At 55.3% G+C, this 57,671-nt stretch carries 46 protein-coding genes, 5 tRNA genes, 3 rRNA genes and 1 riboswitch (2 of these 55 cut by a window edge); of the genes, 35 read left to right on the top strand and 19 right to left on the bottom strand.

Annotated elements, in window-relative coordinates; translation table 11 throughout:
• The 5 genes from GNG26_RS00815 to GNG26_RS00835 all read right to left on the bottom strand — a co-directional run.
• Positions 1-1,100 carry the 5' portion of an MFS transporter gene (locus GNG26_RS00815; RefSeq protein ID WP_103824359.1) on the bottom strand. It extends 181 nt beyond the left edge of the window, so 1,100 of the gene's 1,281 nt are visible here — the first part of the coding sequence; the start codon lies at positions 1,098-1,100; its stop codon lies beyond the left edge, outside the window.
• A gap of 96 nt (positions 1,101-1,196) precedes the next feature.
• Positions 1,197-2,135, bottom strand: a complete 939-nt coding sequence (locus tag GNG26_RS00820) for a sugar kinase (protein ID WP_103824360.1) — start codon at positions 2,133-2,135, stop codon at positions 1,197-1,199.
• Between the two features lie 3 nt (positions 2,136-2,138).
• Positions 2,139-2,888, bottom strand: a complete 750-nt coding sequence (locus GNG26_RS00825; RefSeq protein ID WP_156237487.1) for a sugar phosphate isomerase/epimerase — start codon at positions 2,886-2,888, stop codon at positions 2,139-2,141.
• Between the two features lie 102 nt (positions 2,889-2,990).
• A complete protein-coding gene (locus GNG26_RS00830; protein WP_103824362.1) occupies positions 2,991-4,007 on the bottom strand; it encodes a LacI family DNA-binding transcriptional regulator in 1,017 nt (338 codons plus the stop codon).
• Between the two features lie 111 nt (positions 4,008-4,118).
• A complete protein-coding gene (locus GNG26_RS00835; protein WP_103824363.1) occupies positions 4,119-4,781 on the bottom strand; it encodes an OmpA family lipoprotein in 663 nt (220 codons plus the stop codon).
• Between the two features lie 168 nt (positions 4,782-4,949).
• Here GNG26_RS00835 and GNG26_RS00840 point away from each other — a divergent pair, with 168 nt between their 5' ends.
• Complete coding sequence (locus GNG26_RS00840) at positions 4,950-7,277, top strand: molybdopterin guanine dinucleotide-containing S/N-oxide reductase (protein ID WP_156237488.1); 2,328 nt, start codon at positions 4,950-4,952, stop codon at positions 7,275-7,277.
• On the opposite strand, the gene GNG26_RS00845 is transcribed toward GNG26_RS00840, so the two are convergent.
• Both GNG26_RS00845 and tag read right to left on the bottom strand, forming a co-directional pair.
• Positions 7,240-7,686 (bottom strand): N-acetyltransferase, encoded by a 447-nt coding sequence (locus GNG26_RS00845; RefSeq protein ID WP_156237489.1) that lies wholly within the window; start codon positions 7,684-7,686, stop codon positions 7,240-7,242. The genes GNG26_RS00840 and GNG26_RS00845 overlap by 38 nt on opposite strands.
• Entirely contained in the window at positions 7,664-8,245 is a 582-nt protein-coding gene (gene tag, locus GNG26_RS00850) for a DNA-3-methyladenine glycosylase I (protein WP_114385546.1), read from the bottom strand. The genes GNG26_RS00845 and tag overlap by 23 nt, the downstream gene beginning before the upstream one ends.
• Positions 8,246-8,424: 179 nt before the next feature.
• Between tag and GNG26_RS00855 the strand changes: the two genes are divergently transcribed.
• The 9 genes from GNG26_RS00855 to dppF all read left to right on the top strand — a co-directional run bounded on the left by GNG26_RS00855 (position 8,425) and on the right by dppF (position 19,020).
• On the top strand, positions 8,425-9,129 hold the full coding sequence (locus GNG26_RS00855) for an autotransporter domain-containing protein (RefSeq protein WP_103824367.1): 705 nt from the start codon (positions 8,425-8,427) through the stop codon (positions 9,127-9,129).
• A gap of 205 nt (positions 9,130-9,334) precedes the next feature.
• Entirely contained in the window at positions 9,335-10,537 is a 1,203-nt protein-coding gene (locus tag GNG26_RS00860) for an MFS transporter (RefSeq protein WP_156237490.1), read from the top strand.
• A 266-nt stretch (positions 10,538-10,803) separates the two neighbouring features.
• Positions 10,804-12,495 (top strand): kdo(2)-lipid A phosphoethanolamine 7''-transferase, encoded by a 1,692-nt coding sequence (gene eptB / locus GNG26_RS00865; protein ID WP_103824369.1) that lies wholly within the window; start codon positions 10,804-10,806, stop codon positions 12,493-12,495.
• Positions 12,496-12,586: 91 nt separating this feature from the next.
• Positions 12,587-12,663: transfer RNA gene (locus GNG26_RS00870), tRNA-Pro, on the top strand.
• A 643-nt stretch (positions 12,664-13,306) separates the two neighbouring features.
• Positions 13,307-14,914, top strand: a complete 1,608-nt coding sequence (dppA, locus tag GNG26_RS00875; RefSeq protein WP_103177792.1) for a dipeptide ABC transporter periplasmic-binding protein DppA — start codon at positions 13,307-13,309, stop codon at positions 14,912-14,914.
• Positions 14,915-15,091: 177 nt separating this feature from the next.
• A complete protein-coding gene (dppB, locus tag GNG26_RS00880) occupies positions 15,092-16,111 on the top strand; it encodes a dipeptide ABC transporter permease DppB (protein ID WP_103177793.1) in 1,020 nt (339 codons plus the stop codon).
• 9 nt (positions 16,112-16,120) lie between these two features.
• A complete protein-coding gene (gene dppC / locus GNG26_RS00885; RefSeq protein ID WP_103177794.1) occupies positions 16,121-17,017 on the top strand; it encodes a dipeptide ABC transporter permease DppC in 897 nt (298 codons plus the stop codon).
• A gap of 10 nt (positions 17,018-17,027) precedes the next feature.
• Positions 17,028-18,020: a dipeptide ABC transporter ATP-binding protein gene (gene dppD, locus GNG26_RS00890; protein WP_156237491.1), complete on the top strand. Its 993-nt coding sequence runs from the start codon at positions 17,028-17,030 to the stop codon at positions 18,018-18,020.
• Positions 18,007-19,020 (top strand): dipeptide ABC transporter ATP-binding subunit DppF, encoded by a 1,014-nt coding sequence (gene dppF / locus GNG26_RS00895; RefSeq protein ID WP_103824373.1) that lies wholly within the window; start codon positions 18,007-18,009, stop codon positions 19,018-19,020. The genes dppD and dppF overlap by 14 nt, the downstream gene beginning before the upstream one ends.
• Before the next feature lie 49 nt (positions 19,021-19,069).
• Here the strand turns inward: dppF and coaA are convergent, their stop codons facing one another.
• On the bottom strand, positions 19,070-20,020 hold the full coding sequence (gene coaA, locus GNG26_RS00900) for a type I pantothenate kinase (RefSeq protein WP_103177797.1): 951 nt from the start codon (positions 20,018-20,020) through the stop codon (positions 19,070-19,072).
• A gap of 336 nt (positions 20,021-20,356) precedes the next feature.
• Here coaA and GNG26_RS00905 point away from each other — a divergent pair.
• The 13 genes from GNG26_RS00905 (at position 20,357) to rpoC (ending at position 34,419) form a co-directional block, all read left to right on the top strand.
• Positions 20,357-20,432 (top strand) — tRNA-Thr (locus GNG26_RS00905).
• An 8-nt stretch (positions 20,433-20,440) separates the two neighbouring features.
• A tRNA-Tyr gene (locus GNG26_RS00910) sits at positions 20,441-20,525 on the top strand.
• Positions 20,526-20,642: 117 nt separating this feature from the next.
• Positions 20,643-20,717, top strand: a tRNA-Gly gene (locus tag GNG26_RS00915).
• Between the two features lie 6 nt (positions 20,718-20,723).
• Positions 20,724-20,799, top strand: a tRNA-Thr gene (locus tag GNG26_RS00920).
• Positions 20,800-20,917: 118 nt separating this feature from the next.
• Entirely contained in the window at positions 20,918-22,102 is a 1,185-nt protein-coding gene (gene tuf / locus GNG26_RS00925) for an elongation factor Tu (RefSeq protein ID WP_059307073.1), read from the top strand.
• A gap of 229 nt (positions 22,103-22,331) precedes the next feature.
• Complete coding sequence (gene secE / locus GNG26_RS00930) at positions 22,332-22,715, top strand: preprotein translocase subunit SecE (RefSeq protein ID WP_003862342.1); 384 nt, start codon at positions 22,332-22,334, stop codon at positions 22,713-22,715.
• A gap of 1 nt (position 22,716) precedes the next feature.
• Positions 22,717-23,262, top strand: coding sequence for a transcription termination/antitermination protein NusG (gene nusG, locus GNG26_RS00935; RefSeq protein WP_003862341.1), 546 nt, complete (start codon positions 22,717-22,719; stop codon positions 23,260-23,262).
• 154 nt (positions 23,263-23,416) lie between these two features.
• Entirely contained in the window at positions 23,417-23,845 is a 429-nt protein-coding gene (rplK, locus tag GNG26_RS00940) for a 50S ribosomal protein L11 (RefSeq protein ID WP_004097640.1), read from the top strand.
• A 3-nt stretch (positions 23,846-23,848) separates the two neighbouring features.
• Positions 23,849-24,553, top strand: coding sequence for a 50S ribosomal protein L1 (gene rplA, locus GNG26_RS00945; RefSeq protein ID WP_103177798.1), 705 nt, complete (start codon positions 23,849-23,851; stop codon positions 24,551-24,553).
• A 289-nt stretch (positions 24,554-24,842) separates the two neighbouring features.
• Entirely contained in the window at positions 24,843-25,340 is a 498-nt protein-coding gene (gene rplJ / locus GNG26_RS00950) for a 50S ribosomal protein L10 (RefSeq protein WP_004097644.1), read from the top strand.
• 66 nt (positions 25,341-25,406) lie between these two features.
• Positions 25,407-25,772 carry a 50S ribosomal protein L7/L12 gene (gene rplL, locus GNG26_RS00955; protein ID WP_103177800.1) on the top strand — a complete coding sequence of 122 codons (366 nt, stop codon included), beginning with the start codon at positions 25,407-25,409 and terminating at the stop codon, positions 25,770-25,772.
• 318 nt (positions 25,773-26,090) lie between these two features.
• A complete protein-coding gene (gene rpoB, locus GNG26_RS00960; RefSeq protein ID WP_103177801.1) occupies positions 26,091-30,119 on the top strand; it encodes a DNA-directed RNA polymerase subunit beta in 4,029 nt (1,342 codons plus the stop codon).
• 76 nt (positions 30,120-30,195) lie between these two features.
• Complete coding sequence (gene rpoC / locus GNG26_RS00965) at positions 30,196-34,419, top strand: DNA-directed RNA polymerase subunit beta' (protein WP_103825466.1); 4,224 nt, start codon at positions 30,196-30,198, stop codon at positions 34,417-34,419.
• A 118-nt stretch (positions 34,420-34,537) separates the two neighbouring features.
• On the opposite strand, the gene GNG26_RS00970 is transcribed toward rpoC, so the two are convergent.
• The 9 genes from GNG26_RS00970 to rsd form a co-directional block, all read right to left on the bottom strand.
• Positions 34,538-34,855 carry a PTS lactose/cellobiose transporter subunit IIA gene (locus GNG26_RS00970; protein WP_039028884.1) on the bottom strand — a complete coding sequence of 106 codons (318 nt, stop codon included), beginning with the start codon at positions 34,853-34,855 and terminating at the stop codon, positions 34,538-34,540.
• A gap of 3 nt (positions 34,856-34,858) precedes the next feature.
• A complete protein-coding gene (locus tag GNG26_RS00975) occupies positions 34,859-35,164 on the bottom strand; it encodes a PTS sugar transporter subunit IIB (protein WP_103825467.1) in 306 nt (101 codons plus the stop codon).
• A 290-nt stretch (positions 35,165-35,454) separates the two neighbouring features.
• Complete coding sequence (thiH, locus tag GNG26_RS00980; RefSeq protein WP_156237492.1) at positions 35,455-36,588, bottom strand: 2-iminoacetate synthase ThiH; 1,134 nt, start codon at positions 36,586-36,588, stop codon at positions 35,455-35,457.
• Complete coding sequence (gene thiG / locus GNG26_RS00985; protein ID WP_156237493.1) at positions 36,585-37,355, bottom strand: thiazole synthase; 771 nt, start codon at positions 37,353-37,355, stop codon at positions 36,585-36,587. Before thiG ends, thiH begins: the two co-directional genes overlap by 4 nt.
• Position 37,356: 1 nt before the next feature.
• A complete protein-coding gene (thiS, locus tag GNG26_RS00990; RefSeq protein WP_103177806.1) occupies positions 37,357-37,557 on the bottom strand; it encodes a sulfur carrier protein ThiS in 201 nt (66 codons plus the stop codon).
• A complete protein-coding gene (locus GNG26_RS00995; protein WP_156237494.1) occupies positions 37,541-38,296 on the bottom strand; it encodes a HesA/MoeB/ThiF family protein in 756 nt (251 codons plus the stop codon). Before GNG26_RS00995 ends, thiS begins: the two co-directional genes overlap by 17 nt.
• Positions 38,289-38,924, bottom strand: coding sequence for a thiamine phosphate synthase (thiE, locus tag GNG26_RS01000; RefSeq protein WP_156237495.1), 636 nt, complete (start codon positions 38,922-38,924; stop codon positions 38,289-38,291). Before thiE ends, GNG26_RS00995 begins: the two co-directional genes overlap by 8 nt.
• Positions 38,924-40,819 carry a phosphomethylpyrimidine synthase ThiC gene (thiC, locus tag GNG26_RS01005; RefSeq protein ID WP_156237496.1) on the bottom strand — a complete coding sequence of 632 codons (1,896 nt, stop codon included), beginning with the start codon at positions 40,817-40,819 and terminating at the stop codon, positions 38,924-38,926. The genes thiE and thiC overlap by 1 nt, the downstream gene beginning before the upstream one ends.
• Positions 40,820-40,896: 77 nt before the next feature.
• Positions 40,897-41,005, bottom strand: a riboswitch (TPP riboswitch).
• Positions 41,006-41,058: 53 nt separating this feature from the next.
• Positions 41,059-41,556: a sigma D regulator gene (rsd, locus tag GNG26_RS01010; protein WP_103825473.1), complete on the bottom strand. Its 498-nt coding sequence runs from the start codon at positions 41,554-41,556 to the stop codon at positions 41,059-41,061.
• 95 nt (positions 41,557-41,651) lie between these two features.
• On the opposite strand from rsd, the gene nudC reads away from it, so the two are divergent.
• The 6 genes from nudC to GNG26_RS01040 all read left to right on the top strand — a co-directional run bounded on the left by nudC (position 41,652) and on the right by GNG26_RS01040 (position 46,006).
• Positions 41,652-42,425, top strand: coding sequence for an NAD(+) diphosphatase (nudC, locus tag GNG26_RS01015; protein WP_156237497.1), 774 nt, complete (start codon positions 41,652-41,654; stop codon positions 42,423-42,425).
• A 40-nt stretch (positions 42,426-42,465) separates the two neighbouring features.
• The gene (hemE, locus tag GNG26_RS01020) at positions 42,466-43,530 is read left to right on the top strand and encodes a uroporphyrinogen decarboxylase (RefSeq protein WP_103825475.1); all 1,065 of its coding nucleotides are present in this window, start codon (positions 42,466-42,468) and stop codon (positions 43,528-43,530) included.
• A 9-nt stretch (positions 43,531-43,539) separates the two neighbouring features.
• Positions 43,540-44,211: a deoxyribonuclease V gene (nfi, locus tag GNG26_RS01025; RefSeq protein WP_103825476.1), complete on the top strand. Its 672-nt coding sequence runs from the start codon at positions 43,540-43,542 to the stop codon at positions 44,209-44,211.
• Positions 44,212-44,252: 41 nt separating this feature from the next.
• Positions 44,253-44,843 carry a YjaG family protein gene (locus GNG26_RS01030; protein WP_156237498.1) on the top strand — a complete coding sequence of 197 codons (591 nt, stop codon included), beginning with the start codon at positions 44,253-44,255 and terminating at the stop codon, positions 44,841-44,843.
• A 186-nt stretch (positions 44,844-45,029) separates the two neighbouring features.
• Positions 45,030-45,302: a nucleoid-associated protein HU-alpha gene (gene hupA, locus GNG26_RS01035; RefSeq protein ID WP_032615913.1), complete on the top strand. Its 273-nt coding sequence runs from the start codon at positions 45,030-45,032 to the stop codon at positions 45,300-45,302.
• Between the two features lie 11 nt (positions 45,303-45,313).
• A complete protein-coding gene (locus tag GNG26_RS01040; protein ID WP_156237499.1) occupies positions 45,314-46,006 on the top strand; it encodes a DUF1481 domain-containing protein in 693 nt (230 codons plus the stop codon).
• 43 nt (positions 46,007-46,049) lie between these two features.
• On the opposite strand, the gene purD is transcribed toward GNG26_RS01040, so the two are convergent.
• Together purD and purH are read right to left on the bottom strand one after the other, a co-directional pair.
• A complete protein-coding gene (purD, locus tag GNG26_RS01045; protein WP_114316172.1) occupies positions 46,050-47,342 on the bottom strand; it encodes a phosphoribosylamine--glycine ligase in 1,293 nt (430 codons plus the stop codon).
• Between the two features lie 15 nt (positions 47,343-47,357).
• The gene (gene purH, locus GNG26_RS01050) at positions 47,358-48,947 is read right to left on the bottom strand and encodes a bifunctional phosphoribosylaminoimidazolecarboxamide formyltransferase/IMP cyclohydrolase (protein ID WP_103825480.1); all 1,590 of its coding nucleotides are present in this window, start codon (positions 48,945-48,947) and stop codon (positions 47,358-47,360) included.
• Positions 48,948-49,503: 556 nt separating this feature from the next.
• Between purH and GNG26_RS01055 the strand changes: the two genes are divergently transcribed.
• The 6 genes from GNG26_RS01055 to aceA all read left to right on the top strand — a co-directional run.
• Positions 49,504-51,043, top strand: a 16S ribosomal RNA gene (locus GNG26_RS01055).
• Positions 51,044-51,267: 224 nt separating this feature from the next.
• A 23S ribosomal RNA gene (locus GNG26_RS01060) occupies positions 51,268-54,172 on the top strand.
• A gap of 64 nt (positions 54,173-54,236) precedes the next feature.
• A 5S ribosomal RNA gene (gene rrf / locus GNG26_RS01065) occupies positions 54,237-54,352 on the top strand.
• Together the 16S, 23S and 5S rRNA genes form the textbook arrangement of a ribosomal RNA operon.
• A 215-nt stretch (positions 54,353-54,567) precedes the next feature.
• Positions 54,568-55,497 (top strand): homoserine O-succinyltransferase, encoded by a 930-nt coding sequence (gene metA, locus GNG26_RS01070; protein ID WP_103177818.1) that lies wholly within the window; start codon positions 54,568-54,570, stop codon positions 55,495-55,497.
• A 270-nt stretch (positions 55,498-55,767) separates the two neighbouring features.
• Positions 55,768-57,369, top strand: coding sequence for a malate synthase A (aceB, locus tag GNG26_RS01075; protein ID WP_156237500.1), 1,602 nt, complete (start codon positions 55,768-55,770; stop codon positions 57,367-57,369).
• A 32-nt stretch (positions 57,370-57,401) separates the two neighbouring features.
• A protein-coding gene (aceA, locus tag GNG26_RS01080; RefSeq protein ID WP_156237501.1) for an isocitrate lyase crosses the window boundary here: on the top strand, positions 57,402-57,671 show its beginning. It continues 1,035 nt past the right edge of the window; only the first 270 of its 1,305 coding nucleotides appear in the window; its start codon is at positions 57,402-57,404; its stop codon lies off the right edge, out of view.

The raw sequence follows: 57,671 nt of genomic DNA on the forward strand, positions 1-57,671 counted from the left end.
CTGTTGATCAGCGCCATCGCGCCGCCCGCCACGTTACGCGGCAGCATTTCCGGGATAATGGCAAAGAACGGACCATACGGGGCATACATCGCCGCACCGGCAATCACCAGCAGCGTATAGGAAACCCAGAAGTGGTTCGCGCCCACTGCCCACGAGCCGATAAAGGCGCATGCAGCAATCAACAGCAGCGGCCAGACGAACAGCTTACGGTTTTGCAGTTTGTCCGACGCCCAGGAGACCACAATCATGGCGATGGTTGCTGCCAGATAAGGCACGGAGGAGAGCCAGCCCACTTCAACCATGCCGAGGTTATCGCCCGCGCTGCGGATGATAGACGGCAGCCACAGAACAAAACCGTAAACGCCGATACTCCAGGTGAAATATTGCATGCACAGCAGTACCACGTTGCGGGAGCGGAAGGCTTCGCCGTAGTTACGCACCGCTTTCAGTCCCTGCTGCTCTTTATCCAGCTGCGCCTGCAGGGCCGCTTTTTCATCTTCAGAGAGCCATTTGGCCTGGGCCGGTTTGTCTTTCACCAGCACCCACCAGCAGAAGGCCCAGATAATGGCCGGCACACCTTCAATAATGAACATCTCACGCCAGCCGAAGGACTGGATCAGATATCCGGAGACCACCGACATCCACAGTACCGTGACCGGGTTGCCGAGAATAAGGAAGGTATTGGCGCGCGAGCGTTCGGATTTGGTAAACCAGTTGCTGATGTAGATCAGCATCGCGGGCATGACCGCCGCTTCCACTACGCCGAGAATAAAACGAATGGCCGCCAGCGCCGGGATGTTATTCACCACCCCAGTGAGGGAGGCGCAGGCACCCCAGAGGATCAGGCAGATGAAGATCAGTTTGCGGACGCTGCGGCGTTCGGCATAGATGGCGCCAGGGATCTGGAAAAAGAAGTAACCGAGGAAGAAGAGGGCGCCCAGCAGCGAGGAGACGCCTTTGGTGATCCCCAGGTCTTCCGTAATGCCTGCGGCAGACGCGAAGCTAAAGTTCGCACGATCAAGGTACGCCAGGCTGTACGTGATAAACACGACAGGCATGATGTACCACCAGCGTTTTACTGCGTTTGTTGCATTGTTCATAGGCTTGCCTCTGTCGTTGAGGGGGTTACCGCCGTTGTCTGTAGGGTACACGGTGGTTTAATCGTTAGCCCACTCTCCCCTGTAGGGAGAGGGAATTTATGCGTCCAGTTGCGCCCGGGTGGGTAATCCTTCGCTGTCGCCCTGAACCTGGATCGCCAGCGAGCCGATAACATTGCCGCGCGTGACGGCCTGATGCAGCGTTTTGCCTTCCAGCAGGGCGCTGACCACGCCCACGGCAAAGCCGTCTCCCGCGCCGACGGTATCGACGACGTTCTCGACCTTCACTGCCGCCACGGCACCTTGCTCGCCATCGGCGGTTTTATACCAGGCGCCGTCGGCACCGGTTTTCAGGATCACGGCCTTCACGCCCCGGTTCAGGTAAAAATCGGCGATCCCTTCCGGGGTGTTTTCCCCGGTCAGGATGAGGCCCTCTTTCAGGCCGGGTAATACCCAGTCGGCCTGGAAGGCGAGGTGGTTCAGCTTCTCCACCATCTCCGCTTCGCTTTTCCACAGCACCGGGCGCAGATTGGGATCGAACGAAATGGTTTTCCCCGCGGCTTTCATGGCACCCGCCGCGTGATCGAGCAGGGCGTAAGAGCTGGCGGACAGCGCTGCTGCCACGCCGCTCAGGTGCAGATGCCTTGCTGCGGTAAACCCGATCGGATTGAAATCTTCAACGGAGAGGTGGCTGGCCGCCGAGCCTTTGCGGAAATACTCCACAATGGGATCGGTTCCATCAGTGACTTTTGATTTAAGCTGGAAGCCCGTCGGATAACGGTCGTCTATGGTCACGCCTGCGGTCTCGATCCCCTCTTTTTTCAGGGTGTCGAGTACAAACTGGCCGAAGCTGTCATTGCCGACGCGGCTCACCCAGCCCACCTTCAGGCCAAGGCGTGCCAGCCCGGTGGCGACGTTCAGCTCGGCACCCGCGACGCGCTTCATAAAGTGATCGACTTCGCTTAAGTCACCGGTGTGGGTAGCCACAAACATAGCCATCGCTTCACCAATGGTGATGACATCCAGAGTATTCGGCATCGCTTACGCCTCCCGCAGTAAATTGACGTAATGACGGGTGACCGCCGTCAGATCGGGCCCTTCAAGCGGAAACTCGATCCCGCGTGGGACATCGCCGGGCAGTTGCTCCAGCAGGGCCTGCCAGCGGGTACTGTCCTGGTCCGGCGGCACGGCGCGATACTGCTGCTGATGAGGAACGGCGGCCTTAACGTGGATATAGCTCACCGCGGGCGCCAGATGCTTCGCGGCTTCTTCCGGTGATTCACCCACCCACAGCCAGTTGCCCATATCGAATGTCAGCGTGACCGGCAGGCTCATTACCCGGCAGGCCGCCTTGAAACGCTGCATCGGCGCCAGCTGGCCGCAACGCGTCTGGTCGTTTTCCACCACCAGCGTCATGCCGGTTTCATCGAGCAGGGCGCGCAGCGCATCGAGCTGCTGCTTATCGCTGAAGTTGCCGAGGGAGACCTTCAGCCACAGGGCGTTGAGCGTCGCGGCCTCGGCAAGGTAGCGGGGCAGCAGTGGGTTGAGGGTGCCATCCGCGCTAAACAGCGCATCGGGAGCGGAGTAGCAGGCCAGCAGGCCGAGCAGTTCAATGGACTCGGCAAGGGTGGGTAAGGTTGCCAGTTCGGCATCGCTGAATAACTCCCGGCGGATCTCGACGCCATCCGCGCCTGCCCCGGCGATAACCGGCAGCATGGCACGCTGCCCACCCGCTTGCCGTACCTGGTCAGCGCCATACGCGGCGGTGACAACAATAATTTTTCTGCCCATCGGCGGACTCCATCACGTAGCTGATACTCTTTACGCTAGATGGAACCGGTTCCAAAGAAAAGTTCAGGATGCCGGATTTATGATCGCCATCACGAAGGGGGCTTAACGCGCCGTGGAACCGCGCACGATCAGCTCGCCGGAGAAGACCTGCTCCCGGACCGCTTCATCGGCGCCGTTGATTCGGCGAACCACCTGCTCGACGGCGGCGAAGCCAATCTGCCAGGTGGGCTGTTTGAGGGTGGTGATACCGACGCCGGCCAGCTCGGCCCACTCCAGCTCGTCAAAGCCCAGCAGACCGATATCGCTGCCCCAGTGCAGGCCGATGCGCTTAAGCGATCGGGCGACCTGTAGCGTTAAGGCGCCGTTAGCGGAGATGACCGCCTTGCGCATGCCGCGATGACGGGTATGGAACTGGCGCAGGGCATTATCCATCTGCCCGGCTTCATGAAGGGGGATTTCGACGTTCTCGGCGATCACGCCAGTATAACGGGCGAGGGTCGCGCGAAACGCGCTGAGGCGCTCGCGACGGGTGTTGACCATCCCCAGCGGTTCGCTCAGGAACAGAATCGCTTCAAAGCCTTGTTCTATCAGATGTTCCGTGGCGGTGGTGGCGGCCTGGGTGTTGTCCAGCCCTACCACATCACAGGCGAAATCCGGGATTTTGCGGTCAATCAGCACCATCGGCAGGGCGGACTGTTGCAGGCGGTTCAGCCCCTCTTCACGCATTCCCACGGCGTTAACCACAATGCCCTCTACCTGATAGCTGCGCAGCAGATCGAGGTAATGCAGCTCCTGGTCAAGTTCATTGTTGGTGTTACACACCAGCGGGGTGAAGCCTTTTTCCCGGCAGGCGGCTTCGATGCCGCTGAGGACGTTAACGGAGTAGGGGTTGGTGATATCGGCGAGGATAAGCCCGATCAGGCGGGTTCGCCCGCGCTTCAGTCCCCGGGCCATCAGGCTGGGGCGATAGTCGAGTTCGGCGATGGCCTGTTCAATGCGGGCTAACAGCGCGTCGGACAGCAGGTGTTTTTCGCCGTTGAGGTAACGGGAGATGCTGGTCTTACCGGTTTTTGCGGCTTTCGCCACATCGCTGATGGTGGGCCGTGTTGATTTGCTCATCGCTGGTTTCCTTGCCTTGGGTGAGCATACCTTAGCGCGAAAATGCCCGGTGGCGCTACGCTTACCGGGACGACTGGCCGGGCAGGGCGATGCCGCCACCCGGCACACCCCTTACTGAATCGGGCTTAAGGTGATCTCAACGCGACGGTTCTGGGCTTTGCCTTCCGCCGTGCTGTTGCTGGCGATCGGATTCGCCGGGCCCATACCGCTGGTGCGAATACGGGTCGCCGCTACGCCCTGGGTGATCAGCGAGCTGGCCACCGCGTCAGCACGTTGCTGGGAGAGACGCATGTTCAGATCCTGGCTGCCGGTGCTGTCGGTATAGCCCAGCACGTTCACCGCGGTTTTTTCGTACTCCTTGAGCACCATCGCCACGCCGGTCAGGGTATTAGCCCCCGCCGGTTTCAGCGTTGCGCTGTTACTGTCGAAGGTGACGTTGTTTGGCATGTTCAGAATGATGTTATCGCCGCTGCGGGTTACGCTCACGCCGGTGCCCTGCATTTTGTCGCGCAGCTTCGCTTCCTGCACGTCCATGTAATAACCGACACCGCCGCCCAGGGCTGCGCCTGCTGCGGCGCCAATCAGCGCGCCTTTGCCGCGATCTTTTTTCGAGGAGGAGAGTGCGCCAACACCTGCGCCTACCAGGGAGCCGAGGCCTGCGCCAATGCCTGATTTACCCGCTTCGCGTTCGCCGGTGTAAGGGTTGGTGGTGCAGCCTGAAACAACCAGTGCGCCGCTCACCACGGCGGCAATCATAAGTGCGCTTTTTTTCATCTTCTTTCCTTAAGCTTTTTTATTCTTTGCCACGACGGGCGTGGCGGTTGATTATGACGTGCAGTTACGGAGAAAATTCCGGGGATAACTCTTAAATTTGTGTCTAATCATAAACAGCCTCAATGAAGGCTGAGAAAACCTGCAACAGGCAATCCAGGAGCACACGCTGTGACCACTTCAACGAAAACCATTCTGACTGCAGCCCACTGGGGGCCGATGCTGGTCGAGACCGACGGCGAGACGGTGCTGTCATCCCGCGGCGCGTTGCCGACAACGTATCCCAACTCCTTGCAGACCGCGGTGCGCGACCAGGTGCACAGCAAAACGCGTGTGCGCTGGCCGATGGTGCGTAAGGGGTTTCTCGCCTCGCCGGATAATCCGCAGGGGGTGCGCGGGCAGGATGAGTTTGTGCGCGTAAGCTGGGATGAGGCGCTGACGCTTATCGATGCGCAGCATAAACGTATTCGCCAGAGCTATGGCCCATCGTCCATTTTCGCCGGTTCGTACGGCTGGCGTTCCAATGGCGTGCTGCACAAAGCCGCAACCCTGCTTCAGCGCTATATGAGCCTGGCGGGCGGCTATACCGGCCATCTGGGGGACTACTCCACCGGTGCGGCGCAGGCCATCATGCCGTATGTGGTGGGCGGCAACGAAGTGTATCAGCAGCAGACCAGCTGGCCGCTGGTGCTGGAGCACAGCGAGGTGGTGGTGCTCTGGAGCGCCAACCCGCTCAACACCCTTAAGATCGCCTGGAACGCCAGCGACGAGCAGGGCATCCCCTATTTCGACGCGCTGCGTAAAAGCGGCAAGCGCCTGATCTGCATCGATCCGATGCGCTCCGAAACCATGGATTTCTTTGGCGAGCGCGCCGAGTGGATCGCCCCGCATATGGGCACCGATGTGGCGATGATGCTCGGCATCGCCCATACGCTGGTTGAGAACGGCTGGCAGGATGAAGCGTTTCTTGCCCGCTGTACCTCCGGGTATGAAAAGTTTGCCGACTACCTGCTCGGAACGACGGACGGTATCGCCAAAACCGCCGAGTGGGCCGCCGACATTTGTGGCGTTCCGGCAGATAAAATTCGTGAGCTGGCGGCGTTGTTCCACAATAACACCACCATGCTGATGGCGGGGTGGGGGATGCAGCGCCAGCAGTTTGGTGAGCAAAAACACTGGATGCTGGTCACCCTCGCGGCGATGCTCGGCCAGATTGGTACGCCGGGTGGCGGCTTTGGCCTGTCGTATCACTTTGCCAATGGCGGTAACCCGACCCGTCGTGCGGCGGTGCTGGCCTCAATGCAGGGCTCGGTCAAGGGCGGTACCGACGCGGTGGATAAGATCCCGGTCGCCCGCATTGTGGAAGCCCTGGAAAACCCCGGCGGTTTTTATCAGCACAACGGCCTGGATCGCCATTTCCCGGATATTCGCTTTGTCTGGTGGGCAGGCGGGGCCAACTTTACCCATCATCAGGACACCAACCGCCTGATCCGCGCCTGGCAAAAACCGGAGCTGGTGGTGATCTCCGAGTGCTTCTGGACCGCGGCGGCGAAGCATGCCGATATCGTGCTGCCGGCGACCACCTCGTTTGAACGTAACGACATGACCATGACCGGCGACTACAGCAACCAGCATATGGTGCCGATGAAGCGGGTCGTACCGCCGCGCGATGAAGCGCGTGACGATCTTGATGTGTTTGCCGAGCTGAGCGAGCGCTGGGAGCAGGGCGGCGGCGAGCGTTTCACCGAAGGTAAAACCGATCTGGAATGGCTGGAGACGTTTTATGAGATTGCCGGGCAGCGTGGCGCGGCACAGGGAGTGACCCTGGCACCCTTTGCCGAGTTCTGGGAAGCCAATGCTATCGTTGAAATGCCGGAATCTGAGGAGAACGCCAGGTTCGTGCGCTTTGCGGATTTCCGTCGCGATCCCGAGGGCCATCCGCTTATAACCGAAAGCGGTAAAATTGTGATTTACTCAGAGCGCATCGCCAGCTTTGGCTATGCCGACTGTCCACCTCACCCGATGTGGCTGGCGCCGGACGAGTGGCATGGCAATGCTGAGCCGGGGCAGTTACAAATTCTCTCTGCCCATCCGGCGCATCGTCTGCACAGCCAGTTGAACTACTCTGCCCTGCGCGAGCAGTATGCGGTGGCCGGACGCGAGCCGGTGACGCTGCATCCGGATGATGCGAAAGCGCGCGGCATTGCCGATGGCGACGTGGTCCGCGTCTGGAACCATCGCGGTCAGGTGCTGGCAGGCGCCGTGGTCAGCGAGGGCATTAAGCCGGGGGTGATCTGCATTCATCAGGGGGCATGGCCGGATCTGGATCCTGATAACGACGGGATTTGTAAGAACGGGGCGGTCAACGTGCTGACCAAAGATCTCCCCAGCTCGAAGCTGGGGAATGGCTGCGCGGGAAATACCGCGCTGGCGTGGCTGGAAAAATATCAGGGGCCAGCGCTTACGCTGACGGCGTTTGATCCGCCTGCCAGCTCATAAGCCAGGTCGGGTGTTGAGTATCTTCCTGCCAGGCGCTGTCTTCAATGCGAAAGCCCTGAGCGTGGTAGAAATTCACCGCCCGATTGTTCTTCTGGTAGACCTCGAGACTTAAAGAGGGGTAGCGCTGCTGAACATGTTTTATCAGCGCATGCCCGATCCCTTTGCCCGCAAAGGCCGGAGCGACAAACAGCGCGCCGATAAACCGGGATTCCATCACGCTGATAAACCCGCGAAGCTGGCCTTTCTCTTCCCATACCCATGTCTCGGCCGACGGCAGGTAAACCTCTCGCACCACCGCTTTGCTCTCCAGCCAGTATTGCGCATCGATAAACGGATGGGCGACGGTGGTGCTCTCCAGCCAGAGTGCCAGCAGGGGCTCGACATCGTCATTGAGCCATTTGCGGATCATGTTGACCTCCGGGGTGACAGTGGCAGGCGGTGACGTGATCGTTGACCAGTCCGCAGGCCTGCATAAAGGAGTAACAGATGGTGGTGCCCACGAATTTAAAGCCGCGTTTTTTCAGCGCCTTCGACAGGGCATCTGAGGCTGGCGTAGAGGTGGGGATCTCTGCAAGCGTCGCCGCCTGGGTCACCTGCGGGGTGTTATCGACAAAAGACCAGACGAAATCGGAAAAGCGCTCGCCGTTCTCTTCCATCGCCAGATAGGCCCGGGCGTTACCGATAATGGCTTCGATTTTGCCGCGATGGCGGATAATCCCCGCGTCCAGTACTAACCTGTCGACATCGGCGGAAGTCATCCCGGCGACAAGGACCGGATCAAACTGGTGAAAGGCCTGACGATAGTTTTCCCGTTTTTTAAGCACGGTGATCCAGGATAAACCGGCCTGCTGACCTTCGAGACAGATCATCTCGAATAAATGCTTCCCGTCAGTTTCCGGTACACCCCACTCTTGATCGTGATACGCGATATAAAGCGGATCCTGGCTAACCCAGCCACAACGTTGCATCGTTTCTCTCCCTATTTGCTCCTGAAATTACAAAAATTTCAATCGACCCGGCTTGACGTGTCACCTAAAGAGACAATAGTTAATACAGGTTGATACGCAACATCCCTCATGTTGCAACCTGGCCTCAATTAAACAAACACAAATGTCGCCGAACTCGGCTCTTCTCTGGAGTCGCTTTGATGATGATAAAAAATATCAGTGGCCGCCATGCCGTGACAGGTATGGCGAGCTTGTTGGCCTGTCTGATTTCAGGCAACACAGCAAACGCCTGGCAACAGGAATATATCGTTTCGGATACAAAAAGTAATACCACCGAGCGTTATACATGGGACGACGATCACCAACCGCGTTATGAGGACATTCTCAAAGAGCGGATCCTCTCCTCGCAGAATACGCCCGGTTTAGCGCTGAATTTACCTGATTCCTCTCCTGTGGAGGCGACCAGCTCAATGAGTGTGGGCTGGAGTATTCCCGTGGCCCGCCGTTTCACGACCGGACCGGTTGCCGCCTGGCACTATGACGGCTCCACGCCCAATATGTACAACGAGTTTGGCGATAGCGTGAACACGCAGTCATTGATCGACCCGCTGTGGCACGCCAGCGTAAGTACGCTCGGCTGGCGCGTGGACACGCGCGTCGGCGATGTGCGACCGTGGGCGCAAATCAGCTATAACCAGCAGTTCGGTGATAACCAGTGGAAAATGCAGTCCGGCCTGGGACGCCTGATGCCGTCCACCCAATACGGTAACTGGATGGATGTCACCGTCGGGGCCGATATGCTGATCAATCCTTATATGGCGGCCTATGCCTCGATGTCGCAGGCTGAAAATATGACCGCCGGCGAGGATTATCTTTATACCCTCGGCGTCAGCGCCAGATTCTGAATTAGGCACGTAAATCGCCTGTGCAGCACCGGAAGTGAGCCTTCTCCGGTGCGGTTCAGACGGTTGTCCAGGCCATTCATTCCTGATTTTCGGCATTTCATTCCGCGCTCTCTGCATTTCATGCCGTTTTACCCCTGGTAAGGTAAGGTTTTGGATATCGTTGTCAGCAGTGAATTTCCCTTTTTTCTGCTGCAGGACAACTGCCATGAACACTTCAACTTACAACCGCACCCGCTGGCTGACCCTCTTCGGTACTATCGTGACCCAGTTCGCTCTGGGGTCGGTCTATACCTGGAGCCTGTTTAACAGCGCCCTTTCCGACAAACTCAATGCCCCGATAAGCCAGGTGGCTTTCTCCTTTGGTTTGCTGAGCCTGGGCCTGGCGCTCTCTTCATCCGTCGCCGGTAAATTGCAGGAACGCTTCGGCGTGAAGCGCGTCACGATGGCTTCCGGTGTGTTGCTGGGGCTGGGCTTCTTCCTGACTGCATATTCCAACAATCTGATGATGCTGTGGCTGAGCGCCGGGGTGCTGGTCGGGTTGGCAGATGGCGCAGGTTATCTCTTAACCCTGTCGAACTGTGTGAAATGGTTCCCGGAGCGTAAAGGGCTGATCTCCGCCTTTGCCATCGGTTCTTATGGCCTTGGCAGCCTGGGCTTCAAATTTATCGACAGCCAGTTACTCGCCACCGTCGGCCTTGAAAAGACCTTTATGATCTGGGGCGCAATCGTGCTGGTGATGATCCTGTTTGGCGCTACCCTGATGAAAGATGCGCCGCAGCAGGAGGTGCAGATGGTCAATGGCGTAGTCGAGAATGACTTTACGCTGGCTCAGTCGATGCGTAAGCCGCAGTACTGGATGCTGGCTGTGATGTTCCTGACGGCCTGCATGAGCGGTCTGTATGTGATTGGCGTGGCGAAAGATATCGCCCAAGGGATGGTGAAACTGGATGCGGCAACAGCGGCCAACGCGGTAACCATTATCTCTATTGCCAACCTTTCTGGTCGCCTGGTACTGGGGATCCTCTCCGATAAAATTGCCCGTATCCGTGTCATTACCCTCGGCCAGGTGGTTTCACTGGTGGGAATGGCGGCTCTGCTTTTCGCCCCGCTCAACGAAGTGACCTTCTTTGCGGCTATCGCCTGCGTCGCGTTTAACTTCGGCGGCACCATCACCGTCTTCCCGTCGCTGGTCAGTGAGTTCTTCGGCCTGAATAACCTGGCGAAAAACTACGGCGTTATTTATTTAGGTTTTGGTATCGGCAGTATTTGCGGTTCGCTTATTGCTTCGCTGTTCGGCGGTTTTTATGTGACTTTCTGCGTAATATTCGCCTTACTTATCATTTCGCTGGCCCTGTCCACCACTATTCGTCAGCCGCAGCGTGAAGCATTGCAACAAGCGCATGCTTGATTGAAACTCCCTCTAAGGGCCGGATATTCCGGCCTTTTTTGTTTTTGTAGAGTGTAAAGAACAGGCCGTTGGTATGCCATCGGACTTGTTTTTTTGTAAATATTTGCAGGGATCACATTCTCTGCTGCCACTTTTTCTTTTCCCTGTGGTCTACTTACCGCGCTTAAAGACGTTTCTGACAACGTACTCCCAGGCAATGAAATAACCTGTTCACTTTTTGACCAAGAGTGAAGCGGCTCTACTTTACCTTTTTCCAGGTTGCATTAATGAAATATATCAAAGCGATGACGCAACAAAAGCTCAGCTTTTTACTTGCGTTGTACATCGGCCTGTTTATGAATGGCGCAGTTTTTTTCCGTCGGTTTGATGGTTATGCGCAAGACTTTACCGCCTGGAAAGGAATCGCTGCGGTCGTTGAACTGGTTGCCACGGTACTGGTTACCTTCTTTTTACTGCGTTTGCTGTCGCTGTTTGGCCGCCGTGTCTGGCGGGTACTCGCCACGCTGGTGGTGCTGTGCTCGGCGGGTGCCAGCTATTACATGACCTTTATGAACGTGGTGATCGGCTACGGCATTATTGCCTCGGTGATGACCACAGATATCGACCTCTCGAAAGAGGTGGTCGGCTTACACTTTATTCTCTGGCTGGTTTGCGTGAGCATCCTGCCGCTGTTGCTTATCTGGAACAACCGCTGCCGCTATACGTTGTTGCGCCAGCTGCGTACTCCCGGACAGCGCACCAGAAGCGCCGCGGTGGTGGTGCTGGCAGGCTTAATGGTCTGGGGACCTATCCGCCTGCTGGATTTACAGCAGAAGAATGTTGAGCGTACCTCCGGCGTGGATATGCCGAGCTATGGCGGCGTGGTGGCGAACTCCTATCTGCCTTCCAACTGGATCTCCGCGCTGGGGTTATACGCCTGGGCGCAGGTGGATGAGTCTTCCGACAATAAATCGCTGATGAATCCGGCGAAGAAATTCACCTATCAGGCGCCTGCAGATCTTGATGACACCTACGTTGTCTTCATTATCGGTGAAACCACGCGCTGGGATCACATGGGCCTTCTGGGCTATGAGCGGGATACCACGCCGAAGCTGGCGCAGGAGAAAAACCTTGTCGCCTTCCGCGGTTACTCATGCGATACCGCGACCAAACTCTCGTTGCGCTGCATGTTTGTGCGTGAGGGCGGGGCGAGCGATAACCCACAGCGGACGCTGAAAGAGCAGAACGTCTTCTCAGTGCTGCGTCAGCTGGGCTTTACCTCCGATCTCTATGCGATGCAGAGCGAGATGTGGTTCTACAGCAACACCATGGCCAATAACATCGCCTACCGTGAGCAGATCGGCGCTGAGCCGCGTAACCGCGGTAAGAGCGTGGACGACATGCTGCTGATCGACGAGATGCAACGCTCGCTGGAGGGCAACCAGGACGGTAAGCATATGATCATCCTGCATACCAAAGGGTCGCACTTTAACTATACCCAGCGTTATCCACGCAGCTTTGCGAAATGGACGCCGGAGTGTAAAGGCGTGGATAAAGACTGCAGTAAACAGCAGTTGATCAACTCCTACGACAACTCGGTGACCTATGTGGATCACTTTATCGACAGCGTGATTGACCAGGTGCGCGATAAGAAAGCCATTGTTTTCTATGCCGCCGACCACGGTGAGTCGATTAACGAGAAAGAGCACCTGCACGGTACGCCGCGCAAGATGGCCCCGCCGGAGCAGTTCCGCGTACCGATGATGGTATGGATGTCTGATAAGTATCTGGAGAACCCGGAGAAAGCCAAAATGTTTGCGCATCTTAAAGCGCAGGCGGATATGAAAGTGGCGCGTCGTCATGTGGAGCTGTACGACACCATTCTGGGTTGCCTCGGTTATACCTCGCCGGACGGTGGAATTAACGAGAATAACAACTGGTGTAAAGTGCCGGACAGCACGGCGAAAGCCGCAAAGTAACAGGTCTGGCGACTTTATAGCCGATCGAAAGGCTTTTGCAAAATAAGGGATTGACGGAGGCAGAGCGTAGCAGTAAGATGCGCTCCGCATTCGGCGAGTAGCGCAGCTTGGTAGCGCAACTGGTTTGGGACCAGTGGGTCGGAGGTTCGAATCCTCTCTCGCCGACCACATTCGAAAACCCCGCTCTTTGAGCGGGGTTTTTTGCTTTTACGGGTTACAGTAACACGCCCCATCAGAACGTTATTATTCAAAAGTAATTAAAATAGCGGTTACCGCGCTTTCCCCCTGCCTGTTAACGATTATGTGACATATTCCATTGTATTTTTTTATATATGGAATGATCTTTTTTCGCGTTGCTTATACATAACCTCAGCATTTTCCCCTGTGCGTTTTAACGTTCACGGCATTTAGTGCGCAGATAATCGCCATTCCGTAAGAAAATTTACCCCGGTTGAATAAATGTTAATCACTGGTTGTAGCAGAATGCATAGAGAGTTGTGCTGCATCATGGCGGGTAGCATAAATTTCCCTGCTGAAAATAGGCCCCGGTGCTTTTTTTAATCTTTGTTTGCCAATTCTCACACTTAGCGTAAATCCCCGTCACCTGTATTGACGTTTTCACATTCTGTTGACAGATTGTAGGGCACGAGGGGCATTTCAGGGAGGATCTGCGCTGCAACTCAGTCGCTCTTCTGAAAGGAATCTCCATCCCTTATCACGCCTTAGGGCAACACCGACCAGACCGGGTAAAAAAAAATTAAAGGTCAGGCGGAGTAACACAACAAAAACATCACATTGGAGCAGAATAACAATGAGTATTTCCTTGAAGAAGTCAGGGATGCTGAAGCTTGGTCTGAGCCTGGTAGCCATGACTGTCGCAGCAAGCGTACAGGCAAAAACCCTGGTCTACTGTTCTGAAGGCTCGCCGGAAGGCTTTAACCCACAGCTCTTTACCTCTGGTACAACGTACGACGCAAGCTCTGTACCTATCTATAACCGTCTGGTTGAATTCAAAACCGGTACTACGGAAGTTATTCCGGGTCTGGCAGAGAAGTGGGACATCAGCGAAGACGGCAAGACCTACACCTTCCACCTGCGCCCGGGCGTGAAGTGGCAGGACAGCAAAGAATTTAAACCTACGCGCGACTTTAACGCCGACGACGTGGTGTTCTCCTTTGACCGTCAGAAAAATGCCCAGAACCCGTACCACAAAGTATCCGGCGGCAGCTATGAATACTTTGAAGGGATGGGTCTGCCGGATCTGATCAGCGAAATCAAAAAAGTGGACGACAACACCGTTCAGTTCGTGCTGACCCGTCCGGAAGCGCCATTCCTGGCTGACCTGGCTATGGACTTCGCCTCTATTCTCTCTAAAGAGTATGCGGACAACATGCTGAAAGCTGGCACCCCGGAGAAAGTTGACCTGAACCCAATCGGTACCGGTCCGTTCCAGCTGCTGCAGTATCAGAAAGACTCCCGCATCCTGTACAAAGCGTTTGAAGGTTACTGGGGCACCAAGCCGCAGATCGACCGTCTGGTCTTCTCCATCACGCCTGACGCCTCCGTGCGTTACGCCAAGCTGCAGAAGAACGAGTGCCAGGTTATGCCGTACCCGAACCCGGCTGACATCGCGCGCATGAAGCAGGATAAAAACATCAACCTGATGGAGCAGGCGGGTCTGAACGTCGGCTATCTCTCCTTCAACACCGAGAAGAAACCGTTTGATGACGTGAAAGTACGTCAGGCGCTGACCTACGCGGTGAACAAAGAAGCGATCATCAAGGCCGTTTATCAGGGCGCTGGCGTTGCTGCCAAGAACCTGATCCCACCAACCATGTGGGGCTACAACGACGACGTTAAGGATTACACCTATGACGTTGAGAAAGCGAAAGCACTGCTGAAAGAAGCGGGCCAGGATAAAGGCTTTACCGTTGAGCTGTGGGCGATGCCAGTACAGCGTCCTTACAACCCGAACGCGCGCCGTATGGCCGAAATGGTTCAGGCTGACTGGGCTAAGATTGGCGTTCAGGCCAAGATCGTGACCTACGAGTGGGGCGAGTACCTGAAGCGTGCTAAAGCGGGTGAGCACCAGGCTGTGATGATGGGCTGGACCGGCGACAACGGGGATCCAGATAACTTCTTCGCGACCCTGTTCAGCTGCGCCGCGGCGAAAGATGGTTCTAACTACTCTCGCTGGTGCTACAAGCCGTTTGAAGATCTGATCCAGCCGGCGCGTGCTGCAGAAGATCACAACAAGCGTATCGAACTGTACAAACAGGCTCAGGTTGTCATGCATGAGCAGGCGCCAGCGCTGATCGTGGCTCACTCAACCGTGTACGAACCAGTGCGTAAAGAAGTTAAAGGCTATGTGGTTGATCCACTGGGCAAACACCACTTCGAAAACGTCTCTGTTGAATAATTAAAAGCAACGCCAGGCGGCGCTGCGCTTGCACTGGCCTACGGTATGTAGGCCGGGTAAGCGTAGCGCCACCCGGCAGCAGTGCTTTATTCCCTCTCTGAAAGGGGAGGGAATAAGATTTGTGAGCAATACAGACGTCGCGCCTCCAGGCGTACGTCATTAGAGAGAATCCGGGTTATGTTGCAGTTCATCCTCCGACGTCTGGGACTTGTTATCCCCACGTTTATCGGTATCACCCTTCTCACCTTCGCTTTTGTCCATATGATCCCCGGTGACCCGGTAATGATTATGGCGGGCGAGCGTGGCATTTCTCCTGAACGTCATGCACAGCTGTTGGCCGAACTGGGGCTGGATAAGCCGATGTGGCAGCAGTATCTCCACTATATCTGGGGTGTGATGCATGGTGATTTGGGCATTTCGCTGAAAAGCCGTCTTCCGGTGTGGGAAGAGTTCGTACCACGTTTTAAAGCGACGCTGGAGCTCGGTGTCTGCGCCATGATTTTTGCCGTCGCCGTTGGTATTCCGGTGGGCGTGCTGGCTGCGGTGAAACGTGGCTCCATCTTTGATCATACTGCCGTTGGCCTGGCGCTGACCGGCTACTCCATGCCTATCTTCTGGTGGGGCATGATGCTGATTATGCTGGTTTCGGTGCAGCTGAACCTGACGCCTGTCTCAGGGCGCGTCAGCGATATGGTCTTCCTCGATGACACCAATCCGCTGACCGGCTTTATGCTGATCGACACGGCTATCTGGGGTGAAGAAGGCAACTTTATTGATGCGCTGGCGCACATGATCCTGCCTGCGATGGTGCTCGGGACAATCCCGCTGGCGGTCATCGTGCGTATGACCCGTTCGTCGATGCTGGAAGTGCTGGGCGAGGACTACATCCGTACTGCCCGCGCCAAAGGGCTGACCCGTATGCGGGTGATCATCATTCATGCCCTGCGCAACGCCATGCTGCCGGTGGTCACGGTTATCGGCCTGCAGGTGGGAACGCTGCTGGCAGGGGCGATTCTGACCGAAACCATCTTCTCCTGGCCGGGCCTGGGCCGCTGGTTGATTGACGCGCTGCAGCGCCGTGACTATCCGGTGGTGCAGGGCGGTGTGTTGCTGGTGGCGACGATGATTATCCTCGTCAACCTGCTGGTCGATTTGCTGTACGGCGTGGTGAACCCGCGTATTCGTCATAAGAAGTAAGGGGCCATCATGTCACAAGTTACTGTAAATAAAGCTGCACCGGTGCCAATGACGCCGATGCAGGAGTTCTGGCACTACTTCAAACGCAACAAAGGTGCGGTGGTAGGGCTGGTATACGTTTCCATCATGATCCTGATTGCCGTGTTTGCGAACGTGCTCGCGCCGCATAACCCGGCGGAGCAGTTCCGTGATGCGCTGCTTGCACCCCCGGTATGGCAGGACGGCGGTACCCTGACGCATCTGCTGGGTACCGATGACGTGGGCCGTGATGTGCTTTCCCGTCTGATGTACGGCGCACGTCTGTCGCTGCTGGTTGGCTGTCTGGTGGTGGTGCTGTCGCTGATCCTCGGCGTGGTGCTGGGCCTGATCGCCGGTTACTTTGGCGGCCTGATTGATAACACCATCATGCGTATCGTCGACATCATGCTGGCTCTGCCAAGCCTGCTGCTGGCGCTGGTGCTGGTGGCGATCTTCGGCCCGTCAATCGGCAACGCCGCGCTGGCCCTGACCTTTGTTGCCCTTCCTCACTACGTGCGATTAACCCGCGCGGCGGTGCTGGTGGAAGTGAACCGTGACTACGTTACCGCCTCTCGCGTGGCGGGCGCTGGCGCGATGCGTCAGATGTTCATCAACATTCTTCCAAACTGCCTTGCGCCGCTGATTGTTCAGGCGTCGCTCGGTTTCTCTAACGCCATTCTCGATATGGCCGCTCTTGGCTTCCTTGGCATGGGTGCGCAGCCGCCAACACCGGAGTGGGGCACCATGCTCTCCGACGTGTTGCAGTTCGCGCAAAGCGCCTGGTGGGTCGTGACCTTCCCGGGTCTGGCGATCCTGCTGACGGTGCTGGCATTTAACCTGATGGGTGATGGTCTGCGTGATGCACTTGATCCCAAACTGAAGCAGTAAGAGGCACGAGATGGCGTTATTAAATGTAGATAAATTATCGGTGCACTTCGGTGACGTAGGCTCCGAGTTTCGCGCCGTAGATCGGGTCAGCTACAGCGTAAATCAGGGTGAAGTGGTCGGCATCGTGGGCGAGTCCGGTTCCGGTAAATCGGTAAGCTCCCTGGCAATCATGGGACTGATTGATTTCCCTGGCCGCGTGATGGCGGAAAACCTGGAATTTAACGGACAGGATCTGAAGCGCATTTCCGAAAAAGAGCGCCGCAACCTGGTCGGTGCCGAAGTGGCGATGATCTTCCAGGATCCGATGACCAGCCTTAACCCGTGTTACACCGTGGGCTTCCAGATTATGGAAGCCATTAAGGTGCACCAGGGCGGGAACAAGAAAACCCGTCGTCAGCGGGCAATCGACCTGCTGACCCAAGTGGGTATTCCTGATCCGGCCTCGCGTCTGGATGTCTATCCGCACCAGCTCTCCGGTGGGATGAGCCAGCGCGTGATGATCGCCATGGCGATTGCCTGTCGGCCAAAACTGCTGATTGCCGATGAACCGACAACCGCGCTGGACGTGACCATTCAGGCACAGATCATCGAGCTGCTGCTGGAGTTACAGCAGAAAGAGAACATGGCGCTGATCCTGATCACCCATGACCTGGCGTTAGTGGCCGAAGCCGCGCATAAAATCATCGTGATGTACGCCGGGCAGGTGGTTGAAACCGGCAATTCGCACGATATCTTCCGTGCACCCCGTCACCCCTATACTCAGGCCCTGCTCCGCGCACTGCCGGAGTTTGCCCAGGACAAGGCGCGTCTGGCGTCATTGCCGGGCGTGGTACCGGGTAAATATGACCGCCCGACCGGCTGTCTGCTGAACCCGCGCTGCCCGTATGCCACGGACAAATGTCGCGTTGATGAGCCGGCGCTGAACACCGTGGACGGCGGCCGCCAGTCTAAATGTCACTACCCACTTGATGACGCCGGGAGGCCGAACTATGAGTACGCATGAGGCCACCATGCAACAGCCGCTGCTGCATGCTATCGATCTGAAAAAACACTACCCGGTGAAGAAGGGGCTGTTCGCCCCGGAACGTCTGGTTAAAGCACTGGATGGCGTCTCCTTTACCCTCGAGCGCGGTAAGACATTAGCGGTGGTGGGGGAGTCCGGCTGTGGGAAATCCACGCTGGGTCGCCTGCTGACGATGATTGAAACCCCGACCGGGGGCGAGCTGTATTATCAGGGTCAGGATCTGCTGAAGCACGATCCCGACGCGCAGAAACTGCGTCGCCAGAAAATCCAGATTGTCTTCCAGAACCCTTATGGTTCGTTGAACCCGCGTAAAAAAGTGGGGCAGATTCTGGAGGAGCCATTGCAGATCAACTCCACGCTGAGTAAAGAGCAGCGTCGCGAGAAGGCGCTGGCGATGATGGCGAAAGTGGGGCTCAAGACCGAGCACTACGATCGCTATCCGCATATGTTCTCCGGTGGTCAGCGTCAGCGTATCGCTATCGCCCGTGGTCTGATGCTCGACCCGGATGTGGTGATCGCCGATGAACCGGTCTCCGCGCTGGACGTTTCCGTCCGTGCGCAGGTGCTGAACCTGATGATGGATCTGCAGCAGGATTTAGGTCTGTCGTATGTCTTCATCTCGCACGATCTGTCGGTGGTAGAGCATATCGCGGATGAAGTGATGGTGATGTATCTGGGCCGTTGCGTCGAGAAGGGCACCAAGGATCAAATCTTTAATAACCCGCGCCATCCGTATACCCAGGCGTTGCTCTCTGCGACCCCGCGTCTGAACCCGGATGACCGCCGGGAGCGTATTAAGCTGACCGGTGAGCTGCCAAGCCCACTCAATCCGCCGCCGGGGTGTGCATTCAACGCCCGCTGCCGCCGTCGTTTTGGGCCGTGCACCCAGCTGCAACCGCAGTTAAAAGACTACGGCGGACAACTGGTGGCCTGCTTTGCGGTGGACCAGGACGAAAATGGTGAGAAGCCCCACGCATAAGTGAAAAAAAACCGGCGAATTCGCCGGTTTTTTATTGGTTTGCGCGACGCTATTTCCGTAAACGGATTTGATCGACAGCGTGCTTTTCGCTCTTGGTGAGGATCAGGCTGGCCCGCTCGCGCGTTGGCAGAATGTTCTCTTTTAGGTTCACATAGTTGATCTCATTCCACAGTGCGGTGGCCACGTTGACCGCCTCCTCTTTCGAGAGCTGGGCGTAGTTGTGGAAGTAGGAGTCAGGATCGGTAAACGCCCCTTCGCGGAACTTCAGGAAGCGGTTGATGTACCAGCTTTGCAGTAAATCTTCCGGGGCATCGACATAAATAGAGAAGTCGACAAAGTCGGAGACAAAGACATGATGCGGGTCATGAGGATAGTCCATCCCGCTTTGCAGAACGTTTAACCCTTCCAGAATCAGAATGTCCGGCTGAACCACGGTTTTGTCCCCGTCAGGGATACGGTCATAAATCAGGTGCGAATAGACCGGGGCCGTGACGTTCGGCACGCCGGATTTCAGATCCGACACGAATTTCACCAGACGGTGCATATCATAAGAGAGCGGGAAGCCTTTCTTCTTCATCAGACCGCGCTCCTTTAACACCTCGTTAGGGTGCAGGAAGCCGTCGGTGGTGATCAGCTCAACGCTACGATGCTCTGGCCAGCGGCTCAGCAGCGCCTGCAGTACGCGCGCGGTGGTGCTTTTACCCACGGCCACGCTGCCGGCAATACTGATGATATAAGGAATGCGCTGCCCGTTAGTCCCGAGGAACTGTTCCAGCACGGCCTGTCGACGAAGGTTGGAACTGATATAGAAATTCAGCAAACGTGACAGAGGCAAATAAATTTCAGCCACTTCTTCAAGCGACAGGTCTTCGTTTATCCCTTTTAACCGTGCGATTTCGCCTTCCGTTAAGGTCATCGGAACGGAGTCACGCAGAGCAGCCCACTGGCTGCGGCTAAACTGGAGATAAGGCGTCATTAACGTTTGCTCTTTTTTGCTCATAAGCATGCTTGAGTGAGCCATCGCATCCCACAACAGAGGCTGGGTAGGGGGGAGTGGCACATCATTGATTAGTTAATTTTGGACAATGGGCAGGAGGTTAACACCAGATGAGCCGAATAATAAGAAAAAAAGTGGCCCCGTGTTGCGTTAAGCGGGAATCGTCACAGACCGGGTTTGAGCTCATTATGGGACAGCATGTGGTGAATATTTGCGCGCGTCTGCCTGAAAATACAGCGTTATTCACTCTTCTAGCACAAAATGTGAGCGAAAGAACAATTTATGCAAATTTTTAGTTGCATGACCGCCCATGTCTCCATAGAATGCGCGCTACTTGATGCCGACTTAGCTCAGTAGGTAGAGCAACTGACTTGTAATCAGTAGGTCACCAGTTCGATTCCGGTAGTCGGCACCATCAAGTCCGGTGGGGTTCCCGAGCGGCCAAAGGGAGCAGACTGTAAATCTGCCGTCACAGACTTCGAAGGTTCGAATCCTTCCCCCACCACCACTTTCTGGCAGCGTTAACGCCGCCGGAGTTGGTTGAAAAAATTAACCAGCTCGAACTTAAAAAGAGAGAAATCTCTTTTTTTGTTACAGAAAGAACTGGGTAGCCGAGTTTCAGGATGCGGGCATCGTATAATGGCTATTACCTCAGCCTTCCAAGCTGATGATGCGGGTTCGATTCCCGCTGCCCGCTCCAATACGTGCTGATATGGCTCAGTTGGTAGAGCGCACCCTTGGTAAGGGTGAGGTCCCCAGTTCGACTCTGGGTATCAGCACCACTTCACTTCTCCCTCCCATTTCTCTCTGTTTCAATTTAAATGTATTCAACAGTTCAGGCATTTCGCCTGGTTGATGTGGTGATATCACCGATTTATCCGTGTCTTAGAGGGACAATCGATGTCTAAAGAAAAGTTTGAACGTACAAAACCGCACGTTAACGTCGGTACTATCGGCCACGTTGACCATGGTAAAACAACGCTGACCGCTGCAATCACTACCGTTCTGGCAAAAACCTACGGTGGTTCTGCTCGCGCATTCGACCAGATCGATAACGCACCAGAAGAAAAAGCTCGTGGTATCACCATCAACACTTCTCACGTTGAATACGACACCCCGACTCGCCACTACGCACACGTAGACTGCCCAGGCCACGCCGACTATGTTAAAAACATGATCACCGGTGCTGCGCAGATGGACGGCGCGATCCTGGTTGTTGCTGCGACTGACGGCCCAATGCCTCAGACCCGTGAGCACATCCTGCTGGGTCGTCAGGTAGGCGTTCCTTTCATCATCGTGTTCCTGAACAAATGCGACATGGTTGATGACGAAGAGCTGCTGGAACTGGTAGAGATGGAAGTTCGTGAACTGCTGTCTCAGTACGACTTCCCAGGCGACGATACCCCAATCGTTCGTGGTTCTGCTCTGAAAGCGCTGGAAGGCGAAGCTGAGTGGGAAGAGAAAATCATCGAACTGGCTGGCTACCTGGATTCTTACATCCCAGAACCAGAGCGTGCTATCGACAAGCCGTTCCTGCTGCCAATCGAAGACGTATTCTCCATCTCCGGTCGTGGTACCGTTGTTACCGGTCGTGTAGAGCGCGGTATCATCAAAGTTGGTGAAGAAGTTGAAATCGTTGGTATCAAAGATACTGCGAAATCTACCTGTACTGGCGTTGAAATGTTCCGCAAACTGCTGGACGAAGGCCGTGCTGGTGAGAACGTTGGTGTTCTGCTGCGTGGTATCAAGCGTGAAGAAATCGAACGTGGTCAGGTTCTGGCGAAGCCAGGCTCAATCAAGCCACACACCAAGTTCGAATCTGAAGTGTACATCCTGTCCAAAGACGAAGGCGGCCGTCATACTCCGTTCTTCAAAGGCTACCGTCCACAGTTCTACTTCCGTACTACTGACGTGACCGGTACCATCGAACTGCCAGAAGGCGTTGAGATGGTAATGCCAGGCGACAACATCAAAATGGTTGTTACCCTGATCCACCCAATCGCAATGGACGATGGTCTGCGTTTCGCAATCCGCGAAGGCGGCCGTACCGTTGGCGCGGGCGTGGTTGCTAAAGTTCTCGGCTAATTGCTGATAACATTTGACGCAATGCGCATGAAAAGGGCATCATTTGATGCCCTTTTTGCACGCTTTCACATCAGAACCTGGCTCATCAGTGATTATTTTTGTCATAATCATTGCTGAGACAGGCTCTGCAGAGAGCGTATAATCCGAAAAGCGAATTAGCATTTCGATTTGGTTTGCCTCGCGCTCGCGGGGTGAAAATGTTTGTAGAATACTTCTGACAGGTTGGTTTATGAGTGCGAATACCGAAGCTCAAGGGAGCGGGCGCGGCCTGGAAGCGATGAAATGGGTAGTAGTAGCCGTATTGTTGATCGTAGCAATCGTGGGCAACTACCTTTATCGTGACATGATGCTGCCGCTACGCGCGCTGGCAGTGGTAATTCTGATTGCTGCAGCGGGTGGTGTCGCGCTGTTGACGACCAAAGGTAAAGCGACCGTCGCTTTTGCCCGCGAAGCGAGAACGGAAGTCCGTAAGGTCATTTGGCCGACTCGCCAGGAAACATTGCACACCACGCTGATTGTAGCTGCGGTTACCGCTGTAATGTCACTGATCCTGTGGGGACTGGATGGTATTCTGGTTCGCCTGGTATCCTTTATCACTGGCCTGAGGTTCTGAGATGTCTGAAGCCCCTAAAAAGCGCTGGTACGTCGTTCAGGCGTTTTCCGGTTTTGAAGGCCGCGTAGCAACGTCGCTGCGTGAGCATATCAAATTACACAACATGGAAGAGTTGTTTGGTGAAGTTATGGTTCCGACCGAAGAAGTGGTCGAGATCCGTGGCGGCCAGCGTCGCAAAAGCGAGCGCAAATTCTTCCCGGGTTACGTGCTTGTTCAGATGGTGATGAACGACGCAAGCTGGCACTTAGTGCGCAGCGTACCGCGCGTAATGGGCTTTATCGGCGGCACGTCTGACCGTCCGGCGCCAATCAGCGATAAAGAAGTTGATGCGATTATGAACCGCCTGCAGCAGGTTGGTGATAAGCCGCGTCCGAAAACGCTGTTTGAACCGGGTGAAATGGTACGTGTTAATGACGGTCCGTTTGCTGACTTTAACGGTGTGGTTGAAGAAGTGGACTACGAGAAGTCCCGCCTGAAAGTTTCTGTTTCTATCTTCGGTCGTGCGACCCCGGTAGAGCTGGACTTCGCTCAGGTAGAAAAAGCCTAAGCAGCGATCAAAAAAGCGACGATTTAAACGTTGCACAGGGCGCGAGATTGGAATACAATTTCGCGCCTTTTGTTTTTATGGATGCAATCCGTAAAACGAATTTTATCACGGGGAGCCTCCTTGAGGCGCTATAACCCAATCAGAGGATTTTAGAATGGCTAAGAAAGTACAAGCCTACGTCAAGCTGCAGGTTGCAGCTGGTATGGCGAACCCAAGTCCACCAGTTGGTCCAGCTCTGGGTCAGCAGGGTGTGAACATCATGGAATTCTGTAAAGCGTTCAACGCAAAAACCGAATCCCTGGAAAAAGGTCTGCCAATCCCAGTCGTAATCACTGTTTACGCTGACCGTTCTTTCACTTTCGTTACCAAGACCCCGCCGGCAGCAGTTCTGCTGAAAAAAGCGGCTGGTATCAAGTCTGGTTCCGGCAAGCCGAACAAAGACAAAGTAGGTAAAATTTCCCGCGCTCAGCTGCAGGAAATCGCGCAGACCAAAGCTGCCGACATGACTGGTTCCGACATTGAAGCGATGACTCGCTCCATCGAAGGTACTGCACGTTCCATGGGCCTGGTAGTGGAGGACTAAGAAATGGCTAAACTGACCAAGCGCATGTCCGTGATCCGTGACAAAGTTGATGCGACCAAACAGTACGAAATCAACGAAGCTATCGCTCTGCTGAAAGAACTGGCTACCGCTAAGTTCGTTGAAAGCGTTGACGTTGCTGTAAACCTCGGTATCGACGCTCGTAAATCTGATCAGAACGTACGTGGTGCAACTGTACTGCCACACGGTACTGGCCGTTCCGTTCGCGTAGCCGTATTTGCCCAGGGCGCAAACGCTGAAGCTGCTAAAGCTGCAGGCGCTGAGCTGGTAGGTATGGAAGATCTGGCTGACCAGATCAAGAAAGGCGAAATGAACTTTGACGTTGTTATCGCATCTCCAGATGCAATGCGCGTTGTTGGCCAGCTGGGCCAGGTTCTGGGTCCACGTGGCCTGATGCCAAACCCGAAAGTGGGTACTGTAACCCCTAACGTTGCTGAAGCGGTTAAGAACGCTAAAGCAGGTCAGGTTCGTTATCGTAACGACAAAAACGGCATCATCCACACCACCATCGGTAAAGTGGACTTTGACGCTGACAAACTGAAAGAAAACCTGGAAGCTCTGCTGGTTGCGCTGAAAAAAGCAAAACCAACTCAGGCGAAAGGCGTATACATCAAGAAAGTTAGCATCTCCACCACCATGGGTGCAGGTGTTGCAGTTGACCAGGCTGGCCTGAGCGCTGCTGCAAACTAATACCTTTACGTGGGCGGCGAATTTGTCTACAATCTTCGCCCACGTTTGCTAACTCAGGTTAGCGGGTAACCGAATTGTTCGTTGGAGCCTGGCCTATCCAGGCCTCCGTCGAAGACCGCAGGTGTTTCGTAAGAGACTTAATCCCCTGCGTAGACGGTGACAGAACGCTAAGATTATTTTTTGATACTCTGGCTTGTTTCTGCTCACCGTATTTAGACGCTCTTCCCGTTGGGAAGAGTGAAGTGAGTTCCAGGGCATGAGCCCTGGCAAACATCCAGGAGCAAAGCTAATGGCTTTAAATCTTCAAGACAAACAAGCGATTGTTGCTGAAGTCAGCGAAGTAGCCAAAGGCGCGCTGTCTGCAGTAGTTGCGGATTCCCGTGGCGTTACTGTAGATAAAATGACTGAACTGCGTAAAGCAGGTCGTGAAGCTGGCGTTTACATGCGTGTTGTTCGTAACACCCTGCTGCGCCGCGTAGTTGAAGGTACTCCTTTCGAGTGCCTGAAAGACACGTTTGTTGGTCCAACCTTGATTGCATACTCTATGGAGCACCCGGGCGCTGCTGCTCGTCTGTTCAAAGAGTTCGCGAAAGCGAATGCAAAATTCGAGGTTAAAGCTGCAGCCTTTGAAGGTGAGTTGATCCCGGCATCGCAAATCGATCGCCTGGCAACCCTGCCGACCTACGAAGAAGCAATTGCACGCCTGATGGCAACCATGAAAGAAGCTTCGGCTGGCAAACTGGTTCGCACTCTGGCTGCTGTTCGCGATGCGAAAGAAGCTGCTTAATAGCAGTCCTCTTTATCAAGTATTCGCTTACGTATAAACTTATTCTGATTTTCAGGAACAATTTAAATGTCTATCACTAAAGATCAAATCATTGAAGCAGTATCCGCTATGTCCGTAATGGACGTTGTAGAACTGATCTCTGCAATGGAAGAAAAATTCGGTGTTTCCGCTGCTGCTGCTGTAGCTGTAGCTGCTGGCCCGGTTGAAGCTGCTGAAGAAAAAACTGAATTCGACGTAGTTCTGAAAGCTGCTGGCGCGAACAAAGTTGCTGTAATCAAAGCAGTACGTGCTGCAACTGGCCTGGGTCTGAAAGAAGCTAAAGACCTGGTAGAATCTGCTCCAGCTGCGCTGAAAGAAGGCGTGAGCAAAGACGACGCAGAAGCACTGAAAAAATCTCTGGAAGAAGCTGGCGCTGAAGTTGAAGTTAAATAAGCCAACCCTTCCGGTTGCAGCCTGAGAAATTAGGCTGATGGCTGGTGACTTTTTGGTCACCAGCCTTTTTGCGCTGTAAGGCGCCAGTAGCGTTTCACACTGTTTGACTGCTGGTTGTCCTGACAATGCTTGTTTCTATCGACGACTTAATATACTGCGACAGGGTGCTCGCTCTGGGTAAATCGCAATGAAATGGTTTAAGCGTGATAGCAACAGGCATTGCGGAAAGTGTTCGATTTTCCGATCAACAAAATGGTGTTGCACAAACTGTCCGCCAATGGACAGATGGGTCGACTTGTCAGCGAGCTGAGGAACCCTATGGTTTACTCCTATACCGAGAAAAAACGTATTCGTAAGGATTTTGGTAAACGTCCACAAGTTCTGGACATTCCATATCTCCTTTCTATCCAGCTTGACTCGTTCCAGAAGTTTATCGAGCAAGATCCTGAAGGGCAGTACGGCCTGGAAGCAGCCTTCCGTTCCGTATTCCCAATTAAGAGCTACAGCGGTAACTCCGAGCTGCAATACGTCAGCTACCGCCTTGGCGAACCGGTATTTGACGTTCAGGAATGTCAGATCCGTGGCGTGACCTACTCGGCACCGCTGCGCGTTAAACTGCGTCTGGTGATCTACGAGCGCGAAGCGCCGGAAGGCACCGTTAAAGACATCAAAGAACAAGAAGTCTACATGGGCGAAATTCCGCTCATGACCGACAACGGTACTTTCGTTATCAACGGTACTGAGCGTGTTATCGTTTCCCAGCTGCACCGTAGCCCGGGCGTCTTCTTCGACAGCGATAAAGGTAAAACGCACTCTTCCGGTAAAGTACTGTATAACGCGCGTATCATTCCTTACCGTGGTTCCTGGCTGGACTTCGAGTTCGATCCGAAAGACAACCTGTTTGTCCGTATCGACCGTCGTCGTAAACTGCCTGCGACCATCATTCTGCGTGCGCTGAACTACACCACTGAGCAGATTCTGGATCTGTTCTTTGAGAAAGTTGTCTTTGAAATTCGCGACAACAAGCTGCAAATGGAACTGGTGCCAGAGCGTCTGCGTGGTGATACCGCGTCGTTCGACATCGAAGCCAACGGCAAAGTGTATGTGGAAAAAGGCCGCCGTATTACTGCGCGCCACATCCGTCAGCTGGAAAAAGATGAAATCAAACACATCGAAGTTCCGGTTGAGTACATTGCTGGCAAAGTTGCAGCAAAAGACTACGTTGATGCATCTACTGGCGAGCTGATCTGCCCAGCGAACATGGAGCTGAGCCTGGATCTGCTGGCTAAGCTGAGCCAGTCTGGCCACAAGCGTATCGAAACGCTGTTCACCAACGATCTGGACCACGGTCCGTACATGTCCGAAACCGTACGTGTCGACCCAACCACCGATCGTCTGAGCGCGCTGGTAGAAATCTACCGCATGATGCGCCCTGGTGAGCCACCAACTCGCGAAGCGGCTGAAAGCCTGTTCGAGAACCTGTTCTTCTCCGAAGACCGCTACGATCTCTCCGCGGTTGGTCGTATGAAGTTCAACCGTTCTCTGCTGCGTGACACGATCGAAGGTTCCGGTATCCTGAGCAAAGAAGACATCATCGAAGTGATGAAGAAGCTCATCGATATCCGTAACGGTAAAGGCGAAGTGGACGATATCGACCACCTCGGCAACCGTCGTATCCGTTCCGTAGGCGAAATGGCGGAAAACCAGTTCCGCGTTGGCCTGGTACGTGTAGAGCGTGCGGTGAAAGAGCGTCTGTCTCTGGGCGATCTGGATACCCTGATGCCTCAGGATATGATCAACGCCAAGCCGATCTCCGCAGCAGTGAAAGAGTTCTTTGGTTCCAGCCAGCTGTCTCAGTTTATGGACCAGAACAACCCACTGTCTGAGATCACGCACAAACGTCGTATCTCTGCACTCGGCCCAGGCGGTCTGACTCGTGAGCGCGCAGGCTTCGAAGTTCGAGACGTACACCCGACCCACTACGGTCGCGTATGTCCAATCGAAACGCCTGAAGGTCCAAACATCGGTCTGATCAACTCCCTGTCCGTGTACGCACAGACGAACGAATACGGTTTCCTCGAGACCCCGTATCGTAAAGTGACTGACGGTGTTGTAACCGACGAAATTCACTACCTGTCTGCTATCGAAGAAGGTAACTACGTTATCGCCCAGGCGAACACCAACCTGGACGAAGAAGGTCGCTTTGTTGATGACCTCGTTACCTGCCGTAGCAAAGGTGAATCCAGCTTGTTCAGCAACGACCAGGTTGACTACATGGACGTTTCCACCCAGCAGGTGGTTTCCGTCGGTGCGTCCCTGATCCCGTTCCTGGAACACGATGACGCCAACCGTGCATTGATGGGTGCGAACATGCAACGTCAGGCGGTTCCGACTCTGCGCGCTGATAAGCCGCTGGTTGGTACCGGTATGGAACGTGCTGTTGCTGTTGACTCCGGTGTAACTGCAGTTGCTAAACGTGGCGGTACTGTTCAGTACGTGGATGCATCCCGTATCGTTATCAAAGTTAACGAAGACGAGATGTACCCAGGCGAAGCGGGTATCGACATCTACAACCTGACCAAATACACCCGTTCTAACCAGAACACCTGTATCAACCAGATGCCTTGCGTATCTCTGGGTGAGCCAGTTGAGCGCGGCGACGTGCTGGCAGACGGTCCGTCCACCGACCTTGGTGAACTGGCGCTCGGTCAGAACATGCGCGTAGCGTTCATGCCGTGGAACGGTTACAACTTCGAAGACTCCATCCTCGTCTCCGAGCGTGTGGTTCAGGAAGATCGTTTCACCACTATTCACATCCAGGAACTGGCCTGTGTCTCCCGTGACACCAAGCTGGGGCCAGAAGAGATCACCGCTGACATCCCTAACGTGGGTGAAGCTGCGCTCTCCAAACTGGATGAATCCGGTATCGTTTACATCGGTGCGGAAGTGACCGGCGGCGACATTCTGGTTGGTAAGGTAACGCCGAAAGGTGAAACCCAGCTGACGCCAGAAGAGAAACTGCTGCGCGCGATCTTCGGTGAGAAAGCGTCTGACGTTAAAGACTCTTCTCTGCGCGTACCGAACGGTGTTTCCGGTACGGTTATCGACGTACAGGTCTTTACTCGCGATGGCGTAGAAAAAGACAAACGTGCGCTGGAAATCGAAGAGATGCAGCTGAAGCAGGCTAAGAAAGACCTGTCTGAAGAGCTGCAGATCCTTGAAGCTGGCCTGTTTGGTCGTATCTACGCGGTGCTGGTTTCCGGTGGTGTTGAAGCTGAGAAGCTCGACAAGCTGCCGCGTGACCGCTGGCTGGAACTGGGCCTGGCCGACGAAGAGAAACAAAATCAGCTGGAACAGCTGGCTGAGCAGTATGACGAACTGAAACACGAGTTCGAGAAGAAACTCGAAGCGAAACGCCGCAAAATCACTCAGGGCGACGATCTGGCACCGGGCGTGCTGAAGATTGTTAAGGTTTATCTGGCCGTTAAACGTCAGATCCAGCCTGGTGATAAGATGGCGGGTCGTCACGGTAACAAGGGTGTTATCTCTAAGATCAACCCGATCGAAGATATGCCTTACGATGAAAACGGCACGCCGGTAGACATCGTACTGAACCCACTGGGCGTACCGTCTCGTATGAACATCGGTCAGATCCTTGAAACCCACCTGGGTATGGCTGCGAAAGGTATCGGCGACAAGATTAACGCCATGCTGAAACAGCAGCAGGAAGTCGCGAAACTGCGCGAATTCATCCAGCGTGCGTACGATCTGGGTACCGACGTTTGCCAGAAAGTCGACCTGAACACCTTCAGCGATGAAGAAGTGATGCGTCTGGCTGAAAACCTGCGTAAGGGTATGCCAATCGCAACGCCAGTCTTCGATGGTGCGAAAGAGTCTGAAATCAAGGAACTGTTACAGCTGGGTGGCCTGCCAAGTTCTGGCCAGATCACTCTGTTCGACGGTCGTACCGGTGAGCAGTTCGAGCGCCAGGTAACCGTTGGCTACATGTACATGCTGAAACTGAACCACCTGGTTGATGACAAGATGCACGCGCGTTCTACCGGTTCTTACAGCCTGGTTACTCAGCAGCCGCTGGGTGGTAAGGCGCAGTTCGGTGGTCAGCGCTTCGGGGAGATGGAAGTGTGGGCGCTTGAAGCATACGGCGCAGCATACACCCTGCAGGAAATGCTCACCGTTAAGTCTGATGACGTGAACGGTCGTACCAAGATGTATAAAAACATCGTGGACGGCAACCATCAGATGGAACCGGGCATGCCAGAGTCCTTCAACGTACTGTTGAAAGAGATTCGTTCGCTGGGTATCAACATCGAACTGGAAGACGAGTAACTCTCGCTCAAACAGGTCACTGGTGTCGGGGTAACTCCCGACACCAGATTGTGCTAACTCCGACGGGAGCAAATCCGTGAAAGACTTATTAAAGTTTCTGAAAGCGCAAACTAAAACCGAAGAGTTTGATGCGATCAAAATTGCTCTGGCCTCGCCAGACATGATCCGTTCATGGTCTTTCGGTGAAGTTAAAAAGCCGGAAACCATCAACTACCGTACGTTCAAACCTGAGCGTGACGGCCTTTTCTGTGCGCGTATTTTCGGGCCAGTAAAAGATTACGAGTGCCTGTGCGGTAAGTACAAGCGCCTGAAACACCGTGGTGTGATCTGTGAGAAGTGCGGCGTTGAAGTGACCCAGACTAAAGTGCGTCGTGAGCGCATGGGCCACATCGAGCTGGCGTCTCCGACTGCCCACATCTGGTTCCTGAAATCTCTGCCGTCCCGTATCGGCCTGCTGCTGGATATGCCGCTGCGCGATATCGAACGTGTTCTCTACTTCGAATCCTATGTGGTTATCGAAGGCGGCATGACCAATCTGGAACGTAACCAGATCCTGACCGAAGAGCAGTATCTGGACGCGCTGGAAGAGTTCGGTGACGAATTCGACGCGAAGATGGGTGCGGAAGCGATCCAGGCCCTGCTGAAGAGCATGGATCTGGAGCAGGAGTGCGAGCAGCTGCGTGAAGAGCTGAACGAAACCAACTCCGAAACCAAGCGTAAAAAGCTGACCAAGCGTATCAAACTGCTGGAAGCGTTCGTTCAGTCTGGTAACAAACCAGAGTGGATGATCCTGACCGTTCTGCCGGTTCTGCCGCCAGATCTGCGTCCGCTGGTTCCGCTGGATGGTGGTCGTTTCGCGACATCTGACCTGAACGATCTCTATCGTCGCGTCATTAACCGTAACAACCGTCTGAAACGTCTGCTGGATCTGGCTGCGCCGGATATCATCGTACGCAACGAAAAACGTATGCTGCAGGAAGCGGTAGATGCCCTGCTGGATAACGGTCGTCGCGGTCGTGCGATCACCGGTTCTAACAAACGTCCTCTGAAATCTTTGGCCGACATGATCAAAGGTAAGCAGGGTCGTTTCCGTCAGAACCTGCTCGGTAAGCGTGTTGACTACTCCGGTCGTTCTGTAATCACCGTTGGTCCATACCTGCGTCTGCATCAGTGCGGTCTGCCGAAGAAAATGGCACTGGAGCTGTTCAAACCGTTCATCTACGGCAAGCTGGAACTGCGTGGCCTCGCCACCACCATCAAAGCCGCTAAGAAAATGGTTGAGCGTGAAGAAGCTGTCGTTTGGGATATCCTGGACGAAGTGATCCGCGAACACCCGGTACTGCTGAACCGTGCACCAACCCTGCACCGTCTGGGTATCCAGGCATTTGAGCCAGTACTGATCGAAGGTAAAGCTATCCAGCTGCACCCGCTGGTTTGTGCGGCCTATAACGCCGACTTCGATGGTGACCAGATGGCTGTTCACGTACCGCTGACGCTGGAAGCCCAGCTCGAAGCGCGTGCGCTGATGATGTCTACTAACAACATCCTGTCTCCAGCGAACGGTGAACCAATCATCGTTCCTTCTCAGGACGTTGTACTGGGTCTGTACTACATGACCCGTGACTGTGTTAACGCCAAAGGCGAAGGCATGGTGCTGACTGGCCCGAAAGAAGCTGAGCGTATTTATCGCGCTGGCCTGGCCTCTCTGCATGCGCGCGTTAAAGTGCGTATCACCGAATATGAAAAAGATGAAAACGGTGAATTCGTTGCGAAAACCAGCCTGAAAGACACGACCATTGGCCGTGCCATTCTGTGGATGATCGTACCGAAAGGTCTGCCTTTCTCCATCGTCAACCAGGCGCTGGGTAAGAAAGCGATCTCCAAAATGCTGAACACCTGTTACCGCATTCTGGGTCTGAAGCCGACTGTTATCTTCGCTGACCAGACAATGTACACCGGCTTTGCATATGCAGCGCGTTCAGGTGCATCTGTTGGTATCGATGACATGGTCATCCCAGAGAAGAAACACGAGATCATCTCTGAAGCGGAAGCTGAAGTTGCTGAGATCCAGGAGCAGTTCCAGTCTGGTCTGGTAACCGCAGGCGAACGCTATAACAAAGTTATCGATATCTGGGCAGCGGCGAACGATCGTGTATCCAAAGCGATGATGGACAACCTGCAGACTGAAACGGTAATCAACCGTGAAGGTAAAGAAGAGCAGCAGGTCTCCTTCAACAGCATCTACATGATGGCCGACTCCGGTGCGCGTGGTTCTGCAGCACAGATTCGTCAGCTGGCAGGTATGCGTGGTCTGATGGCGAAGCCAGATGGCTCCATCATCGAAACGCCAATCACCGCGAACTTCCGTGAAGGTCTGAACGTACTCCAGTACTTCATCTCCACGCACGGTGCGCGTAAAGGTCTGGCGGATACCGCACTGAAAACAGCTAACTCCGGTTATCTGACGCGTCGTCTGGTAGACGTTGCGCAGGACCTGGTTGTTACCGAAGACGATTGTGGCACCCTCGAAGGTATCACCATGACCCCGGTTATCGAGGGTGGTGATGTTAAAGAGCCGCTGCGCGATCGCGTACTGGGTCGTGTGACCGCTGAAGACGTTCTGAAGCCGGGCACTGCAGACATTCTGGTTCCGCGTAACACTCTGCTGAACGAGCAGTGGTGTGATCTGCTGGAAGTGAACTCTGTTGACTCCGTGAAAGTACGTTCCGTTGTATCCTGTGACACCGACTTTGGTGTTTGTGCGCACTGCTATGGTCGTGACCTGGCGCGTGGCCACATCATCAACAAAGGTGAAGCAATCGGTGTTATCGCGGCACAGTCCATCGGTGAACCGGGTACACAGCTGACGATGCGTACGTTCCACATCGGTGGTGCGGCATCTCGTGCGGCTGCTGAATCCAGCATCCAGGTGAAAAACAAAGGTAGCATCAAGCTCAGCAACGCGAAGTCGGTTGTGAACTCCAGCGGTAAACTGGTTATCACTTCCCGTAACACCGAGCTGAAGCTGATCGACGAATTCGGTCGTACCAAAGAGAGCTATAAAGTGCCTTACGGTGCTGTGATGGCGAAAGGCGACGGCGAGCAGGTTGCAGGCGGCGAAACCGTAGCAAACTGGGATCCGCACACCATGCCGGTTATCACCGAAGTGGCGGGCTTCATTCGCTTTACCGATATGATCGACGGCCAGACGATTACTCGTCAGACCGACGAACTGACCGGTCTCTCTTCTCTGGTGGTTCTGGACTCTGCAGAACGTACCTCGGGTGGTAAAGATCTGCGTCCGGCCCTGAAAATCGTTGATGCTAACGGCAACGACGTTCTGATCCCAGGCACCGATATGCCGGCTCAGTACTTCCTGCCAGGTAAAGCGATTGTTCAGCTGGAAGATGGCGTACAGATCAGCTCTGGTGACACCCTGGCGCGTATTCCTCAGGAATCCGGCGGTACCAAGGATATTACCGGTGGTCTGCCACGCGTTGCGGACCTGTTCGAAGCACGTCGTCCGAAAGAGCCGGCAATCCTGGCTGAAATCAGCGGTATCATCTCCTTCGGTAAAGAGACCAAAGGGAAGCGCCGTCTGGTGATCACGCCGCTGGATGGCAGCGATCCGTACGAAGAGATGATTCCAAAATGGCGTCAGCTCAACGTGTTTGAAGGTGAACGTGTAGAACGTGGTGACGTGGTTTCCGACGGTCCGGAAGCGCCGCACGACATTCTGCGTCTTCGTGGCGTACACGCGGTAACGCGTTACATCACCAACGAAGTACAGGACGTTTACCGTCTGCAGGGCGTTAAGATCAACGATAAGCACATCGAAGTTATCGTTCGTCAGATGCTGCGTAAAGCCACCATCGTGAATGCCGGTAGCTCCGACTTCCTCGAAGGTGAGCAGGTTGAATACTCTCGCGTTAAGATTGCTAACCGCGATCTGGAAGCGAATGGCAAAATCGGTGCGTCCTTCGCGCGCGATCTGCTGGGTATCACCAAAGCGTCTCTGGCAACCGAGTCCTTCATCTCCGCGGCATCGTTCCAGGAGACCACTCGTGTGCTTACCGAAGCAGCCGTTGCGGGCAAACGCGACGAACTGCGCGGTCTGAAAGAGAACGTTATCGTGGGTCGTCTGATCCCGGCTGGTACTGGTTATGCCTACCACCAGGATCGTATGCGCCGTCGCGCAGCGGGCGAAATCCCTGCTGCGCCGCAGGTAACTGCTGAAGATGCCTCTGCCAGCCTGGCAGAGCTGCTGAACGCAGGCCTGGGCGGTTCTGACAACGAGTAATCGTTAAGTCAGCCCATTAAAAAACCCGCTTCGGCGGGTTTTTTTTTGTCTGATGTACGGCGAGTCTGGTGTGATTGTTGCCGGGTGGCGCTACGCTTACCCGGTCTACGGTTCGGTGTTAGTTCACCAGTGGCAAACGGCGATACAGCTCGATCATATCCCCGGCCAGATCCTGAATGACCATCGCGTTCATCAGGTGATCCTGCGAGTGAACGGTGATCAGATTTACCGGGAGCTTGCCGGTGCCTTCATCAAGACCAATCAATTTAGTCTGGATAGAATGCGCCTGTTTGACGAACTCCCGTGACTCTTCCATCGCTTTTTCAGCCTCGGCAAAATCACCTTTACGCGCCATCTGCAGCGCGGTTAATGCTGAGCTACGGGCTGCACCGGCATTCACCAGCAATTCCATAATGATCGTTTCTAAATCTTCCATGCTTCACTCCAGCAGTTTAAGGGCTTTTTCCAGTACGGCATCACCTTTCATCATGCCGTAATCCATCATGTCGATAACCGCGACCTTCTTACCCAGCGGTTCCGCCTGGGCCTGAAGATTATTCAGTTCGTATTTGACCTGCGGGCCAAGCAAAATAATGTCGGCTGCGGCGATTTCATCTTTAAACTCAGCAACCGGTACGGCTTTAATGGTTACGTCGACCCCTTTTTTCTGCGCGGCGTCTTTCATGCGTTGAACCAGCATGCTGGTGGACATTCCCGCTGCACAGCATAAAACGATGTTCTTCATAGTCAGCCCCAATGTACATGTGTTTATTGATAATTATCCCGCACTGTCCGTTACGACAACCGCGTTACCGCGATTGTGTGTGAAGCATCACAAAGAAACCTGCATTTTCTGAAACCGGTTACAACTGTTACAGAATGGGGAGGGCAGGGCGAAACGAGGAAGAAGCTTTCCGCCCTGGTCAGCATCCTCTGCTGACGAAACAAGCGTAAAAATTCGGGCGCGTTACAGCAACGGCCCGTTGATGAGGTTACGTGACGCCTCGTAATAACTTCACCGGATTACCGTTTTTTTCAGCCTGATTGCGAGGCGCGTCCCAGCCAGCTGTCCCAGTCTTTCCAGACGGGTTGTAATCCCTGCAGGCTGAGCGCCTCGGCGACAGCTTCCGGGCGACGGTTGTCGTGCGGCGCAAACTGCTCCAGCTCGGGATGATCATCGGCATAGCCGCCGGGCTGGGTTTTTGAAAAGGCGCTGACGTTATTGATCGCCAAGGGAATGACGCGATCGCGAAACGCGGGAGATTCCCGGGTGGAGAGCGACAGCTCCACCTCCGGTGCCAGCAGACGAAACGCGCAGATGGTCTGCACCAGCTGGCGTTCATCCATGATCGACGCGGGCTGGATCCCCCCGGCGCAGGGTCGCAGCCGGGGAAAAGAGATTGAATACCGGCTCTGCCAGTAGTGCTGCTGCAGCCACAGCAGATGTTCCGCCACCATAAAGTTGTCGACGCGCCAGCTGTCGGAAAGCCCGGTTAGCGCCCCGAGGCCGATCTTGTCGATCCCGGCGCGGCCCAGTCGATCCGGGGTCTCCAGCCGCCAGAAGAAATCCTGCTTTTTACCTTTCAGATGGTGCTGGGCATACACCGCCTCATGGTAGGTCTCCTGATAGACCAGCACGCCATCCAGCCCCAGCGTTTTCAGTTCGCCATATTCGGTCTCTGACAACGGTTGAACCTCCATCTGCAATGAGGCGAACTGGCGGCGAATCGCCGGGATATGGCGGCGAAAATAGTCCATTCCGACTTTGGTCTGGTGCTCACCGGTGACCAGGAGCAGGTGCTCAAACCCCATCTCGCGGATCGCGGCACACTCCCGGGCAATTTCGTTTTCATCCAGCGTTTTGCGCTTGATGTGGTTGCTCATGGAGAAGCCGCAGTAGGTGCAGTCGTTCGCGCAGAGGTTGGAGAGATAGAGCGGAACATAAAAGCTCACCGTGTTGCCAAAGCGCTGACGGGTCAGCCGCTGGGCTCGCTGCGCCATCGGCTCCAGATAGCCACTGGCGGCGGGGGAGAGCAGGGCCATCATATCTTCGCGGGTAAGCTGGCGGGCGTTTAATGCCCGCTCCACATCCGCAGGAGTTTTACTGTTGATACGCAGGCGAATATCGTCCCAGTCGAGCTGGCGCCAGCGATCGGTAAAAGTTTTCATGATAACGCCTCCAAAAAGCCGGTTAACGGGCTGGTGGCGTGGGCTTCAACGCTCCGGGCGCCAGGGCCAGACTGGCGTGCCAGCACGCCAGCCTCCACCGCCAGACGAAACGCCCGCGCCATCGTGACGGGGTCGTCCGCGACCGCAATGGCGGTGTTGACCAGTACGGCGTCGGCACCCATCTCAAGCGCCTGCGCGGCGTGGCTGGGTACGCCGATCCCGGCATCGACGATCACCGGCACGGTTGCCTGCTGAATAATAATCTCCAGCATCGCGCGGGTTTCCAGCCCCTGATTGGAGCCTATCGGCGCCCCGAGCGGCATCACCGCCGCGCAACCCGCCTCTTCGAGCCGCTTGCAGAGCACCGGATCGGCACCGCAATAGGGCAATACCGTGAACCCCTCTTTGACCAGCAGCTCCGCCGCTTTCAGTGTCTCGATGGGATCGGGCAGCAGCCAGCGAGCGTCGGGATGGATCTCCAGCTTGAGCCAGTGCGTTCCCAGCGCCTCACGCGCCAGCCGGGCCGCGAATAGCGCCTCTTCCGCGGTTTTGGCGCCAGAGGTATTGGGCAGCAGGCTGACCCCCGCCTCCAGCAGCGGCGCCAGAATGGCGTCGTTGTGATTACGCAGATCGACCCGCTTCATGGCCAGCGTCACCAGCTGGCTGCCGCTCTCCCGGATCGCGTCCACCATCAGCTGCGGCGAGGCGAATTTTCCCGTGCCGGTAAACAGATGTGAATCAAAGGTTTTATTAGCAATACGTAACATCTCAGCCTCCGGCAATCACCTGAAAGAGCAGGATCTGATCGCCTTCGCGCACCTGCTGTTTTTCCCACTGCTCGCGCGGCAGGATCTGTTGATTCAGGGCCAGCGCGACCCCGGGTTTTAACTGGCATAGCTGGGAGAGCAGGGTGGCGACGGTTAATCCCTCTACGCACTGCATCGGTTCGTCGTTAAACAGGATCCGCATGCCGCCCTCCACACACCTGGCATCCACTGGCGCGCTGTAAAGCCAGCTGCCGCCAGCTTCCCGCCCGGGCGTCGAACAGGCGTAGCGTATTGCGCGTGGCCTCAATGCCGCTGAGCAGCTTGATCGCCTCCAGCGCCTGCAGGGTTCCCATCACGCCAACCACCGGCCCGACAATACCCGCGGTGCGGCAGTTACGCTGCGGCTCGTCATCCTCCGGCCACAGGCAGCGGTAGCAGCCCTGCGTCCAGGGGGGCGTCAGCACCATCATCTGTCCGCCAAAGCCCACGGCGCTGGCGGTGATAAGCGGCGTATTGAGCATCACACAGGCGGCATTGATCGCCTGACGGGTAGCCATGTTATCGGTGCAGTCCAGCACCACGTCGGCGCGGGCAATCTCTTCCTCCAACGCGCTGCCTTCCAGGCGGATCTGCAGAGCGATCAGCCGGATGTCGGGATTGAGCTGCTGCAGGCGACGTTCTGTCACCTGCGCTTTTGGCTGGGCGATATCGTCGGTGGTAAAGAGGATTTGGCGCTGCAAATTACTCAGATGAACCTCATCATTGTCGGCCAGCACCAGCGTGCCGATCCCGGCGCCGGCCAGGTAGAGCGCCGCCGGAGCGCCTAATCCGCCCAGACCGACCACCAGCACCCGGCTGGCGAGTAGCTTTTGCTGCCCGTCAATGGCGATATCTTCCAGCAGGATCTGGCGGCTGTAGCGCATAAAGTCACGGTCATTCATCGCCCGCCCCCGCCAGTTGCAATAGCTGTGTTGTCGCCGCCTGCCAGTCGTCGGCCTGGGTAATGGCGCTCACCACCGCGATGCTCCCTACACCGGTCGCCAGGACCGCAGGCGCGCGTTCGAGACTGATACCGCCGATGGCGACGGTGGGGTAATCCCCGAGCCGGTCGATATGGCGGGCCAGCTGTTCCAGCCCCTGCGGGGCCGATGGCATCTGCTTGGTTTGGGTGGGGAAAACGTGCCCCAGCGCGATGTAGGAGGGACGCGCCGCCAGCGCCACGTCGATCTCCATATCGTCATGGGTCGACACGCCGAGACGCAAACCGGCGGCACGAATGGCCTCAAGCTCGGTGGTCTCCAGATCCTCCTGACCGAGATGCACACCGTACGCCTGATGCTTGATCGCCAGGCGCCAGTAGTCATTGATAAACAGGCGTGCATCGTAGCGACGCCCCAGAGCAATGGCCGCGACGACGTCGGCTTCTACCTCATCGTCCTGTTTATCTTTGATGCGCAGCTGGATCGTTTTTACGCCCGCAGCGAGCAGGCGTTCGATCCAGGCCACGCTGTCGACCACCGGATAGAGCCCCAGATGAAACGGGACCGGCGGGAAGTTGGGTTGATACATTACGCCTCCTCTTTTTTGAGGTAGATCTCGCCGCCCCGGGCGCGGAAGGTTTCCGACATGTCGGCCATGCCCACTTCGATGGTCTGCGCCGCGGCGTAGTCGCGCACCTCCTGGCTGATTTTCATCGAGCAGAATTTTGGCCCGCACATGGAGCAGAAGTGCGCCACTTTGCCGGACTCCTGCGGCAGGGTTTCGTCGTGGTAGGCGCGGGCGGTGAAGGGGTCGAGAGCGAGGTTGAACTGATCTTCCCAGCGGAACTCGAAGCGCGCTTTCGACATAGCGTTATCGCGGATCTGTGCCCCCGGATGGCCCTTCGCAAGGTCGGCGGCATGGGCGGCTATCTTGTAGGTAATCAGCCCTTGTTTTACGTCCTCTTTGTTCGGCAGGCCGAGGTGCTCTTTCGGTGTGACGTAGCAGAGCATGGCGCAGCCGAACCAGCCGATCATCGCCGCGCCAATCCCGGAGGTGAAGTGGTCATAACCCGGTGCGATATCGGTGGTCAACGGCCCCAGGGTATAGAACGGCGCTTCGTGGCAGTGCTCCAGCTCTTCGGTCATGTTGCGGCGGATCATCTGCATCGGCACGTGGCCCGGGCCTTCGATCATCACCTGCACGTCATACTCCCAGGCAATTTTGGTCAGCTCGCCGAGGGTGTGCAGCTCAGCAAACTGCGCCTCGTCGTTGGCATCGCGAATGGAGCCCGGACGCAGGCCATCGCCCAGCGACAGCGACACGTCGTACGCGGCGCAGATCTCGCAGATTTCGCGGAAGTGTTCATAGAGGAAGTTTTCCCGATGGTGGGAGAGGCACCATTTCGCCATGATTGAACCGCCGCGGGAGACGATACCGGTCAGGCGCTTAGCCGTCATCGGCACGTAGCGCAGCAGCACGCCGGCGTGGATGGTGAAGTAGTCGACGCCTTGCTCGGCCTGCTCCAGCAGGGTATCCCGGAAAGCCTCCCAGGTGAGATCTTCGGCGATGCCGTTCACCTTCTCCAGCGCCTGGTAGATGGGCACCGTACCAATAGGCACCGGGCTGTTACGCAGGATCCACTCGCGGGTTTCGTGAATATAGCGCCCGGTAGAGAGGTCCATCACCGTGTCCGCGCCCCAGCGGGTCGACCAGACCAGTTTCTCCACCTCCTCTTCGATAGACGAGGTGACCGCTGAGTTACCGATGTTGGCATTCACTTTCACTAGGAAGTTACGGCCGATAATCATCGGCTCCGACTCCGGGTGGTTGATGTTGGCCGGGATAATGGCGCGTCCGGCGGCAACTTCGTCACGGACAAACTCCGGGGTGATGTTCTCCGGCAGGCGGGCACCAAACCCTTCGCCTGGATGCTGGTGGCGCAGCACGTCGGTGCGGATGCGCTCGCGGCCCATGTTTTCGCGAATGGCGATAAATTCCATCTCCGGGGTCACGATCCCCTGGCGGGCATAGTGCAACTGGGTGACGCATTTGCCCGCCCTGGCACGTTTCGGCGTGAGAAGGCCGGAGAAGCGCAGCTCGTCCAGACCATCATCGGCCAGGCGCTCCCGGGTGTAAGCTGAGCTTTGTTCGGTTAGCGCTTCGCAGTCGTTACGTGCCTCAATCCAGGGTTGGCGCAGTTTCGCCAGCCCCTGCTGTACGTTGATGGTTATCGCCGGATCGCCGTACGGGCCGGACGTGTCGTAGACCGGCACTGCTTCGTTCTCTTCAAACTGCGGATCCTCTTTGCTGCCGCCGACGAGCGTCGGGCTGAGTTGGATCTCGCGCATGGGCACGCGAATATCGTCCTGCGAACCCGTCAGATAGATCCGTTTTGAGTTAGGGAAAGCGGTGCCTTCCAGGGTGTCGATAAAGTGTTGGGCTTGTGCGCGCTGTTCGCGGCGGGTCAATTTTGTGGCAGACATAGCTCGTTCCAGAAAGTGAGGAAGTGGCTTGTCAGACGACGGATGAAGCAAGAGAGGATCGCCCAGTGGCGATACATGACAGATTGACTCTTGTTCCCTTCGCAGGTTTTAACCTGATCAGGTTCCGCGGATCCCGAATTAACGGTCTCAGCCCGGCTTTCGCACTGGGCACTCCGACAAGAATGTGCTCCCCTACAGCGGGAGCAGTAAATGTAAATTACGCGTTAACGATAAATAACTCAAGCCGGTCTGGCGACGTTATCTTCGTTACTCGCTTTCAAATTGTGATCCAGCGCAAGGGCGATCAGGTTATCTTCCAGCGTAAATCGCTGCTCCAGCGCCTCGCCGATATCAGAGAGCGCCTGCTGAAATTCCAGATAATTATCTTGATCGATGGCATTCTCAAGCGTGGAGTCGTAATAATCCATGATTTGCTGGGTATTGGCTTCCAGCAGGGGATAGAGTTTGGTGGCCGCTAAAAACGGGCTGTTACCTTCCATTTCACCGATAATGCGCTCATAAATATTGAAATGGCCGTTAGAAAGGTAGTCGACCAGGCTCTGACAGAAATCGTCCAGCGCTTTTTCATTCAGACGCATATAGGACTCTTTGCCAGGCTTAATGCCAACGAGGTTGTAGTAGGCAACAAGCAGATGTTTGCGCACGTGCAGCCAGCGATCGACCAGGTTGTTACATCCGCCAACGCGCTCTGTCAGGTTTTCTAGCTGGTTTAGCATGTTTGACTCCGCAAGGTTAAGATTAAAAGCTGCCCACCCAAAATGTAATAGTATTGTTACCAACATGCCTGTGAAGCAAAGGTAGTGCAATAGATATGGATCGTATAATTGAAAAATCGGATCGCGGCTGGTGGTTCGTCAGCCATGAACAGAAATTATGGTTGCCCGGTGGTGAATTACCACATGGCGAGGCCGGAAATTTCGATCTTGCGGGTCAACCCGCACTCAATATCGGGGAGTGGCAGGGCGATCCTGTGTGGTTGATCCAACAAAATCGTCGTCACGATATGGGATCGGTACGCCAGGTGCTCGATCTCGATGTGGGTCTGTTCCAGTTGGCCGGGCGTGCTGTGCAGCTGGCCGAGTTTTATCGCTCGCATAAATACTGCGGCTACTGTGGTCACACCATGCACCCAAGCAAAACCGAGTGGGCCATGCTCTGCAGCCACTGCCGCGAACGCTACTACCCGCAAATCGCGCCGTGCATCATCGTCGCCATTCGTCGTGAAGATACTATCCTGCTGGCGCAGCACACGCGTCATCGTAACGGGGTGCATACCGTGTTGGCCGGGTTTGTCGAAGTGGGCGAAACCCTGGAGCAGGCCGTCGCCCGGGAAGTGATGGAAGAGAGCGGCATCAAGGTGAAGAACCTGCGCTATGTCACCTCCCAGCCCTGGCCGTTCCCACAGTCGCTGATGACCGCTTTTATGGCCGAGTACGACAGCGGCGAGATCGTCATCGACCCGAAAGAGCTGCTGTCAGCCGACTGGTATCGCTACGACGATTTACCGCTGCTCCCGCCGCCAGGCACTGTGGCGCGTCGCCTGATAGAAGATACCGTGGCAATGTGTCGGGCCGACTATGAATGACGTGATACACTGGGGACAAGACGCTTAAGGAACTGCAAAAATGACCGAACTGAAGAACGATCGTTATCTGCGTGCGCTGCTGCGCCAACCCGTTGATGTCACCCCGGTATGGATGATGCGCCAGGCGGGTCGCTATTTACCGGAATATAAAGCCACCCGGGCGCAGGCAGGCGATTTCATGTCCCTGTGCAAAAATGCGGAGCTGGCCTGTGAAGTCACGCTTCAGCCGCTGCGCCGCTACCCGCTGGACGCGGCGATCCTCTTCTCTGACATTCTGACCATCCCGGACGCGATGGGGCTTGGGCTCTATTTTGAAACCGGGGAAGGCCCGCGTTTTAGCTCGCCGATTAAGAGCAAAGCGGACATCGACAACCTGCCTGTCCCGGACCCGGAGCAGGAACTCGGTTATGTGATGAATGCGGTGCGCACCATTCGCCGCGAGCTGAAAGGCGAAGTGCCGCTGATTGGGTTCTCCGGCAGCCCGTGGACCCTGGCGACCTACATGGTTGAAGGGGGCAGCAGCAAAGCCTTTACCGTGATCAAAAAGATGATGTACGCCGATCCGCTGGCGCTCCATGCCCTGCTGGATAAGCTGGCGAAAAGCGTCACCCTGTACCTGAACGCGCAGATCAAAGCGGGCGCCCAGTCGGTGATGATCTTCGATACCTGGGGTGGGGTACTGACGGGTCGCGATTATCAGCAGTTCTCGCTCTATTACATGCATAAAATCGTTGATGGCCTGCTGCGTGAAAACGAAGGCCGTCGCGTGCCGGTAACGCTGTTCACCAAAGGCGGAGGCCAGTGGCTGGAGGCGATGGCAGAAACCGGCTGTGATGCGCTGGGTCTCGACTGGACCACCGATATTGCCGATGCGCGCCGCCGCGTGGGTGACAAAGTCGCCCTGCAAGGCAACATGGATCCGTCTATGCTGTATGCTCCGGCCGCCCGAATTGAAGAAGAAGTCGCGACCATTTTGGCGGGCTTCGGTCAGGGCGAGGGCCATGTCTTTAACCTGGGGCACGGTATTCATCAGGATGTACCGCCAGAGCATGCAGGCGTGTTTGTGGAGGCGGTGCACCGACTTTCTGCCCAGTATCATCTGTAAGGAGTCGTTATGGATCTTGCGTCACTTCGCGCTCAACAACTTAAACTCGCTGCGTCTGTATCCCGTGAGGATCGTCTGGATAAAGACCCACCCGCGCTGATTGCCGGGGCCGATGTGGGGTTTGAGCAGGGTGGAGAGGTGACGCGGGCGGCGATAGTGCTGCTGACGTACCCCGAACTGGAACTGGTTGAGTACCAGGTGGCGCGCATCGCCACCACCATGCCTTACATCCCCGGCTTCCTCTCTTTTCGTGAATATCCCGCGCTGCTGGCGGCGTGGGATCAGCTTTCGCAAAGACCCGATCTGCTGTTCGTTGACGGGCATGGCATCTCTCACCCGCGCCGTCTCGGCGTTGCCAGCCATTTTGGGCTGCTGGTGGATGTTCCGACCATCGGCGTGGCGAAAAAACGCCTCTGCGGTAAGTTTGATCCCCTGCCGCCCGAACCCGGCGCGCTGGCACCCTTAATGGATAAAGGCGAACAGCTGGCGTGGGTCTGGCGCAGCAAAGCCCGGTGTAATCCACTGTTCGTCGCCACCGGCCATCGCGTCAGTACCGACACCGCGCTGGCGTGGGTGCAGCGCTGTATGCGGGGCTACCGGCTACCGGAGCCGACCCGCTGGGCCGATGCGGTAGCTTCCGGGCGTCCGGCGTTTGTTCGTTGGCAGGAAATTCAGCGCTGAATCAGGTAAACTGCGGCCAATTTTCGATTCGAGACATCATCATGTTACAAAACCCGATTCACCTGCGCCTTGAGAAGCTGGAAAGCTGGCAGCACGTCACTTTTATGGCCTGTCTGTGCGAACGTATGTATCCGAACTATGCCATGTTCTGCAAGCAGACCGAATTTGGTGATGGTCAACTCTATCGTCGTATTCTCGATCTGGTGTGGGAAACGCTGACGGTTAAAGATGCGAAGGTGAACTTCGACACCCAGCTCGATAAGCTGGAAGAGGCGATCCCGGTTGCCGATGACTATGATGTCTATGGCGTCTACCCGGCGATTGATGCCTGTGTAGCGCTAAGTGAACTTATTCACTCGCGTCTGAGTGGTGAAACGCTGGAACATGCCATCGAAGTCAGTAAGGCCTCTATTACTACCGTAGCGATGCTGGAGATGACCCAGGAAGGGCGTGAAATGACCGATGAAGAGCTCCGTCTGAACCCGGCCATTGAGCAGGAATGGGACATCCAGTGGGAAATATTCCGTTTACTGGCAGACTGTGAAGAACGCGATATCGAGCTGATTAAAGGTCTGCGTGCAGACTTGCGTGAGGCAGGCGAGAGTAACATTGGTATAAATCTTAACCAGTGAGACAACAAAACGTGATTTAACGCCTGTTTTGTCATGCCTCTACTCTTCCCTTCTGCCCCCCGTCTGGTCTACATTTGGGGGGCGAAAAAAAGTGGCTATCGGTGCGTGTATGCAGGAGAGTGCTTTTTTGGCATTTTCGTCGCACTCGATGCTTAGCAAGCGATAAACACATTGAAAGGATAACTTATGAACAAGACTCAACTGATTGATGTAATTGCGGACAAAGCTGACCTGTCTAAAGTACAGGCTAAAGCTGCTCTGGAATCCACCCTGGCTGCAATTACTGAGTCTCTGAAAGAAGGCGATGCTGTACAACTGGTAGGTTTCGGTACCTTCAAAGTGAACCACCGCGCTGAGCGTACTGGCCGCAACCCGCAGACCGGTAACGAAATCAAAATCGCTGCAGCCAACGTGCCAGCATTTGTTTCTGGCAAAGCACTGAAAGACGCAGTTAAGTAAGCCGCGTAGCAGTGAACAGTTTTATCGAGGGGGCGGTTTCGCCCCTTTTGTCTGTCTGGCGCCAGGTGACGGTGCTGGCGGGCATATTTGTATTAACCGCCTGTAGCCATGACTCCTCCCTGCCGCCTTTTACCGCCAGCGGCTACGCTGACGATCAGGGCGCGGTACGCGTCTGGCGTAAAGATTCAGACAATGAAGTCCATCTCCTCTCCGCGTTTAGCCCCTGGCACAGCGGCAGTACCACCACCAGTGAATATCGCTGGCAGGGCGATACGCTCGTCTGGATTGACATAAACATCTACAGTAAAGTCCCCGAGCATGTGCGGGTACGCTTTGACGACCACGGTGAGCTGAGCTTTATGCAGCACGAAACCGGTGGCCTTAAACAGCAACTCTCTACCGATCAAATCGAGCTTTACCGCTACCGCGCCGCGCAGATTCGCCAGACCAGCGACGCGCTGCGACAGGGAAGGGTGGTGCTACATCAGGGGCGCTGGCATGTTGACGGCTCCGTGACAACGTGTGAAGGCCAGACCCTGAAGCCGGATCTCGATAGCTGGGCAACGGAACACATTGCACGCCGGCAGAGTCACTCCTCCATGGCAGTGAGCGTGGCGTGGCTGGAAGCGCCTGAAGGATCACAGCTGCTGCTGGTGGCGAACGAAGATTTTTGTACCTGGCAGCCGACAGAGAAGAGTTTCTGAAAATCCCCCTCCCTTGCGGGAGAGGGACTGGTGAAAGGGGTAATTACTTCCCTTGCTCGCGCGCAATGGCGCGGTAACCAATATCGTTACGGCTGAAGCTACCGTTCCAGTGAATATCCGCCATCAGGGCATAGGCGCGTTGCTGCGCTTCTGCGACGGTATTGCCCAGCGCCGTGGCGCACAGGACGCGGCCACCGTTAGTCAGCACGCGTTCGTCATCGGAGAGCTTAGTCCCCGCATGGAATACCTTCGCGCCTTCGATGGCTTCCAGCGGCAGGCCGTGGATCTCATCCCCGGTGTTGTAGTTGCCCGGATAACCGCCCGCCGCAATTACCACGCCCAGAGAAGCACGCTCATCCCACTCAGAGCTTTTTTCGTCTAGCTTGCCTTCGCAGGCCGCCAGGCACAGCTCTACCAGATCGGATTTCATGCGCAGCATGATTGGCTGCGTTTCTGGGTCGCCAAAGCGGCAGTTGAACTCGATAACCTTCGGGTTGCCCTGTTTGTCGATCATCAGGCCAGCATAGAGGAAACCAGTGTAGGTGTTGCCTTCCGCCGCCATTCCTTTCACGGTTGGCCAGATGATGCGATCCATGGTGCGCTGGTGAACTTCGTCCGTTACCACAGGGGCAGGGGAGTAAGCCCCCATCCCGCCGGTATTCGGGCCGGTATCGGCATCGCCAACGCGCTTATGATCCTGGCTGGTGGCCATCGGCAGCACATGCTCGCCGTCGACCATGACGATAAAGCTCGCCTCTTCGCCATCAAGAAACTCTTCGATAACGATACGGTGGCCTGCATCACCAAAGGCGTTACCTGCCAGCATATCCTGAACGGCAGCTTCTGCTTCTTCGAGCGTCATCGCCACGATAACGCCTTTACCCGCTGCCAGACCGTCGGCTTTGATCACAATCGGCGCGCCTTTTTCACGTAAGTAAGCCAGCGCGGGCTCCACTTCGGTGAAGTTCTGATATTCCGCGGTCGGAATGTTGTGACGCGCGAGGAAATCTTTGGTGAAGGCTTTAGAGCCTTCCAGCTGGGCGGCGCCTTCGGTTGGGCCGAAGATGGTCAGGCCCGCGGCACGGAATGCGTCTACCACGCCAATGACCAGCGGCGCTTCCGGGCCCACGATGGTCAGGTCAATCTTCTCATTCTGGGCAAAGCTCAGCAGCGCCGGGATATCGGTTACGCCGATAGCGACGTTCTGCAGGGTGGGCTCCAGGGCGGTACCGGCGTTACCCGGCGCCACAAAGACGGTTTCAACCTGCGCAGACTGCGCCGCTTTCCACGCCAGGGCGTGCTCGCGCCCGCCGTTACCAATCACTAATACTTTCATTCTCTGCTCCGGGAATTAATGGCGGAAATGACGCATGTCGGTGAAGATCATCGCGATGCCATGTTCATCGGCGGCGGCAATGACTTCGTCGTCGCGGATAGAGCCGCCAGGCTGGATCACGCAGGTGATGCCCACTGCCGCAGCTGCATCGATACCGTCACGGAACGGGAAGAACGCGTCGGACGCCATGGCGGAGCCTTTAACTTCCAGGCCTTCGTCGCCCGCTTTAATCCCGGCGATTTTCGCAGAGTAAACGCGGCTCATCTGGCCCGCGCCTATACCGATGGTCATGTTCTCTTTCGCATAGACGATGGCGTTGGATTTCACGAACTTCGCCACTTTCCAGCAGAACAGCGCGTCACGCAGCTCCTGCTCAGTAGGCTGACGTTTGGTGACGACACGCAGATCTTTCTCGCTGACCATGCCCAGGTCACGATCCTGAACCAGCAGGCCACCGTTCACACGCTTGAAGTCGAGGCCCGGAACGCGTTCTGCCCACTGACCGCAGACCAGCACGCGCACGTTCTGTTTTGCCGCGGTGATTTTCAGGGCGTCTTCGGTGGCCGAAGGGGCGATGATCACCTCCACAAACTGGCGGGAGATAATCGCCTGGGCGGTTTCGGCATCCAGCTCGCGGTTAAACGCGATAATGCCGCCAAACGCTGAGGTCGGGTCAGTTTTGTACGCACGATCGTATGCATCCAGAATAGAGGTGCTGACCGCCACGCCGCATGGGTTCGCGTGCTTCACGATAACGCAGGCGGGCTCGCTGAACTCTTTCACGCACTCCAGCGCCGCGTCGGTATCCGCAATGTTGTTATAGGAGAGCGCTTTACCCTGCACCTGCTGCGCAGTAGCAACGGAGGCTTCTTTTACCTCTTCTTCTATATAGAAGGCAGCCTGCTGGTGGCTGTTTTCGCCGTAGCGCATATCCTGCTTCTTAATGAAGTTCAGGTTTAAGGTGCGGGAGAAGCGACCAGAGGGATCTTTGCTTTCGCCGTGGTAGGCAGGGACCAGACTACCGAAGTAGTTAGCGATCATGCTGTCGTAAGCGGCGGTATGTTCAAAGGCCTTAATGGCGAGGTCGAAACGGGTCTCGAGATTCAGTGAACCTTCGTTGGCATCCATCTCTTTAATAATGGCGTCGTAGTCGCTGCTCTTTACGACGATGGCCACATCCTTATGGTTCTTCGCGGCGGAGCGCACCATAGTTGGGCCGCCAATATCGATATTCTCTACCGCATCCTCCAGAGAGCAGCCTTCACGGGCGACGGTCTGGGCGAATGGATAAAGGTTAACAACTACCATGTCGATTGGCGCAATCCCGTGCTGATCCATAATGCCGTCATCCTGACCGCGACGACCCAGAATGCCGCCGTGGACTTTCGGGTGCAGAGTTTTGACGCGTCCATCCATCATTTCCGGGAAACCGGTGTAATCGGACACTTCGGTTACCGGCAGGCCTTTATCTGCTAACAGGCGAGCAGTACCGCCTGTGGACAGCAGCTCTACGCCACGTGCAGAAAGTGCCTGAGCGAATTCAACGATACCGGCTTTATCAGAAACACTGAGCAGAGCGCGGCGGACTGGACGACGTTGTTGCATGGTAAATCCCCTGGATTTGACGATTACAGAGAGCGTTAGGTGAATTTTCCCGATAAAAACTCAACTAACACACCTGGCGGGGCACTTTATTTAGCGCGAGCATTTTAACGAAAACGTTTGCGCAACGCTCGCACATTTTCACTTTTTCGTCACGTTGTGGATAAGTCTGTGTGTAATCAGGTATAAGGCGGGCTTTTGCTGGGGAATGCAGCAGTCAGTCATTTTTATGACATTTAAGGGTTGCGGGCGCCGGAGAACTCCCTATAATGCGCCTCCATCGACACGGCGGATGTGAATCACTTCACACTAACAGCCGGGCCGGTTGAGGAGAAAAGCGAAAATAATCGCTTGACTCTGAAAGAGGAAAGCGTAATATACGCCACCTCGCAACGGTGAGCGAAAGCCGCGTTGCACTGCTCTTTAACAATTTATCAGACAATCTGTGTGGGCACTCAAAGTGACATGGATTCTTAACGTCCTCGGACGAAAAATGAATACCAAGTCTCTGAGTGAACACGTAATTCATTACGAAGTTTAATTCACGAGCATCAAACTTAAATTGAAGAGTTTGATCATGGCTCAGATTGAACGCTGGCGGCAGGCCTAACACATGCAAGTCGAACGGTAGCACAGAGAGCTTGCTCTCGGGTGACGAGTGGCGGACGGGTGAGTAATGTCTGGGAAACTGCCTGATGGAGGGGGATAACTACTGGAAACGGTAGCTAATACCGCATAACGTCGCAAGACCAAAGAGGGGGACCTTCGGGCCTCTTGCCATCGGATGTGCCCAGATGGGATTAGCTAGTAGGTGGGGTAATGGCTCACCTAGGCGACGATCCCTAGCTGGTCTGAGAGGATGACCAGCCACACTGGAACTGAGACACGGTCCAGACTCCTACGGGAGGCAGCAGTGGGGAATATTGCACAATGGGCGCAAGCCTGATGCAGCCATGCCGCGTGTATGAAGAAGGCCTTCGGGTTGTAAAGTACTTTCAGCGAGGAGGAAGGTGTTGAGGTTAATAACCTCAGCAATTGACGTTACTCGCAGAAGAAGCACCGGCTAACTCCGTGCCAGCAGCCGCGGTAATACGGAGGGTGCAAGCGTTAATCGGAATTACTGGGCGTAAAGCGCACGCAGGCGGTCTGTTAAGTCAGATGTGAAATCCCCGGGCTCAACCTGGGAACTGCATTTGAAACTGGCAGGCTTGAGTCTTGTAGAGGGGGGTAGAATTCCAGGTGTAGCGGTGAAATGCGTAGAGATCTGGAGGAATACCGGTGGCGAAGGCGGCCCCCTGGACAAAGACTGACGCTCAGGTGCGAAAGCGTGGGGAGCAAACAGGATTAGATACCCTGGTAGTCCACGCCGTAAACGATGTCGACTTGGAGGTTGTGCCCTTGAGGCGTGGCTTCCGGAGCTAACGCGTTAAGTCGACCGCCTGGGGAGTACGGCCGCAAGGTTAAAACTCAAATGAATTGACGGGGGCCCGCACAAGCGGTGGAGCATGTGGTTTAATTCGATGCAACGCGAAGAACCTTACCTACTCTTGACATCCAGAGAACTTGCCAGAGATGGCTTGGTGCCTTCGGGAACTCTGAGACAGGTGCTGCATGGCTGTCGTCAGCTCGTGTTGTGAAATGTTGGGTTAAGTCCCGCAACGAGCGCAACCCTTATCCTTTGTTGCCAGCGGTCCGGCCGGGAACTCAAAGGAGACTGCCAGTGATAAACTGGAGGAAGGTGGGGATGACGTCAAGTCATCATGGCCCTTACGAGTAGGGCTACACACGTGCTACAATGGCGCATACAAAGAGAAGCGACCTCGCGAGAGCAAGCGGACCTCATAAAGTGCGTCGTAGTCCGGATTGGAGTCTGCAACTCGACTCCATGAAGTCGGAATCGCTAGTAATCGTAGATCAGAATGCTACGGTGAATACGTTCCCGGGCCTTGTACACACCGCCCGTCACACCATGGGAGTGGGTTGCAAAAGAAGTAGGTAGCTTAACCTTCGGGAGGGCGCTTACCACTTTGTGATTCATGACTGGGGTGAAGTCGTAACAAGGTAACCGTAGGGGAACCTGCGGTTGGATCACCTCCTTACCTTAAAGAACCTGCCTTTGTAGTGCTCACACAGATTGTCTGATGAATGATGAACTTCTGAATGTACTTTTGAGTGCATTAAGAAGTTTTGCTCTTTAAAAATCTGGATCAAGCTGAAAATTGAAACGACACACTGTGTCTGTTCTCCGTAATAAGAACAGATGAAGGTGTGTTCGAGTCTCTCAAATTTTCACAACGCGAAGTGAAACAGCTTCGGGTTGTGAGGTTAAGCGACTAAGCGTACACGGTGGATGCCCTGGCAGTCAGAGGCGATGAAGGACGTGCTAATCTGCGAAAAGCGCCGGCGAGGTGATATGAACCCTTGACCCGGCGATGTCCGAATGGGGAAACCCAGTGCAATCCGTTGCACTATCGTTAGCTGAATACATAGGCTAACGAGGCGAACCGGGGGAACTGAAACATCTAAGTACCCCGAGGAAAAGAAATCAACCGAGATTCCCCCAGTAGCGGCGAGCGAACGGGGAGCAGCCCGGAGTCTGAATCAGCTTGTGTGTTAGTGGAAGCGTCTGGAAAGTCGCAGGGTACAGGGTGATACTCCCGTACACGAAAGCACACATGCTGTGAACTCGAAGAGTAGGGCGGGACACGTGGTATCCTGTCTGAATATGGGGGGACCATCCTCCAAGGCTAAATACTCCTGACTGACCGATAGTGAACCAGTACCGTGAGGGAAAGGCGAAAAGAACCCCGGCGAGGGGAGTGAAAAAGAACCTGAAACCGTGTACGTACAAGCAGTGGGAGCATCCTTCGGGGTGTGACTGCGTACCTTTTGTATAATGGGTCAGCGACTTATATTCTGTAGCAAGGTTAACCGTATAGGGGAGCCGGAGGGAAACCGAGTCTTAACTGGGCGTTAAGTTGCAGGGTATAGACCCGAAACCCGGTGATCTAGCCATGGGCAGGTTGAAGGTTGGGTAACACTAACTGGAGGACCGAACCGACTAATGTTGAAAAATTAGCGGATGACCTGTGGCTGGGGGTGAAAGGCCAATCAAACCGGGAGATAGCTGGTTCTCCCCGAAAGCTATTTAGGTAGCGCCTCGTGAATTCATCCTCGGGGGTAGAGCACTGTTTCGGCTAGGGGGCCATCCCGGCTTACCAACCCGATGCAAACTGCGAATACCGAGGAATGTTATCACGGGAGACACACGGCGGGTGCTAACGTCCGTCGTGAAGAGGGAAACAACCCAGACCGCCAGCTAAGGTCCCAAAGTCATGGTTAAGTGGGAAACGATGTGGGAAGGCACAGACAGCCAGGATGTTGGCTTAGAAGCAGCCATCATTTAAAGAAAGCGTAATAGCTCACTGGTCGAGTCGGCCTGCGCGGAAGATGTAACGGGGCTAAACCATGCACCGAAGCTGCGGCAGCGACACTATGTGTTGTTGGGTAGGGGAGCGTTCTGTAAGCCTGCGAAGGTGTGCTGTGAGGCATGCTGGAGGTATCAGAAGTGCGAATGCTGACATAAGTAACGATAAAGCGGGTGAAAAGCCCGCTCGCCGGAAGACCAAGGGTTCCTGTCCAACGTTAATCGGGGCAGGGTGAGTCGACCCCTAAGGCGAGGCCGAAAGGCGTAGTCGATGGGAAACAGGTTAATATTCCTGTACTCGGTGTTACTGCGAAGGGGGGACGGAGAAGGCTATGTTGGCCGGGCGACGGTTGTCCCGGTTTAAGCATGTAGGCGGAGGTTCCAGGTAAATCCGGTACCTTTTAACGCTGAGGTGTGATGACGAGGCACTACGGTGCTGAAGCAACAAATGCCCTGCTTCCAGGAAAAGCCTCTAAGCATCAGGTAACATCAAATCGTACCCCAAACCGACACAGGTGGTCAGGTAGAGAATACCAAGGCGCTTGAGAGAACTCGGGTGAAGGAACTAGGCAAAATGGTGCCGTAACTTCGGGAGAAGGCACGCTGATATGTAGGTGAAGCCCCTGCGGGTGGAGCTGAAATCAGTCGAAGATACCAGCTGGCTGCAACTGTTTATTAAAAACACAGCACTGTGCAAACACGAAAGTGGACGTATACGGTGTGACGCCTGCCCGGTGCCGGAAGGTTAATTGATGGGGTTAGCTGTAAGGCGAAGCTCTTGATCGAAGCCCCGGTAAACGGCGGCCGTAACTATAACGGTCCTAAGGTAGCGAAATTCCTTGTCGGGTAAGTTCCGACCTGCACGAATGGCGTAATGATGGCCAGGCTGTCTCCACCCGAGACTCAGTGAAATTGAAATCGCTGTGAAGATGCAGTGTACCCGCGGCAAGACGGAAAGACCCCGTGAACCTTTACTATAGCTTGACACTGAACACTGGTCCTTGATGTGTAGGATAGGTGGGAGGCTTTGAAGTGTGGACGCCAGTCTGCATGGAGCCGTCCTTGAAATACCACCCTTTAATGGCTGGTGTTCTAACGTGGACCCGTTACCCGGGTTGCGGACAGTGTCTGGTGGGTAGTTTGACTGGGGCGGTCTCCTCCTAAAGAGTAACGGAGGAGCACGAAGGTCAGCTAATCCTGGTCGGACATCAGGAGGTTAGTGCAATGGCATAAGCTGGCTTGACTGCGAGAGTGACGGCTCGAGCAGGTGCGAAAGCAGGTCATAGTGATCCGGTGGTTCTGAATGGAAGGGCCATCGCTCAACGGATAAAAGGTACTCCGGGGATAACAGGCTGATACCGCCCAAGAGTTCATATCGACGGCGGTGTTTGGCACCTCGATGTCGGCTCATCACATCCTGGGGCTGAAGTAGGTCCCAAGGGTATGGCTGTTCGCCATTTAAAGTGGTACGCGAGCTGGGTTTAGAACGTCGTGAGACAGTTCGGTCCCTATCTGCCGTGGGCGCTGGAGAATTGAGGGGGGCTGCTCCTAGTACGAGAGGACCGGAGTGGACGCATCACTGGTGTTCGGGTTGTCATGCCAATGGCACTGCCCGGTAGCTAAATGCGGAAGAGATAAGTGCTGAAAGCATCTAAGCACGAAACTTGCCCCGAGATGAGTTCTCCCTGACCCTTTAAGGGTCCTGAAGGAACGTTGAAGACGACGACGTTGATAGGCCGGGTGTGTAAGCGCAGCGATGCGTTGAGCTAACCGGTACTAATGAACCGTGAGGCTTAACCTTACAACGCCGAAGCTGTTTCGGTGGGTTTGAGAAGATTTTCAGCTGATACAGATTACAGAATTTGCCTGGCGGCTGTAGCGCGGTGGTCCCACCTGACCCCATGCCGAACTCAGAAGTGAAACGCCGTAGCGCCGATGGTAGTGTGGGGCCTCCCCATGCGAGAGTAGGGAACTGCCAGGCATCAATTAAAGAAACCCCGTACCGCAAGGTACGGGGTTTTTTGCCGTCTGTGGTAAACCGCCGGATGACGGCCTCGCCTTACCCGGCCTACGGCTATCCCTTTCTTGAAACTTTCTCACCTTTCACATGCAGACTCGACATTTAGGTTATTCCTGGTTATTGTCAGCTATCTGGATGTCTAAACGTTTATACGTATGCTTTGAGGATTTTAGGTTATGCCGATTCGGGTGCAGGACGAGCTACCAGCCGTCAATTTCTTGCGTGAAGAGAATGTCTTTGTCATGACGGCTTCGCGCGCTACAGGTCAGGAAATTCGTCCTCTGAAGGTGCTTATCCTGAACCTGATGCCAAAGAAGATTGAGACGGAAAACCAGTTCCTCCGCTTGCTCTCAAACTCCCCGCTGCAGGTCGATATTCAGCTGCTGCGTATTGATGCGCGCGAGTCCCGTAATACGCCTTCTGAGCATCTCAATAACTTCTACTGCAACTTTGAAGATATCCGTAACGAGAACTTTGATGGCTTGATCGTTACCGGTGCGCCGCTTGGTCTGGTTGAATTCAACGACGTTGCCTACTGGCCGCAAATCAAGCAGGTGCTGGAGTGGGCCAAAGATCATGTCACGTCAACCCTGTTCGTCTGCTGGGCGGTCCAGGCGGCGCTCAACATTCTGTACGGCATCCCTAAACAAACCCGTACTGAAAAGCTCTCTGGTGTCTACGAGCATCATATTCTGCACCCTCATGCGCTGCTGACTCGCGGGTTTGATGACTCCTTCCTGGCGCCGCATTCGCGCTATGCCGATTTCCCGGCTGCATTGATTCGTGACTACACCGATCTTGAGATCCTCGCGGAAACCGAAGAGGGCGATGCCTATCTGTTTGCCAGCAAAGACAAGCGTATTGCCTTTGTCACTGGCCATCCGGAATACGATCCAGATACCCTGGCGAGCGAATATTTCCGCGATGTGGAAGCGGGTTTGAATCCGGACGTACCGTACAACTATTTCCCGCAAAACGATCCGCAGAACAAACCACGTGCCACCTGGCGCAGCCACGGCAATCTGCTGTTTACCAACTGGCTTAACTACTACGTCTACCAGATCACGCCGTACGATCTGCGCCACATGAATCCGACGCTGGATTAATCCTCTGACGATCCTCATCCTGTAGCGTTTCAGCTCTCCAGTTAAGGCACCTTCGGGTGCCTTTTTTATTTCCGAAATTCACTCCGCCTATAGAAAAATTTTTAAATTCATTTTTATCAGCAAGTTACCAAGCATTTAAATTAAAAATGGAAATTGTTTTTGATTTTATTGTAGAGCGAGATAGTCTTAATTCTGCTGAACGAAAACTACACAAGGATCTTTCGTTCGCGTGGGGGAAATAAATTCGGATCAATGAAGAGGAGCAGCGCAATGAATCAACAGGCAACCATTATCGATGAACTGTCCTTCACTCAACCGCATGGTGAGCAGGAGAAGCAGATCCTGACCGCCGATGCCGTAGAGTTCCTTACCGAGCTGGTGACTCGCTTCACGCCAAAGCGCAATAAATTACTGGCGGCACGTATCCAGCAGCAGCAAGACATTGATAATGGAAAGCTGCCTGACTTTATTTCGGAAACTGCTTCCATTCGAGAAGGAAGCTGGACGATCCGCGGTATCCCGCAGGATCTGCAGGACCGACGCGTTGAAATCACCGGCCCGGTTGAGCGCAAGATGGTGATCAACGCGCTGAACGCCAATGTGAAGGTCTTTATGGCCGATTTTGAAGATTCACTGGCACCCGACTGGAATAAAGTGATTGATGGGCAGATCAACCTGCGTGATGCGGTTGATGGCACCATCAGCCACACCAACGAAGCGGGCAAAATCTACCAGCTTAAGCCCAACCCGGCGGTACTGGTTTGCCGCGTACGTGGCCTGCATTTACCGGAAAAGCATGTCACCTGGAACAATGAGGCGATCCCCGGCAGCCTGTTCGATTTTGCGCTCTACTTCTTCCATAACCATAAAAACCTGCTGGCAAAAGGCAGCGGGCCTTACTTCTATCTGCCAAAAACGCAGTCATGGCAGGAAGCGGCCTGGTGGAGTGAGGTCTTTAGTTACACTGAAGACCGTTTTGAACTGCCGCGCGGCACCATCAAGGCCACGCTGCTGATTGAAACGTTGCCTGCGGTCTTCCAGATGGATGAGATTCTGCATGCCCTGCGTGACCACATTGTTGGCCTGAACTGCGGCCGCTGGGATTACATCTTCAGCTACATCAAGACTCTGAAGAACCACCCGGATCGCGTTCTGCCCGATCGTCAGGTGGTGACGATGGATAAATCCTTCCTGAATGCCTATTCGCGTCTGCTGATCAAAACCTGCCACAAGCGCGGCGCCTTCGCGATGGGCGGCATGGCAGCCTTTATTCCCAGCAAAGACAACGAACGTAATACCCAGGTGCTGAACAAAGTGAAGGCCGATAAAGAGCTGGAAGCCAGCAACGGCCATGACGGCACCTGGGTGGCGCACCCCGGCCTGGCAGATACCGCCATGGAGGTGTTCAACCGCATCCTGGGCGATAACAAAAACCAGCTGCACGTGACCCGCGAAGAGGATGCGCCCGTTACCGCTGCACAGCTTCTCGAACCGTGCGAGGGCGAGCGCACCGAAGAGGGGATGCGCGCCAACATCCGCGTGGCCGTGCAGTACATCGAAGCGTGGATCTCCGGTAACGGCTGTGTACCGATTTACGGTCTGATGGAGGATGCCGCCACCGCCGAGATCTCCCGCACCTCTATCTGGCAGTGGATCCATCATCAGAAAACGCTCAGCAACGGCAAGCCCGTCACCAAAGCCCTGTTCCGCCAGATGCTGTCGGAAGAGATGCTGAACATTCAGGAAGAGCTGGGCGAGCACCGCTTCAGCAGCGGTCGCTTCGACGCCGCCGCGCGCCTGATGGAACAGATCACCACCTCAGATGACTTAATCGACTTCCTGACGCTGCCGGGCTACCGCCTGCTGGCCTGATTTCACCACATAACAATATGGAGCATCTGCACATGAAAACCCGTACCCAACAGATCGAAGCATTACAGAATGAGTGGACTCAGCCGCGCTGGGAAGGCATTGAACGCCCTTATAGCGCTGAGGATGTGGTGAAGTTACGCGGCTCGGTAAACCCGGAATGCACCCTGGCGCAGCTGGGTGCCGCCAAAATGTGGCGTCTGCTGCACGGCGAGTCGAAGAAAGGCTACATCAACAGCCTCGGCGCGCTGACCGGTGGCCAGGCGTTGCAGCAGGCGAAAGCGGGCATTGAAGCGGTCTATCTG

It is taken from the genome of Leclercia sp. J807, from assembly GCF_009734465.1.
In the GTDB taxonomy this organism is placed as follows: Bacteria; Pseudomonadota; Gammaproteobacteria; order Enterobacterales; family Enterobacteriaceae; genus Enterobacter.

Excerpts from the sequence above, each read along its gene's own strand:
- thiC (WP_156237496.1), bottom strand. The coding sequence starts at position 40,819 with ATGTCTGCCACAAAATTGACCCGCCGCGAACAGCGCGCACAAGCCCAA.
- hemE (WP_103825475.1), top strand. The coding sequence starts at position 42,466 with ATGACCGAACTGAAGAACGATCGTTATCTGCGTGCGCTGCTGCGCCAA.
- GNG26_RS00860 (WP_156237490.1), top strand. The coding sequence starts at position 9,335 with ATGAACACTTCAACTTACAACCGCACCCGCTGGCTGACCCTCTTCGGT.
- purD (WP_114316172.1), bottom strand. The coding sequence starts at position 47,342 with ATGAAAGTATTAGTGATTGGTAACGGCGGGCGCGAGCACGCCCTGGCG.
- dppD (WP_156237491.1), top strand. The coding sequence starts at position 17,028 with ATGGCGTTATTAAATGTAGATAAATTATCGGTGCACTTCGGTGACGTA.
- thiE (WP_156237495.1), bottom strand. The coding sequence starts at position 38,924 with ATGTATCAACCCAACTTCCCGCCGGTCCCGTTTCATCTGGGGCTCTAT.
- GNG26_RS00855 (WP_103824367.1), top strand. The coding sequence starts at position 8,425 with ATGATGATAAAAAATATCAGTGGCCGCCATGCCGTGACAGGTATGGCG.
- rplK (WP_004097640.1), top strand. The coding sequence starts at position 23,417 with ATGGCTAAGAAAGTACAAGCCTACGTCAAGCTGCAGGTTGCAGCTGGT.
- nusG (WP_003862341.1), top strand. The coding sequence starts at position 22,717 with ATGTCTGAAGCCCCTAAAAAGCGCTGGTACGTCGTTCAGGCGTTTTCC.
- purH (WP_103825480.1), bottom strand. The coding sequence starts at position 48,947 with ATGCAACAACGTCGTCCAGTCCGCCGCGCTCTGCTCAGTGTTTCTGAT.
- nudC (WP_156237497.1), top strand. The coding sequence starts at position 41,652 with ATGGATCGTATAATTGAAAAATCGGATCGCGGCTGGTGGTTCGTCAGC.
- thiG (WP_156237493.1), bottom strand. The coding sequence starts at position 37,355 with ATGTTACGTATTGCTAATAAAACCTTTGATTCACATCTGTTTACCGGC.
- GNG26_RS00995 (WP_156237494.1), bottom strand. The coding sequence starts at position 38,296 with ATGAATGACCGTGACTTTATGCGCTACAGCCGCCAGATCCTGCTGGAA.
- dppA (WP_103177792.1), top strand. The coding sequence starts at position 13,307 with ATGAGTATTTCCTTGAAGAAGTCAGGGATGCTGAAGCTTGGTCTGAGC.
- eptB (WP_103824369.1), top strand. The coding sequence starts at position 10,804 with ATGAAATATATCAAAGCGATGACGCAACAAAAGCTCAGCTTTTTACTT.
- GNG26_RS00835 (WP_103824363.1), bottom strand. The coding sequence starts at position 4,781 with ATGAAAAAAAGCGCACTTATGATTGCCGCCGTGGTGAGCGGCGCACTG.
- dppB (WP_103177793.1), top strand. The coding sequence starts at position 15,092 with ATGTTGCAGTTCATCCTCCGACGTCTGGGACTTGTTATCCCCACGTTT.
- coaA (WP_103177797.1), bottom strand. The coding sequence starts at position 20,020 with ATGAGCAAAAAAGAGCAAACGTTAATGACGCCTTATCTCCAGTTTAGC.
- GNG26_RS01030 (WP_156237498.1), top strand. The coding sequence starts at position 44,253 with ATGTTACAAAACCCGATTCACCTGCGCCTTGAGAAGCTGGAAAGCTGG.
- rplJ (WP_004097644.1), top strand. The coding sequence starts at position 24,843 with ATGGCTTTAAATCTTCAAGACAAACAAGCGATTGTTGCTGAAGTCAGC.
- thiH (WP_156237492.1), bottom strand. The coding sequence starts at position 36,588 with ATGAAAACTTTTACCGATCGCTGGCGCCAGCTCGACTGGGACGATATT.
- rpoB (WP_103177801.1), top strand. The coding sequence starts at position 26,091 with ATGGTTTACTCCTATACCGAGAAAAAACGTATTCGTAAGGATTTTGGT.
- tag (WP_114385546.1), bottom strand. The coding sequence starts at position 8,245 with ATGCAACGTTGTGGCTGGGTTAGCCAGGATCCGCTTTATATCGCGTAT.
- dppC (WP_103177794.1), top strand. The coding sequence starts at position 16,121 with ATGTCACAAGTTACTGTAAATAAAGCTGCACCGGTGCCAATGACGCCG.
- thiS (WP_103177806.1), bottom strand. The coding sequence starts at position 37,557 with ATGCGGATCCTGTTTAACGACGAACCGATGCAGTGCGTAGAGGGATTA.
- GNG26_RS00830 (WP_103824362.1), bottom strand. The coding sequence starts at position 4,007 with ATGAGCAAATCAACACGGCCCACCATCAGCGATGTGGCGAAAGCCGCA.
- nfi (WP_103825476.1), top strand. The coding sequence starts at position 43,540 with ATGGATCTTGCGTCACTTCGCGCTCAACAACTTAAACTCGCTGCGTCT.
- GNG26_RS00820 (WP_103824360.1), bottom strand. The coding sequence starts at position 2,135 with ATGCCGAATACTCTGGATGTCATCACCATTGGTGAAGCGATGGCTATG.
- tuf (WP_059307073.1), top strand. The coding sequence starts at position 20,918 with ATGTCTAAAGAAAAGTTTGAACGTACAAAACCGCACGTTAACGTCGGT.
- rplL (WP_103177800.1), top strand. The coding sequence starts at position 25,407 with ATGTCTATCACTAAAGATCAAATCATTGAAGCAGTATCCGCTATGTCC.
- GNG26_RS00970 (WP_039028884.1), bottom strand. The coding sequence starts at position 34,855 with ATGGAAGATTTAGAAACGATCATTATGGAATTGCTGGTGAATGCCGGT.
- aceB (WP_156237500.1), top strand. The coding sequence starts at position 55,768 with ATGAATCAACAGGCAACCATTATCGATGAACTGTCCTTCACTCAACCG.
- GNG26_RS00825 (WP_156237487.1), bottom strand. The coding sequence starts at position 2,888 with ATGGGCAGAAAAATTATTGTTGTCACCGCCGCGTATGGCGCTGACCAG.
- rplA (WP_103177798.1), top strand. The coding sequence starts at position 23,849 with ATGGCTAAACTGACCAAGCGCATGTCCGTGATCCGTGACAAAGTTGAT.
- hupA (WP_032615913.1), top strand. The coding sequence starts at position 45,030 with ATGAACAAGACTCAACTGATTGATGTAATTGCGGACAAAGCTGACCTG.
- rsd (WP_103825473.1), bottom strand. The coding sequence starts at position 41,556 with ATGCTAAACCAGCTAGAAAACCTGACAGAGCGCGTTGGCGGATGTAAC.
- GNG26_RS00845 (WP_156237489.1), bottom strand. The coding sequence starts at position 7,686 with ATGATCCGCAAATGGCTCAATGACGATGTCGAGCCCCTGCTGGCACTC.
- GNG26_RS00975 (WP_103825467.1), bottom strand. The coding sequence starts at position 35,164 with ATGAAGAACATCGTTTTATGCTGTGCAGCGGGAATGTCCACCAGCATG.
- secE (WP_003862342.1), top strand. The coding sequence starts at position 22,332 with ATGAGTGCGAATACCGAAGCTCAAGGGAGCGGGCGCGGCCTGGAAGCG.
- metA (WP_103177818.1), top strand. The coding sequence starts at position 54,568 with ATGCCGATTCGGGTGCAGGACGAGCTACCAGCCGTCAATTTCTTGCGT.
- dppF (WP_103824373.1), top strand. The coding sequence starts at position 18,007 with ATGAGTACGCATGAGGCCACCATGCAACAGCCGCTGCTGCATGCTATC.